The organism is Streptomyces sp. NPDC007983, from assembly GCF_042958345.1.
Taxonomy (GTDB): domain Bacteria; phylum Actinomycetota; class Actinomycetes; order Streptomycetales; family Streptomycetaceae; genus Streptomyces.
Genome location: NZ_JBIBJI010000039.1, coordinates 1 through 49036 on the forward strand (window position 1 = coordinate 1; position 49036 = coordinate 49036).

The following is a 49036-nucleotide window of genomic DNA, read 5'->3' on the forward strand; positions in this document are numbered from 1 at the left end:
GTCCACATCGTCACGGTCGAGCGTCAGGTCCTCGGCGAAGTGCCGGTCGCCGGTGGCGTCGGGCACGTACTTCACACAGACAACGATCCTCAAGCCCACACCGACTCTCCTTACGGTTCTCGGACATCCGCGCTGCCGGATATGCGCTGCCGCCCCGGAGCACCTGAGCGAGACTATGGCACTCAGTACCCTGAGTAAAGGTACTGAGTGTCACTCTTGCCGGTGCTGATGCTACGTTCCCTCCATGACGGACGTACGCGACGAAGGCAGGGCACCCACGACGGTCAGCGGGTCTGGACCAGCCGGCAAAACACCCATGCGCGAGGTGCTCGTCGAGGCCGCGTTCCAGCTCTTCATGGAGCACGGTTTCGAGCGGACCACGGTGGACGACATCGTGGCGCGGGCCGGAGTGGGACGCCGGTCGTTCTTCCGCTACTTCCCGTCCAAGGAAGACGTCGTCTTCCCCGAACATGAGCGCTGCCTTACCGAGATGAGCGCCTTCCTCGCGACGAGCACCGACGGCGAACCGCTCGACGTGGTCTGCGACGCGGCCCGTCTCGTGATGCGGATGTACGCCGCGAACCCCGAATTCTCCGTGCAGCGCTATCGACTCACGCGCGAAGTGCCCAGCCTGCGCGGCTACGAGCTGTCCGTGGTGCACCGCTACGAGCGGACCCTTGCCCACTACCTCCGGCAACGCTACGCGGGAGACCGGAACGGATCACTTCGGGCGGAAGTGCAGGCCGCGGCCGTCGTCGCCGCGCACAACAACGGGCTGCGGACCTGGCTGCGAGACGGGGGCCACGGCGATGCCGCGAAGACGGTGGACCAGGCGCTGACGTACGTCCTGCAGACGTGGGGCGACGCCGACGAATCCACGGAGACCGGCACCGCGCCCACACCTGACGACGACGTGATCGTCATGGTGGCGCCACGAGGCGCTCCCATGTGGCGCGTGGTGCAGAAGATCGAGAAGACATTGGGGGACGACTAGCCACAGGCATGGCACGCAGCGCCTTGACCGAGGGTACTCAGTGCCATAGCGTGCCGACACCGCCTGCGGCAGATCATCGACGCGTTCCAGATTCGGCGGCTTTGGAGGCATTACCGCCGTCGGCACGCCTCCCGTCAGCCCGCCCTTCCTCCCCATGAAGGACTGCCATGGAAACTGTCTCCCGTCTCGGTGTCGTCGGCTGCGGCCTGATGGGTTCCGGCATCGCCGAAGTCGCCGCCCGCCAGGGCCTGGACGTACTGGTGGCCGAGGCCACCCATGACTCAGCCGAAGCCGGCCGCCGCCGCCTCACGGCCTCCTTGGACCGTGGCCTACGGCGCGGCAAACTCACCGAGGACGAGCGCGACCAGGCCCTGGCCCGACTGAGGTACACCTGCCACCTCGGCGACCTGGCCGACCGTCAGTTCGTCATAGAGGCGGTCGCTGAACAGCGGGATCTCAAAACCACGGTCATGCGGACCCTCGACACGGAGGTCGTCGACCCCCGGGCGGTCCTGGCCACCAACACCTCCTCCCTTCCCGTCGCCGACCTCGCAGCCGTCACCAGCCGACCGGAGCAGGTCATCGGCATGCACTTCTTCAACCCGGTCCCGGTACAACCCCTGGTGGAACTGATCCCCGCCCTGACCACCACCCGCGAGACACTGGAGCGTGCCAGGAACTTCGCCGCCCAGCGGCTGGGCAAACGGACGATCCAGGCCCCGGACCGCTCCGGCTTCGTGGTCAACGCCCTGCTGGTGCCCTATCTACTGGCCGCTGTCCGCATGGTGGAGACCAGTACCGCCAGTCCAGAGGACATCGACCACGGGATGGAGTTGGGCTGTGCCCACCCCATGGGGCCGCTGCGACTGCTCGACCTCATCGGACTCGATACCGCCCAGGCCGTTGCCGAGTCCCTGTACGAAGAGTTCAAGGAACCCCTGTACGCGCCGCCCGCCCTGCTGCGCCGCATGGTCGCCGCCGGACGCTTGGGCCGCAAGAGCGGCAGCGGCTTCTACACCTACTGAAGGCGTCATCAACGGGGCGGGCCCTGAGGAGGAGCGGGAAGAAGAGGTGGCGGCAACCACCGCGACGCTCGCATCGGATAGTGCGCGCCAAGCGCGGCCCCTCGCCGAACGACCCGACCGGTAACCCCGGGCTGCTGTGGCCCGCGGCCCGGGGCCACCGGCGAGAGCGCGATCGCTCCGAGCACACCTACGGCCGGCTCACCATGCAGGACACACACATCGCCCGGACGTGCCTCACCCGGTCACGAAGGTCGTCACGCTTCGGGCGGGAAGCTCGCTCGTGAAGGAGCCGTTCGATACGTTGATCGCACCCCTGGGCGCGAGGTTTCTGCTCGCGTCCGTCAGCCAGGACGACGCACTGGACGAGGTGTTGTTCACCAGGGTGAACGGCTGACTCACTGTCGAGGTCCCCTTGTTGATGGCGATGACGACCACTTTGGAATTTCCGCCTTTGTACGCCGAGACGTAGAGGTTCGGCTGCGGATTCGAGGTCGCGTTGATCCGCACATACCCCGGGCGGACGAACTTCGCGAAGTGTGCCAGGTTGGCCCCGCGCTTGCTGATGCGCCCGTCTTCCCGCATCGGGCCGTAGCTGCGCCGGATGTACCACCACACATAAGCCTGGAAATCGGCATCCACCAGGGCACGGTGGACGTGTTCCCCCACGTCGAGCGCTTGGGGCCAGAGGTCCGCCGAATCGCTGCTGTTGGGGTGGTAGACCTCGGTCATCCAGAGTTCCTTGCCCCTGCCTCTTTCCTTGAAGAGGGGGTAGGGAAAATTCTGGTACGGCGTGCCGTACAGGTGAGCCCCGAGAATATCCATATTGGCGAGCGCTCCCGAATCGTTGAGAATCGGGTCCGAGAAGCTCTTCACATACTGGAAGGACTCCGGCGCGATGACCTTGGTGCCGATCGAGCCGGCGTTCTCCCGCAGGAACCGGATCATCTCGTTCGGAGTCCACCATGTCCAGTCATGCGCGTAATCGGGCTCGTTCTGTATGGAGATCGCGTACAGGTTCACGCCGTTGTCCCTCATGAACCTGTAGAAGTCGTCCAGGTGCCGCGCATAGGCGCCATACATGTCGTACCGGAGCCGTTTCGCGTTGGCCTGATTGCCATGCACGAAGGTCTCCACCATTTGAGCAGGGGGATTCCAAGGCGACGCGATGACGGTCGCCCCGTGCTCGATGGCTCGCCGCGCCGTCGCCACCTCACGACTCCAGTCCGCCCGGTTCTCGTGTACGGGGATTCTCAGCACGGAGAGCCCGAGCTGCCCCTCGCCGTTACCGAACGCCACGTCCCTCTGGGCAGGCGTCAGGTCGTTGATCCACAGAGTGTGGTTCATGCCGCCGAAACCCCGGATGGTCTGCCGCTCCGCCGCCGGGTCGACGATCACGCCGGCGGCCACCGTTGCGGACGCCCCCACGGCCGGCGTCGCGGACGCGAGGACCGGCAGGGCGCCCATCGTGGCCAGAACAGACCTCCGGCTCGGGTCTTTTTGCCCTCGCCCCACGGATTGCTCCCGATGCGACGTCATCGATTGTCCCTCCTGGATGATGGCATTGATCTGCGCTGCCCCGACTCTCATTCCGTGGCCTGCGCCGGAGCCCTTTTTTGAGCTTGGGAGCGCTCCCAGGACCCGCCCGGAGGCGTCGTAGGCGCGACACCGTCGTTGGGGCGCGTTCGCGAGCGAACGGTGACAGGCCTGGTGGGCATGGAGCCTCCTGGTCCACGAACACGCGTCTGTCAGTCGGACGTGGCGCGAGGGCGCCGGAGGGCAGTGCGTTCCGACGCGGTCCCACACCGGGCTCCGGGGCCGAGCAGCCGCTGCCCCGGGGCCGCTGATCACGGTGGTGCTCACGGCGCCGGCCCTGGCGACCGTGGAACCGTCCGGGAGCGGGCGTCGGGGTGCGGCGGCCCGGGTCGCGTCAGGACTTCGGGTCCCGCCTCTTCCGGCCCTTGTGTGAACGGTCACACCATCGTGTGATTGTGGTGACGCAAGCCGAAGTGTCAATAGCCATCGCAGCGGGGGCTTCTCCGGGCCGGTCGCGCCATAGCCAGGGGCCCGGCGTCGGCGCAGGACGATCGCGTCCCGTGGCGTCCAGGTGGAGAGCAGGCCAGTGACCGGTCACAAACACCCCCCGCCGACGAGGACCCCGGCCATACTGTGCGACGGCCGCCGCCTCTCCGGCGACTCCCTCGCCACCACTTGCCGCGTCACTTGGGGTCTGATGAGTCGGCATCCGTTCGCACACCAGCCGCTGCTTCCCATCGTGGTCTCACGCCCGGGAGCCGACACGGGCTGATGCGCACCCCTGCTGACGGCGCCCCCACCGTGACCATCCGCGACGTGGCACGGCTGGCCGGCGTCTCTCACCAGACAGTCTCCCGTGTCATCAACGGGCACGCCTCTGTCGCCGGTGCCACCCGTCGCCGGGTCGAGGACGCCATCGACTCGCTCGGTTTCCGGCCCAACCGCCTTGCCCGCGAGCTCGCGGGCAAGGCGGCCCGCTCGCTGACCCTCACCAGCGACACCAGCCTGTACGGGGCCGCCTCGACGCTGCGCGGCATCGAGGAAGCCGCGCGCGCTGCCTCCTTCGCCGTCGCCGTGAGTGTGCTGGACCGCCACGCTGTTCCGGACCGGGCCGAGTTGCGCGCCCGCCTGGCGCGGCCGGGCGAGCCCGTCGTGGTCATCGCTTTCGACGCCCCCGGAGTGCACGCCCTGCGACTGCTGCCCACGGACACACCGGTGGTGGCCGCCGTCGAGCGCCCTTCCGGCGGCGAGCCGGTCTCCACCCGGACGCAGGTCTGGCTGGACGACCGGATCGCCGCCGGCCGTGCCACCCGCCCCTACTGGGCCGGGGTCACCGCACCGTGCAAATGCACTACCTGGCACTGCCGTCCTCGACCGCTCGGGTGGCCCAGCGCACCCTGGGCTGGCTGGACGCGCTGCGTGCGGCCGGTGCCCCGGAGCCACCCGTGGTGGAGGGAGGCTGGACGCCGCGCACCGGCTACCTCGCCGCGTGGGAGCTGGTCGCGAATCCGTCGGTGACCGAAATGCTGTGCGGCAACGACGACGTGGCCGCCGGGGTGATGCGTGCGGCCCGCGAAGCCGGACGTCATATCCCCCGGCGACCTGAGCGTGGCCGGTTTCGACGACGTGCCCGCCGCGGCCTTCCTCTCCCCCGCCCTGACCACGGCCCGCCTCGACTTCGAGGGGCTCGGCCGCACCTGCTTCGGGCTGCTGCACCGGTTGCTCGATCCCGCGGCGCCCGCCCCCGCCCCCTGCGACGAACCCGCTCTCATCGTCCGCGAAAGCACCGGCCCGCACCGCGGGCGGCTGAACCACAGGCGAAGAATCAGCCGTCGTCCACAAGCGCCGAGAGCCAGGTGCCGCATCAGCCTTGCGGACTTCGTTTCGGTCCTCGTCCGACTTCGCCAGTTCGTCGGCGCGAGAGGTGTTGACGTCTCTCACCATCCGCCTATCATCCATGCTTGTCCGGGCAGCCGATTATTGTTCGCCATTCCGAACAGCAATCAGACGGACAGGTTTGTGTCGGCCCCACAGACCAGCGCTGAAAGGCGTTATCCGCTGCGATGTGCCCATGCGTCAACGCGCCGCATACCAAGGGGAATCCCAACGGGGACAGGGGCGCTGCGGCAACTGCGACCAGCCGACACAGGGAGACGCCCATGCCCCACATCCAGCAGGACCGCCGCTCCACGTCCACCGTGCCGGCACGTCATCGCTCCTGTGGCACTCCGGCCACCACAAAGGAGAACGACCCTCCATGTCCTGGCTCCAACGCGAGCACAGTCGCCGCTCCGCACTGGCAACAGCCACCGGGCTGATGGCGGGAGCCGCCCTGCCCGTCTCCACCGCCCCACCCCACGGCCCCGCCGGGGTCGCCCTCACAGCCGCCGGTCCGTACGCGAATCCGGTCATCTGGCAGGACTTCGCGGACATCGACATCATCCGCGTCGACAACACGTACTACTACTCGGCCTCCACCATGCACTACTCGCCAGGGGCACCCATCCTCCGCTCCTACGACCTGGTCAACTGGGAGTTCGCCGGGCACTCGGTGCCCGTCCTGGACTTCGGCCCCAAGTACGACCTGAGCGGCGCCCGCGGGTACGTCAAGGGCATCTGGGCGTCGTCCCTCGCCTACCGTCCGCGCAACCGCACGTTCTACTGGCTGGGCTGCATCGAATTCGGTACGTCGTACGTCTACACCGCTCCGTCCGTCGAAGGGCCGTGGCGCAGGCTCACCGCGATCAACAACGCCTACTACGACGCGGGCCTGCTCGTCGACAGCGACGACACCCTGTACGTGGCCTACGGGAACACCACCATCAGCGTGGCCCAGCTCTCCGCCGACGGGCGCAGCCAGGTCCGTGCGCAGCAGGTGTTCACCGCGCCGTCGAGCGTCGGGACGCTGGAGGGCTCCCGCTTCTACAAGATCAACGGGAACTACTACATCTTCCTCACCCGCCCGGCGAACGGCCAGTACATCCTGAAGTCGACCAGCGGCCCCTTCGGCCCGTACACGATGCGGCAGGTCCTGCTCAACCTGGGCGGGCCGGTCTCCGGCGGCGGGGTGCCGCACCAGGGCGGGCTCGTACAGACCCCCGGCGGGGCCTGGTATTACATGGCCTTCGTGGACGCCTACCCCGGCGGCCGGATCCCCGTGCTGGCCCCGGTCAGCTGGACCTCCGACGGCTGGCCCGTCGTACAGCTGGTGAACGGCGCCTGGGGCGCGTCGTATCCGAGCCCGGTCGTCCCCGCGCCGCCCCGCCAGGTCACCCCGCTGATCGGCGTCGACACCTTCGACGGCACGGCCCTTAAGCCGAAATGGGAGTGGAACCACAACCCGGACAACACCAAGTGGTCGGTCGAAAACGGTCTGACGCTGCGCACCGCCACCGTCACGAACGACCTGTACTGGGCCCGCAACACCCTCACCCATCGCATCCAGGGACCCACCTCCACCGCCACCGTCCAGCTCGACCACTCCGCGATGCGCGACGGCGACCGGGCCGGGCTCGCGCTGCTGCGCGACTCCTCCGCGTGGATCGGGGTGAGACGCGACAGCGGCGCGACGCGGGTGGCGATGGTGAACGGGCTGACGATGGACGGCAATTGGAACACCACCGGCACCGGTACGGAGGTGGCGAGCGCCCCCGTCCCCAGCGGCCGCATTTGGCTGCGCGCCACCGCCGACATCCGCCCGGGCGCGGGACGTCCGGGCACCTTCTCGTACAGCACCGACGGGGTGAACTTCACTCGTCTCGGGCCCTCGTACACCATGGGCAACGACTGGCGGTTCTTCATGGGCTACCGGTACGCCATCTTCAACTACGCCACCCAGGCACTCGGCGGGTCGGTCAAGGTCACCCGGTTCGAACTGTCCACACCCTGAGTCCGGCCCGTCCCCCGCATCGAACCCGTATGGACAGGGAAACGTCCCAGTCCATTTTTGGGAGCGCTCTCATAACCCCAGATTCGTCAGGAACAACGGCTGCGCCGGACAGAACCCGCCCGAGCCGGCACAGGGCAGCCGTACGCACAGAATCACCACCTACGCGGGGTGTTCGGCAGGGCATCCAGTCGAGTGGGCCGCGTTCGACGAAGGCCACATCGCCGCTCCCCAGGACGGGGCCGGTGGTGACAGCGGCTCCAAGACCTGGGTCCCCGGAGAAATCTGGAAGTTCTTCACACAGTTCTAGACCACCGACTCCGGTGCCGGCCCGGAACACCCCGGCGCCGGAACCCCGGAAACTCCCGGGCCCGCACACCCGTGTCTCATCCCTCATCCGGTAGAGGAGTTCATCCGTGACCATTCGACTGACGTTACGCCCCTTGAGGCGCACGTTCCTGGCGACAGCGGCGGCAGCCGCCCTCGGCGTCGGCGTCCTCACCGGCACGGCCCCGGCCTCCCAGGCCGCGGCCTCGCTGCCCTGCGACATCTACGCCTCCGGCGGCACGCCCTGTGTGGCGGCGCACAGCACGACCCGCGCACTGTACGGCTCCTACAACGGACCGCTGTACCAGGTGCGCCGCGCCTCCGACAACGCCACGCGGGACATCGGCGTGCTGAGCCCGGGCGGATACGCCAACGCCGCCGCACAGGATTCGTTCTGCGCCGGCACGACCTGCCTCATCACCGTCGTCTACGACCAGTCCGGCCGGAACAACCGCCTCACCCAGGCGCCTCCCGGCGGCTTCCCCGGCCCGGCTCCGGGCGGATACGACAACCTCGCGAACGCGACAGCGGCGCCGACCACGGTCGGCGGCCACAAGGCCTACGGCATCTTCGTGGCTCCTGGCACCGGGTACCGCAACAACAACACCAACGGCGTCGCGAAAGGGGACCAGCCGGAGGGGATGTACGCCATCCTCGACGGCACCCACTACAACGGCGGCTGCTGCTTCGACTACGGCAACGCCGAGACCAACAGCCGTGACAACGGCAACGGCACCATGGAGGCCATCTACTTCGGGAACAACAAGGTCTGGGGCTACGGTGCCGGCAACGGCCCCTGGATCATGGCCGACCTCGAGAACGGCCTGTTCTCCGGGGTGAACCAGCGCTACAACGCGGGCGACCCGACCATCAGCCACCGGTACCTGACCGCCATCGTCAAGGGCGAGCCGAACCACTGGTCCATCCGTGGCGGGAACGCACAATCGGGCGGTCTGTCGACCTTCTACAACGGACCGCGCCCCAACGTCCCGGGCTACAACCCGATGAAGAAAGAAGGGGCCATCATCCTCGGCATCGGCGGTGACAACAGCCACGGCGCCGCCGGCACGTTCTACGAAGGCGTGATGACGTCCGGCTACCCGTCGGACGCCACCGAGAACGCGGTGCAGGCCAACATCACCTCGGCCGGTTACGGGAAATCGTAGAAGCCTTCCGGGCGACCACGATCACCTCTCGCAGTTCCGACCGGCCTCGCCAAGGTGTCCAGCGGGGCCGGTCGCGCGCTCGGGTGCGAGGCGACAGTCATCCCTCGACGGTACGGGGGCGCGTGGCCAGGCCGGCGAGGACCAAGCTGAGCCAGCGGGCGCGGGCGGCGGCCGGCCGGCTGGTCGGGGCGCTGGAGAGAGAGCGTGTGCCGCGGTCTTGACGGCGTGGTTGATGGCGGACGCCTCCACCACGCGGCCGAGGACGGCGGTGATCTCATCCAGCGCGGGATGCCCCAGAGGCCATTCCTGAGGTGCCCTTCACCGCCCCGGCCGGCACTCCGGCGGGGGTGGAGGTGCTGTCACTGGCCGGTCTGCGCCGGCGCATCACAGCGGGCAGCCTGGCCACGCCTCCCTGCGGCCCGTCGCCACCGCCCGCCGGGGCGGCGCAGGTGTGTCACGCTCAGCGGGCTGCCGCCTCGGGGCTCCGGGGGCCGTCCGCCGCGGTCTCTCCGTCGGCGAGGGCATGGGCGGCGTACGTGATGCGGATGACGCCGTCGGCGTGCCGTTCCGTGTGTGCGCGGACGCCGAAGACGTCGCCGAGTATCTGCGGGATCAGTACGTCCAGGACCGGTCCTGCTGCCACCACGGTTCCCTCGTGCAGGACGACGAGGTGGTCGCAGAGCCGGGCGGCCAGGTCGAGGTCGTGCAGGACCGCCAGCGTGGTGATGCCGGTGGAGCGGATGAGGTCCAGCAGTTCGAAGCGGGCGCGGATGTCGAGGTGGTTGGTGAGTTCGTCCAGCACCAGGAGCCGGGGGTTCTGTGCCAACGCGCGGGCCAGCAGCACGCGTTGGCGTTCCCCGCCGGACAGGGAGGCGTAGTCCCGGTCCGCGAACGGTCGTACGCCGCAGCGGTCGACGGCGTCGGCCACGGCCCCGTGGTCCTCGGCCCCGTCGCGTCCCAGCAGACCGTGGTGGGGGGCGCGGCCGAGAGCGACGATCTCGGTGACGGTCAGTCCGGTGGTATTGCCGCCGCCGTCCTGGAGGACGGCGGCGGTACGACGGGCCGCGGTGCGAGGGGACAGGGCCCATACGTCGTCCTCGCCGACCCTGACCACACCATCCGCCGGTCGCAGTGAGCGGTAGACGGTGCGGAGCAGGGTGGAGTTGCCGCTGCCGTTGGGGCCGACGAGACCGACGATGTCGCCCTTGCGGGCCTGAAGACTGACATCGCGGAGGATCGGATTGCGGTCGAGCGTGACGTGGAGCCGGTCGACGGTGAGTTTCATGCTTCTAGTCCAGACCCTTGTTACGGCGCAGCAGCCACAGGAAGAAGGGAGCTCCGAGCAGAGCGGTGAGGATGCCCAGGGGCAGTTCGTCGGGGCGGTTGAGGGTGCGGGAGAGCAAGTCCACGAGGACCAGGTAGACCGCGCCCAGCAGGGCCGTCAGGGGCAGCAGCCGGCGATGGTCGGCGCCGGTGGTCAGGCGCACCAGGTGCGGGATCATCAGGCCGACGAAGCCGATGCTGCCGGCGACGGCGATGACGCTTCCCGTCAGCAGCGCGCTGAGCACCAGGAGCACGGCGCGCAGCCGGTTGACGTCGACGCCGAGCGCGGTGGCGGACTCGTCGCCGGCCAGCAGGACGTTCAGCCGCCGCCCGAACAGGGACAGGAGCGTGGTGGTGACGAGCACGACCCCGGTGACCGTGGGGAGCTGGTCCCACTGGGCCCCGGCCACGCTGCCCAGCATCCAGAACATGACCGTCCGCAACTCGGTCGGAGATACCTGGAGCTGGACGTAGCTGGTCGCCGAGAGGAAGACGTAGCCGACGGCGACCCCGGCCAGTACCAGCCGGGTCGGGGCCAGCCGTCCCCGCCGCTGCCCGAGCGCGAAGACCAGCGCCCCGGCGGCCAGCGCGCCGATGAAGGCCGCCGCCGGCACCCCGAGCCCGGCGAGCGCGGCGCCGCCGCCGAGGGTGATGACGAGGACGGCGCCGAGCGTGGCGCCGTAGGAGAAGCCCAGCACGATGGGGTCGGCGAGTGGGTTGGACACCACGGTCTGCAGTACCGCGCCGGACACGGCGAGGCCCGCGCCGACCAGGGCGGCCAGGACCACCCGGGGGGTGCGGAAGTTCCAGACGATCTGGTCGAGCGCGGGGTCGGAGTGCGCCGCCCCCGCGCCGGTGACGTGGTGGAGGACGATCCCCCACACGTCGCCGAGCGGAACGTTGACCGCGCCGATACTGATCGCCACGATCATCGTGACGATCAGCGCGATGGGCAGGAGCGTGAACGCCAGCGGAGCCTTGAGCCGGGTCAGAACGCTTCGGGGTGCAGCAGCTTGGCGATCTTCTCGACGGCCAGGTCGTTGCTCGGGCCGAGGCACATCGAGTCCGACAGCGTCACGTACGTGTTGTTCTTGGCGGCCGGCCACTGGGGGAACTCCTTGAGCAGTTTTTTGGCGTATGCCGCCGGATCGGGGTCGTTGTAGCCGATGACGACGAGGGCGTCGACGTCGGTGGCGGCCACCTTCTCCTTGCTGAGGTCGGCGAAAGTGGCCTTGGCGGCGTTCTCGAAGGCGTTGGCGCCGCCGGCTTTGGTGAGGATGTCGTTGACGATGCCCTTGGCGAAGACCGAGCTGAAATCGTTGCTGCCCATGGACATGTTGGAGAAGAGCACCATGACCTTCGGGGGCTTCTCTCCCTTGACCTTCTCGGAGACCGCCGCGATGTTCTTCTCGGAGGCGGCGATCAGCTTTTCGGCCCTGTCCCTGACGTTGAAGATCTTTCCCATGTCGCGCAGCAGCTGGTATCTGTCGGCGACGGTCATCTTGGAGGGGTCGTCGTCGCAGCCCTGCGGGGAGACGTAGCTGTTGGCTCCCACCGGCTTGAGCTGCTCGCGGGTGGCGAAGCCGTTCTTCTGGTCGAAGCCGTACCTGGTGACGGACAGGACGAGGTCGGGGCGCAGTCCGAGCATGGCCTCGCGGGGGATGTCGTAGGCCTCGTTGAGCTTGATGTCGCCGGTGGGCAGGGCCTTGATGGCGGCGGCCCGGCCGGCGACCTCGGACATGCCGTAGGTCTGCTGGTTGGCGACGATCTTGTCCTGGAGGCCGAGGGCGAGGAGGGTGGAGACCTCGGCGACCGATGCGCCGTTCATGACGACGGCCCGGCCGGGCGCCTTCTCGAAGGTCTCGCTCCGGCCGCAGTTGTCCAGGGTCACCGGGTATCCGGTCTTCGAGGCCGCGGTCTCGGTCGTCTTCGTGCTCGCCTTGTCGTCGTCCGAGGAGCCGCCGCATGCCGCTGTCAGCAGACAGAGGGCTGCGGCCAGAGCGGTGGTGGCCGGCCGGTTCATCGGCATACGGGCTCCCTGCGTGCGAAAGGAATTCATCGGGCTGAAAGTTGTCTTTCAGGTAGTCGGGCCGAAGTGGTCCCGAGTTCCAGGAATTCCCGGATATTTCCGCGAGAGTCGCCCAATGGGGCCGCCGTCCACCGGGGCGGGCAGCAACACCCGCTGCCACACGGTGGCCGAGGTGCAACGAGCCCTCGCGCACGTCGGCGGCCCGCACCCACTCAACAGGTGGATGCGGCCCACGGATGAATTCCCCGCGAACTTCTGGTGCGCTACACCGGGTTCGGTGAGGGTGCTCCGAACGCGACGGCGATCAGGAGCTTCGCCAGACGACGCCGCGCTGCTCGTACTCCATGACGGACTCGACGCCGAGGGCGATGGATGCTCCGCACTCGCGGGTGATCATCCAGAGCGCCAGATCGATTCCGCTGGTGACACCGCCCGCGGTCACCAGGTTCCCGTCGTCAACGACTCGCGCGTCGATCACCTTGCCTCCCTGGGCGGCCAGTTCGGCCTTGGCCAGGTGGTGTGTCGTGCACGGACGGCCCGTGGTCAGGCCTGCCGCGGACAGCACCATGACTCCTGTGCAGATACCGGCGACGGTGGCTCCGGCCTGCTGTGCCCGTACGAGGTTCCGCAGGACATCGGGATCATGCATCAGCTGGTCGCCGCCGCCCGGCACGATCAGAAGATCGGTGTCGGTGGGCTCCCATGCGGTCGGCACCGTGATTCTGGTGCCGAAGAAGCATGTCACCTCGCCGGGAGCCGACGGCCGCACCAGTGTCGTTTCCACCTCGCCGCCCGCCTGCGCGGCGTGGCCGAGAACGTCACGCGGCCCGATGGCGTCCTGCTCCTCGACCCCGTCGTACATAAGGATCTGAACACGTAGAGGCATCGGCTTCGTCTCCTTGGCTGGTGAAGCGTCCGTGGACGCTGCGGGCGCTGCGAAGGTCCCGACCGAACCGGGACCGGCAATCGCGACTGACGGGTGGAGCAGGTTCCTGCGCTCCACCGGCCCCTCACGTCCGGCCCTCATCGCTCTTCGGGAGTAGCGCTGCTTGTCCTATGAGTCGGTCGCGCGGGTCGCATAGTTCCCGTCCGTCTCCGACTCGCCCCCGCTGCGAACGCGACGCCGCGCAGTGGTCGATGAGCGCGCCCACCACCGCGCAACCGGTCTACCGCAGGCCGGAATTGAGTCGCTTCCACCGCAAACTTCCCGTCTGGCACGCCTCGTTGTCCCCCAAAGCGGAGTGCTAGGGTCCGGTGCGGGCGAAGATCAACTTTCGCGCCCCGACAGTGGCGACCGGCCGTTGCTGTCGTTCCCTCTCCCGCACTCATGGATGGATGGCGCCTTCATGTCTCTGCCGCTCGACCCGCCCCCCGCCGACCAGAACGGCCGACAGCCGCAGCTGAGCCTGGCCACGGCTGCCGCGCGGAATCTGGCGAGTACGACCAAGACTCCTCCGCAGATGCAGGGTCTCTCCTCACGGTGGCTGCTGCGCCTGCTGCCGTGGGTGCAGGTCTCCGGAGGTGCGTACCGGGTGAACCGCCGGCTCACCCACACCCTCGGCGACGGCCGGGTCGAGTTCGTCGCCACCGGCACGGACGTCCGGGTCATCCCGGCCGAGCTGCGTGAGCTGCCGCCGCTGCGGGACTTCACGGACGAGCAGGCCCTGGGCGCGCTGGCGGAGCGGTTCGAGCAGCGGGACGTGGCCGCCGGCGAGACCATCGTGGAGTCGGGCCGCCCGGCCGACGAGGTCGTTCTCATCGCGCACGGCAAGGGCAACAAGCTGGGCACCGGCAAGTACGGCGACCCGACCGTCCTCGGTGTGCTCGCGGACGGCGACTACGTCGGCGAGGGGCTGCTGACCGGCTCGGCCGGCGAGTGGGAGTTCACGGTGCGCGCGGTGACGGCGTGCACCGTCCTGAGCCTGTCCCGGGCGGCGTTCGAGGAGGTCCAGGGCCGCTCGGAAGGACTGCGCACGCACCTGGAGGCGGTCCGTTCCGCCCCTCGCCCGCCGCAGAACAAGCAGGGAGAGGCCGCCATCGACCTCGCCTCCGGGCACGAGGGCGAGTGGACCCTGCCGGGCACCTTCGTCGACTACGAGCTCAGCCCCCGCGAGTACGAGCTGAGCGTTGCCCAGACCGTGCTCCGCGTGCACAGCCGCGTCGCCGACCTCTACAACGACCCCATGAACCAGGTGGAGCAGCAGCTCCGTCTCACGGTCGAGGCACTGCGCGAGCGCCAGGAACACGAGCTGGTCAACAACCGCGACTTCGGTCTCCTCCACAACGCCGACCTGAAGCAGCGCATCCGTACGCACAGCGGCCCGCCCACTCCCGACGACCTCGACGAGCTGATCTCGCGGCGGCGCAAGACCCAGTTCCTGCTCGCCCACCCGAAGGCGATCGCGGCCTTCGGCCGGGAGTGCAACAAGCGCGGGCTCTACCCGCAGGGCGGCGAGCTGGAGGGCCACCAGGTGCCGGCCTGGCGCGGCATCCCGATCCTGCCCTGCAACAAGCTCCCGGTCAGCCCCGCCGGCACCAGCTCCATCCTGGCCATGCGCACGGGCGAGGAGGACCAGGGCGTCGTCGGCCTCCACCAGACCGGCATCCCCGACGAGATCGAGCCCGGCCTCAACGCCCGCTTCATGGGCATCGACGAGAAGGCGATCATCTCCTACCTGGTCAGCACCTACTACTCCGCGGCGGTACTCGTGCCGGACGCGCTCGGCATCCTCGAAGACGTCGAGATCGGCCACTACGAGAGCTAGAGAGTGCCGGGCGGGTCAGGGTGCGCCCCCGAGGGGCGCCGGTGACCGCGCGACCGGCCATGGGATACGCGCGCCCCGCACCCGCCCCCGGCGTGATCCGCCGGACACGGCTTGACCGCACGCTTCGCATTCAGGAAAGGGCCGGGCACCCGTGACACAGCCTTTTGAACTGCCGGACTTCTACATGCCGCACCCCGCGCGCCTGAACCCTCATCTGGAGGAGGCGCGGCAGCATTCGAAGCGGTGGGCCCGTGAGATGGGCATGCTCGAAGGCTCGGGGGTCTGGGAGGAGCGGGACCTCGACGCGCACGACTACGCCCTGCTGTGCGCCTACACCCACCCCGACGCGTCCGGCCCGGCCCTTTCCCTGGTGACCGACTGGTACGTGTGGGTCTTCTTCTTCGATGACCACTTCCTCGAGGAATTCAAGTACACGAACGACCGGGAGGGCGCCAAGGCGTACCTGGACCGGCTGCCGCTCTTCATGCCGACCGACCCGGCCGCGGCCGTCCCCGAGCCGACGAACCCGGTCGAGGCCGGTCTGGCCGACCTGTGGGCCCGTACGGTGCCGAGCATGTCGGCGGACTGGCGGGCGCGGTTCGCGGAGAGCACGGAGAACCTCCTCAACGAGTCGTTGTGGGAACTGTCGAACATCAACGCCCACCGCATTCCCAACCCGGTCGAGTACATCGAGATGCGCCGCAAGGTCGGCGGCGCCCCCTGGTCGGCGGGGCTCGTCGAGTACGCGATCGGGGCCGAGGTGCCCGCGCCGGTCGCCGCGTCACGCGCGTTGCAGGTGTTGCGGGACAGCTTCTCCGACGCCGTGCACCTGCGGAACGACCTCTTCTCGTACCAGCGCGAGGTCGAGGAGGAGGGAGAGAACAGCAACGGCGTGCTGGTCCTGGAGACGTTCCTCGGCTGCGGCACCCAGGAGGCCGCCGACGCCGTCAACGACCTGCTCACCTCCCGCCTGCAGCAGTTCGAGAACACCGTCTTCACCGAGCTTTCTCCGCTCTTCGCCGAGACCGGCCTGGGCCCGGACCAGTGCGCGGCCGTCCTCGCCTACGTCAAGGGGCTGCAGGACTGGCAGTCGGGCGGCCACGAGTGGCACATGCGGTCCAGCCGCTACATGAACGGGAGCGGGGCGGAGGGGGATCCGGTCCCGTCGGGACGCGGCGGGTTCTCGCTCCTGCCGAGCGGGCTGGGCACCTCGGCGGCGCGGATCGGGCTGACGACCACCCGCCGGGCCGAGGCCGGCCGGCTGCGGAGCTTCACCCACGTCCCGCACCAGCGCGTGGGGCCCTCGCAACTGCCCGATTTCTTCATGCCGTTCACCACCCGGCTCAGCCCGCATCTGAACGGCGCCCGGCGGAACGTGGTCGAGTGGGGGCACCGCATGGGCATGCTGGAAGCCCAGCCCGGCATCCCCGGCTCGCACATCTGGACCGAGCGCAAGCTCGCCGGTTTCGACTTCCCCCTGTGCGCGGCCGGCATCCACCCCGACGCCACCCCCGGGCAGCTCGACATCACCTCCGGCTGGCTGACCTGGGGCACGTACGGGGACGACTACTTCCCCGTCGTCTTCGGCCGCACCCGGGACCTGGCCGGGGCGAAGGCCGCCAACCAGCGGCTGTCGTCCTTCATGCCGGTGGACGGCTCCGTGCCGCCCGCCCCCGCCAACGCGCTGGAGCGCGGCCTGGCCGATCTGTGGACCCGCACCGCCGGCCCGATGACCCCGCAGGCCCGCCGTACCTTCCGTACGGCCATCGAGGACATGACCTCCAGCTGGCTGTGGGAACTGGCGAACCAGGCCCAGAACCGCATCCCCGACCCCGTCGACTACATCGAGATGCGCCGGATGACCTTCGGCTCCGACCTCACCATGAGCCTGTGCCGGCTGGCCCACGGGCAGCAGGTCCCACCCGAGATCTACCGGAGCGGCCCGTTGCGCTCCCTGGAGAACGCCGCCGCCGACTACGCCTGCCTCCTCAACGACGTCTTCTCCTACCAGAAGGAGATCGAGTACGAGGGCGAGGTGCACAACGGTGTCCTGGTCGTCCAGAACTTCTTCAACTGCGACTACCCGACCGCCCTCGGCATCATTCACGACCTGATGACCTCCCGGATGCGCCAGTTCCAGCATGTCGCGGAGCATGAACTCCCCGTCGTCTACGACGACTTCAAGCTGGGCCCGGAGGCCCGCCGCATCCTGGACGGCTACGTGCGCGAGCTGGAGAACTGGCTGTCGGGCATCCTCACCTGGCACCGGGGCTGCCGCCGCTACACGGAGGAGGACCTGCGCCGCGACCTCCCCGGGCGCCCGCACCGCCGCCTCGGCATCCCCACCGGTCTGGGCACCTCGGCCGCCCACCTCCCCCCGCTCACGCGACGGCGGTGACGCCCCGACGTCTCCCCACGCCCCCGGCGAGCACGCCGACGTACGCGGTCACGGTGCGGGCGGGGCCGCCTGCACCAGGCCCGTCTGATAGGCGATGACGACCAGCTGGGCGCGGTCGCGAGCGCCCAGCTTCATCATGGCGCGGTGGATGTGGGTGCGCACGGTCAGCGGGCTGAGCGTGAGGATCTCGGCGATCTCGGTGTTGGACCTGCCCTCGGCGGCCAGGCCCATCACCTCGCGCTCGCGGACGGTGAGCTCCGACAGGCGTTGCGGGGCCGCGAGATGGGCGCCGGGGGCGGGGGACATGAGGAAGTTCGTGATGAGTGTGCGGGTTGCTGCGGGAGACAGAAGTGCCTCGCCGGAGGCGACCGTACGCAGACCGGCCAGCAGGGTGTCGGCGGTGACGTCCTTACCGAGGAAGCCGCTGGCACCGGCACGCAGCGCCTGGGCGACGTAGTCCTCGGTCTCGAACGTCGTCAGGATGAGGACGCGGGTGGCGGCCAGCTCCGGGTCGGCGCAGATCGCGGAGGTGGCGGCGAGACCATCCGTGCCCGGCATCCGGATGTCCATGAGGACGATATCGGGGTGGTGGGCGCGGGTCAGTTCCAGCGCCTCCGCGCCGTCCGAGGCCTCGCCGACCACTGCCATGTCCTCGCAGGAGTCGATCAGGATCCGGAAGGTGGCCCGCAGCAAGGTCTGGTCGTCGGCGAGCAGCACCCTGATGGTCATGACTCTTCTCCTCCTGCTGGAACATCAGCGGCGGCTTCGGATACCGAGGGCTGGAGCGGCAGCGCGGTGGCGACCTCGAACCCGCCTTCCGCGCGGGGTCCCGCACGGAGTTCTCCGCCGATGGTGTGGGCGCGTTCACGCATGCCCATCACTCCGAAGCCCCGGCTCGGCACGGCCTCGGCGGCAACGGTGGTGCCGGTGGTGTCCGGACCGTCGTTGCTGACCGTGATCAGCAGGCGTGACCCGGAGTAGGCGAGGCGTACCTGTGCGGAGTCCGCGGCGGCGTGCTTGGTGACGTTGGTGAGCGCCTCCTGCACGATCCGGAACGCGGTCAGGTCCACCCCGGGGGAGAGCGGACGGGGCTCTCCTGTCGTGGTGACCGTGACGGCGACCCCAGCGGACGCACACGCCGAGACCAGTTCGGGCAGGCGGGCGAGGCCGGGGGACGGCTCCAGCGATGTGGCGGCCGGGTCGTCGGATCGGCGCAGCAGTCCCAGCGTGGCCTTCAGCTCGCGCAGCGCGGAGGACGTGGTGCCGGTCAGGTCGGTGAGGATCTCCTTCGTCTGCTGCGGACTGGTGAGCGCGAGGTGGGCGGCCGTACCGGCCTGCGCGTTGGCCAGGGCCAGGTGGTGGGCCACGACGTCGTGCAGTTCGCGGGCGATGCGCATGCGCTCCTCGGTGACGCGCAGCCGGGCCTCCTCCTCCCGGGTGTGCTCGGCGTGTTCGGCGCGGGCCTGCACCGATGCCAGGTAGGCACGCCGCAGCCGGGTCATGCTGCCGGCGGCGAGCGGCAACAGCAGCCAGAAAAGTGGGCCGATGATCCTGAGCACCAGGGACAGGCCGTCCATGGAGTCGGAGACCACTGACGCGGCCATCAGCGCCGCCATGACGGTGACTCCGAAGACGCGTGTGGTCCTGCGGTCGGTGAGCGTGGCCAGCCAGTAGAGCGCCGTCATGACGGGGGCCAGCAGCAGTGGGGTGAGCAGGTACCCCAGCGCGACCGCGATCGCCGTGCAGACCGCGGTCACGACGACGGCGGTGCGCGGGTGGCTGCGGTACCTCAGCAGGGCGAGGCAGGACACGCCCATGAGGACGGTGGCCATCCTGTCCTGGTCGGGCGGGTCGGCGCCGGGCAGAGTGAGATTGCCGCCGAGGGACGCGCACCCCATCAGTGCCAGGACGACCACCACGTCGGCGACGCGGGGGTAGCGGTCGGCGTACTGCTCGAAACGGTCCGTGTAACGCTCAAAGCTGGTGCTCATCGGGCTCTCCGGTCGCTGCTCTGGGACCATCCTGACCGTTCCCCGCCCGCTGCACATCCGACAGGGCCGCCCGTGTCGTTCGGCACGGGCAGCCGCGTCGGGTGGGCCGGGCGGTCGTATCAGGTTCGGGCCACTTCCCGGGCGGGCGTCCCGGCCGGTTCCGGGTCCGCTTCCGGCCGGCGGCTGAGCGCCTCGCCCTCCACATCGACGTTGGGCAGCAGCCGGTCCAGCCACTTCGGCAACCACCAGGCCTTGTCGCCGAGCAGGGCGAGCACGGCGGGCACGATGGCCATCCGTACGACGAAGGCATCGAACAGGACGGCGGAGGCGAGTCCGAACCCGATCATCTTGATCATGGAGTCGGTCTCGCCGACGAACCCGGCGAACACCGCGATCATGATCAGCGCGGCGGCCACCACCACGCGGGCACTGTGCCGGAAGCCGGATGTGATCGCCTGGCCGGGCCGCTCGCCGTGGACGTACGCCTCCCGCATCCGCGAGACCAGGAACACCTCGTAGTCCATGGCCAGGCCGAAGACGATGCCCACCAGGAAGATCGGCATCAGGCTCATGATCGGGCCGGTCTGTTCCACGCCCAGGAGCCCGGCGGCGTGGCCCTGCTGGAAGACCAGGACGACCACGCCGAGGGAGGCCAGCACCGACAACAGGAAGCCGAAGGCGGCCTTCAGCGGGACGAGCAGGGACCGGAAGACCACCAGCAGGAGCACGATCGCGAGGCCCACCACGACGACCAGGTAGGGGATCAGCGCGCCCTGCACCTTGTCGGAGATGTCGATGTTCAGCGCGGTGGTGCCGGTGACCTCGAAGGTCGCCCCCGTCTCGGACTCGACCCCGGGCCGCTCGCCCCGGATGGTCGTGACCAGGTCCTTGGTCTTCTCGGCGGTGGGCGCCGTCGACGGCACGACCTGGAAGACGGCCGTGTCACCGGCCTCGTTGAAACGGGCCGGGGAGACGGACACGACACCCTCGGTGTGCCCGATCTCCTTGGCGACCGTCTCGGCGGCGCCCTTCGGGTCGGCGTCCCCCTTCGCGTCCACGACGACGGTCAGCGGCCCGTTGAAGCCCGGACCGAAGGCCTTGGCGAGCGCGTCGTAGGCCCGGCGCTCGGTGGTGGAGGTCGACTTGGCCTCGTCCCCGGGCATGCCGAGCTGCAGGTCCGTCATCGGCACCGCGAGGGCCCCGAGGCCCACCACGCCGAGCAGGAGCACGGGCAGCGGATGGCGCAGGACGAACCACGCCCAGCGGGTGCCGTGGTTGTTCTCGGTGTTCTCCTCGACGCGGCCGCTTCGGCGGGCGCGCCGCCGGAGCACGGCGTTCGGCCAGAAGCCGAGGAACGCCGGGACCAGCGTCAGCGCGATCAGTACGGCGACAACGACCGCGCCCGCCGCGGCGAGCCCCATCTTGGTGAGCATCGGGATGCCGACCACCGTGAGTCCGGCCAGCGCGATGACGACGGTGAGCCCGGCGAACACGACCGCGGAACCGGCCGTGCCGACCGCCAGACCGACCGCCTCCTGCGGCACACGGCCCTTGGCGCGCTCCTCGCGGTAGCGGGAGACGACGAACAGGGCGTAGTCGATGCCGACGGCAAGGCCCAGCATCATCGCCAAGGTGCCGGTCGTCGTGGACAGGCCCAGCGCCTCGGACAAGGTCAGGATGGTGGCCATGCTCACGCCGACGCCGATGACGGCGGTCAGCAGCGGCAGTCCGGCGGCGGCCAGGGAACCGAAGGTGACCAGCAGCACGACGGCGGCTATCGCGACACCGATCACCTCGGCCGCGCCGCCGGGCCCACCGCCGTCGTCCATCGCGCTTCCGCCGGCCTCGACGGTCAGCCCGGAGTCCTGGGCCGTGTGGATGGCCCGCTCCAGCTGGGTCCTGCTGGCATCGGTGAGGTCGTCGGCAGCGACCTTGTAGGTGACGGCCGCGTACGCGGTCGTGCCGTCCTTGCTGACGGCCTTCGCCCGGAACGGGTCGACGGCGCTCGCGACCTGCGTGCCGTCGGCCAGGTCGGCCACGGCCTTCCCGATGGCCTGCTTGTTCTGGGTGGCGGTGACCTTCTCACCGCTCGGCGCGACGAAGACGACCCGGGCGGTCGCGCCGTCGGCGGTGGCTCCGGGGAAGCGCTGTTCCATCAGGTCGAACGCCTTCTGGGACTCGATGCCCGGCATGGAGAACCCCTCGTCGGTGGCTCCCGGGGACTTGAGGGCACCCAGCCCGACGGCGGCCAGGACGGCCGCCCAGACCAGGGCGACGTACCAGCGTCGCCGGAAGGCCAGACGGCCCACTTGGTAAAGGAATGTTGCCACGACAGAGCTCTCCACATCTGGTGCCGACTGTCCGCCCAGGCTCTCCGGGAGCGGGCCATCCTGTCGTCGTACGCCTGCCGACAGTTCTCGCTACTGAGAACGCAGTACCACCGGGCTGAGCGGGTCCGCCGCTGGTACGACGGATCCGCCGGGCACGAATGCGTCACCACTTCAGATGGTGATGACGCCGGGAGTGACGCACATGATCGGCAGACGCGGTTTCAGCAAGGCCCTGGGGCTGGGCGCGGCCACCGTCTCACTGACCGGCCCGCAGGGCCCGCAGGCCGCGTCCGCCGCCACTCGGAGCGCATCCGCGGCGCCGGCAGCCCCCACGGCCACCTCCGGAGCACACACCACATTCCCGCGGCTGAAACGGATCAGGGCCGGCCTGCTGAACGTCGGCTACGCCGAACTGGACCCCACCCACGGCCCCGCGGTCATCTGCCTGCACGGCTGGCCGTACGACATCCACAGCTACGTCGACATCGCCCCTCTGCTGGCCAAGGAGGACTATCGAGTGATCGTCCCCTATCTGCGCGGCCACGGCACGACCCGCTTCCTCTCCGAGAGGACGTTCCGGAATGCCCAGCAGTCGGCCATCGCCCTCGATGTCCTCGCCCTGATGGACGCCCTGAAGATCGCGAGGGCGGTTCTGGCCGGCTTCGACTGGGGCTCACGCACCGCCGGCATCGTCGCCTTCTCGACCGAGCGGGGCCGGCTCGCCATGGAGGACAACTACCGCTGGCGACTGAGCCTCGCCGACGGCGAGCGCCGCTACGACCAGCTGGAGAAGCGGCTCGCCGCACGACCGGTCATCGAGGTGCCCACCATCGCCCTCGACCCCGAACGGGACCCCTTCACCCCTCCGGACAACGGAGCCTGTACCGGGACAGATTCACGGGTGAGTACGAGCACCGAACCCTGACGGGGATCGGCCACAACCTGCCCCAGGAGGCACCCGCCGCCTTCGCCCAGGCCGTCATCGACGTGGACCACCTCTGACGAGGCTTCGACCAGCCCGTACGCATTCACCACCCTTTTGACCGGTGACGACCTCGCGGAGCAGTAGCTTGTCCGGCCCGAAGTCACCTGCCAGAATGGTGCCGTGCACCCGGACCACGTTTTCGTATGCGGAAACCCGGCGCTCGACTTCGCCGCAACGCTCCGAGCGCGCCGCTCGGCGTGCTTCGAGATGTTCACGACGCCGGCCCGGCTGAACGCGTGGTACGTGGAGTCCGGCATCGTCGACGCGGTCTCCCCCGGCAAGGAAACCGACGTCGAGCAGGCGACGACCGTACGGGAAGCCATTTACCAGCTGGCCACCGCCCGTCGACTCGGGGAGGAGTACGACGGGGCGGCGCTGACCGTGGTGAACAACGCGGCACGCAAGCCACCCGCCGTGCCGCAGCTCACGCCGTCGGGGCGATGGACACAAGCCACGCCGGAGGAAGCCCTCTCCACGGTGGCGCGCCACGCCGTCGAGCTCCTGAGCGGGGCAGACGTTCCACTGCTCAAGGAATGCGGCAACCCGGAATGCACCCGCATCTACATCGACCGCTCGCGGGGCATGCGGCGGCAGTGGTGCGGCATGGAGTCCTGCGGCAACAAGATCAAGGCGGCCGCGTACCGCGCCCGCAAGAAGACCGGGCCTGCCGCGTCCCACTGATCCGAACCGGATCGCCGTCCACGGCGACGGCCCGGGCTCGCATGCTGGCATCCTCATGCGGGAGGCGTGTACGGTTCGCTACCCCCCGCGGGTATATTGGCCATCCGCTGACAGGAAACGTAGGTGGAAGCGATGACCGTGCGGAAGGTCCGGCTGACCCGCCCCCATAGGGGTGGCGTCCGCTGGGCACGCGCTGCCGTCGTCGCCCTGTTCGCGGCGCTCGCCGTCCTGGTCCACCACCAGGTGGCCGCGGCGATGACCTCGACATCGCCGAGCACCCCGCACGCGATGACCGCCATGTCGATGCCCATGGCCTCCGGTGGGCACGACACCCACCCTCGTGCCGCGTCAGCCACCGCCACGTCGGTGCTCCGGGCCGACCCGGTCATGCACGGGGACGGGAAGATGGCCTGCGGCGGCGTGGGCATGGAGCACTGTTCCGCCTCGGGTGTCGACACGCTGAAGCTCACGGCGCCGACTGCGATGTCGTACGCCGGGCACGACGCCGCTCCGCACGCAGCCGTCTCCGAGCGCGGCGCCTCCGGTACGGCGGAGCGTGCACCACCCGACCTCCTCTCCGTCCTTTCTCGTTTGCGCATTTAGGTCGCGCCCCACGGCATCCCCGCCCGGCGACAGGGCGAGGAGCCGTCTCCGCATGTGACCTGAACGGCATTTCGAGACAAGGACACCACCTCTGTGAACAGCGTCAATCGCCGATCCGTCCTGCTGGCCGGACTGGGAACGGCAGGCGCCGGTGCGCTCGCCGCCTGCAGCAACACCTCCGGTTCCGGCAGCACTCCGGGTCTGGTCAATCCCTCCGGTCCCGCGGTGACTCGCGTGGAGAAGAAGCGCTCATCCACCGGCACGGTGCATCAGCGGAGCCTGACCGCCGCACCCGTCAAGCTCGACCTGGGTGGCGGCGTCATGGCGAAGACCTGGGCGTTCGACGGGCGGGCCCCGGGTAAGGAGATCCGCCTCTCGGCCGGGGACACCCTGGCCGCCGAGTTGACCAATCAGCTACCGGGCAGGACCACCACGTCCATTCACTGGCACGGCCTGGCCCTGCGCAACGACATGGACGGCGTACCCCCGGCCACCCAGCGGGCGGTCCGCCCCGGATCGGCCTTCACCTACCGCTTCATCGCCGACACCCCCGGCACGTACTTCTTCCATCCCCACGTCGGCGTCCAGCTCGACCGTGGGCTGTACGCCCCGCTGATCGTCGAGGATCCGAGGGAGCCTCTGACCTACGACGACGAGTGGGTCGTCGTCCTCGACGACTGGCTCGACGGCGTCACCGGCACCCCTGATGAGGCATTCGCGGAGCTCAAGCAAGGCATGGGCGGGATGCACCACAGCGGTATGAGTGGCATGGGCGGCATGGACGGGATGAGCGCGTCGCCGTCCCCCTCCGGCTCCGCCGACGGTGGCATGTCGATGAAGTTCATGCTCATGGGTGCCGACAGCCGGCTCCTCGGTGGCGACGCAGGGGATGTGAAATACCCGCACCACCTGGTCAACGGCAGGGTCCCGAACGACCCGGACGTCTACACCGGCAAACCGGGCAAGCGAGTGCGGCTACGGATCATCAATGCGGGCGCGGACACCGCGTACCGGGTGGCACTGGGCGGACACAAGCTGACCATCACCCACACCGACGGCTACCCCGTCGAGCACCGGCAGGCAGACGCACTGCTCATCGGCATGGGAGAGCGGTACGACGTCCTGGTCACCCTCGAGGACGGCGTCTTCCCGCTGGTCGCGATGGCCGAGGGCAAAAAGGCGAGCGCCATGGCGCTGGTCCGCACCGGCTCGGGCAGGAAGCCGTCCTCGACCGTCCGCCCCAAGGAACTGGACGGCCTGATCATGAGCGCGTCCCAGCTGCGCGCCGCCGATGATGTGCGGCTGTCCTCGAAGAAGCCGGACCGGGTCCACCGCATCGAGCTGACCGGCGGCATGGACAGGTACGACTGGGCCATCAACGGCAGGAAGTTCGACATGAACAACCCGGACGCGCACCCTCTGCGCATCGAAGAGGGCCAGCGGGTACGGCTGGACTTCGTCAACGCCACCGATATGTGGCACCCCATGCATCTCCACGGCCACACCTACCAGCTCGGCAGCACGGGCCCGCGCAAGGACACCACCATCGTGCTGCCCAAGAGGAAGGTGTCCGTCGTCTTCGATGCCGACAACCCCGGCCAATGGATGCTGCACTGCCACAACGCCTACCACGGCGAGTCCGGGATGATGGCACTGGTGGCCTACCAGTCCTGAGCGTCCACGGCCCGGTTCGCGGCGGTGGGTGAGCCGCTGACGGACCTGCGTATGGCCGCCATGGCCCCGCCCGCCACCGTCGTGCTCGGACTCGGCGGCGCGGCCATGGCGGTCGAGCGAATACTCAGGCCTCGCCCACCACGGTCAAATCGTCGCCCAGAGCGACGGCGATCCGGGCGGCCCGGGAGTGATCGTCCAATCGGCGCGTCAGGTAGGCGCAGGAGTGCTGGTGCCGGAGCGACCACCAGGCGGCGGAGCCACCGATCCCTCCCTTGGCGATTTTGCCCTTGTCACGCACGAAGCCCAGTGTCCAGGTGATGTCGGTACCGAAGACCTCGTCATAATCGGTCACTTGGGATGCGAGCAGCTCGGTGTGGAGTTGCGGCCCCAGCAGTTCTCGTACCGGTCCGTCAGGGCTGGTGAGTTGGGAGAAGAACGCGCCCATGGCGGTTGCGGTCGTGTGCAGGTTGACCGCTCCGAAGACCGACTGCCGCCAGGCCCGGGAGTTGACCCGTTCCGTGTCCAAGGCCCCAGCGGGAATCCGGAGCCATGGTGCCGCGTGGAGTTGCCGCGGCCAGTTCGGGTCCGCGTACTCCAGGTCGGCGACGCGGCCCAGCTCCTGATCCGGTACGCCGAACCAGGCGTCAAGGCCGAGCGCGGGCCGTACCACATTGTTGAACATCCCCCCCAGCGTCACCCCGGCTCCCGCACGCAGAATGCCGTCGACCAAGTGCCCGTATGTCAGTGCGTGCTCCCCGAGCGATGTCCCGGGAACGTACTCCGGCGCGGCCCGCACCAGGCTTTCCCGCAGTCCACCGTCATCCAGCAGGTCGAGACCTGCGGCTTCCGGTCCGAAACGCGGCTGACCCGCCCGGTGTGTGAGCACGTGGCGGAGGGTGGTCCGCTCCTTGCCACGGCCCCCATACGCTCTCCAGTACCTGGCGATCGGCTCGTCCAGCGTCAGCGCGCCCTCGCGAACCGCCACCAGAGCGGCGAGCGTGACGAACGACTTCGACAGCGAGTAGGGCTGGACCAGGGTGTCGCCGCGCCAGGGACGGCTCCGCCCCGCGTCAGCCCACCCCGCATTGAGCCGGACGACCTCGCGGCCCTCCCGCCAGACCGACACACCCGCCCCTGATTCCAGCCCCTCGTCCACCAGCCGCTGGAACGTATGACGCACCGAGTCATAGCCGTCTGCGGTGAAACCCTCGACGTTCATTCCGCCCACCCCCACGTACGACCTTCCGCACCGATTCCGGCGATGATACCCCACCGGGGTATATGGCGGGCCCGCTGCGGCCGCGTCACCCTCAATCAGCCAATGACGTCATGGCCCCGGACTGACTGACTCCTTCAAGCCATGATGGTTATGCCCACAACCTTTCAAGCCATGACTACATGGAGATCGAACTCATGACGGACACGACACCGCACCTGGACGAGCGGCTCCGGCGCCCCTCGGGCATCCGGACCCTCACCCTCGGCGACACCAAGCTGACCCACGTCCCCGACGGCCAGGCCACGCTCAACGCCCGGATGCTGCTGCCGGAGCCCACCGAGGAGTTCTGGGCGCAGCACGCCGAGTACCTCGACGAGGGCACGCACCTGATGGCCAGCGTCGGGGGGCTGCTCGTGGAACGCGACGGCCGCGCCCTGCTCATCGACGCCGGGGTCGGCCCGCTGGAGGTGGGACCGCCGCTGAACCCGTACGGCGTCGTCACCGGCGGCACGCTGCTGGACAACCTCGCCACCCTCGGCCACAGCCCCGCGGACATCGAGGCCGTCGCCCTCTCCCACCTGCACAACGACCACTTCGGGTGGGCCTGGCACCCCGCCCCCGACAGCGACCGGCCCGCCTTCACCGGCGCCGACTACCTGGTCGCCGAACCCGAGTGGAACCAGCGCCACCTCCCCGCAGCCCAGGGCCTCGGCGACATGATCAAGGCCCTGGAGCCACAGGTACGCACCGTGGCCGACGGCGAGGAGATCTTCCCCGGCGTCCGCGTCAGGCTCACCCCGGGCCACAGCGCGGGGCACGCCGCCTACGTCATCAACGCCGGCGGGAAGCGGGTGATCGCCTTCGGCGACGCCTTCCACTCCCCCCTCCAGATCACCCACCCACTGTGGGAAAACACCTTCGACCACGACCACGGACAGTCCACCGGCCTCCGCCACCGCCTCGTCCTCGAACTCGCCGAACCCGACACCATCGGATACGGCACCCACTTCCCCGTGCCCTTCGGCCGCGTCCACATCGAGGACAACCAAGCGACCTGGCGCCCCATCGAACCGGCCTGACTTTTTACCTTCAGTCCCGGAATTGGAGTGCCGTGAACCTCGATCTCGCCGCCAGGACAGCCGTCGTCACCGTGCCGGCCGGGGCATCGGGCTCGCCACCGTCCGCACCCTGATCAGTGAGGGTGCCTGATCGAGCGCCGGGGAGCGATCGTCAACGTCTCGTCCATCCTGGCTCTGATGCCCGGGGGTTTCCCCGCCGCCATCAGCTCGGCCAAGGCGGCCTCACCGCGCTCGGCAAGTCCCTGGCCGAGGAATTCGGGCCGCGGGGCGTACGCGTGAACACCATCTCCCCCGGGCTGGTCAACACATCCGTCTACCAGGACCCCAACGGCCAGGTCGGCCGGTGGGCCGCCGCGTCCGGCATGAGCCTCGCCGCATTCGTCCAGCAGATGGTGAAGACCCAGAACGTCACGACCGGCCGCATGAGCGAGCCCGAGGAAGTGGCGGCCCTGATCGCCTTCCTCCTGTCCGACGTCGCCGGAAACATCACCGGCGCCGACTACGTCATCGACGGCGGCACGATCAAGACGTCCACGTGGTCGACGAGGACGAGGACTTCAGCCATGGGAATGCACCCCTGTGGGGAAGGATGGGGCGGTTGAGGGACGACCGGGCCGCGCAGACGGGGCTCCAGGGACTCCACCGGCTTCTTCTTGGCTGCCCCTTGAAGGAGGGGTAACGCGCCTCGCCGGACTGGTCGGTGACCGACACGACGGCCGGCAGCGACGCCTCCAGCTGCTCGGTGGCGGTGTCGCCGTCCCGGCGGCCCCTGACGGTGCCGCCCTCGACGGAGACGCTCGGAGAGCTGGGTGACCTGCGGGACGCCCAGGCGCTCCGCCAGCATCGCCGGCAGCACTCCATGGCGCCGTCGGTGGAGGCGATGCCACAGACGACCAGGTCGTAACCGGCCTTCTCGATCGCCTTGGCCAGCACCAGCGACGTGCCCACGGCGTCGGTGCCGTGCAGGTCCTCGTCCTCGACGTGCACCCCCTTGTCGGCACCCATCGACAGCGCCTTGCGCAGCGCGTCCCCCGCGTCCTCGGGGCCGACGGTGAGGACGGTGATCTCCCCGTCGTCGGCCGCTTCCTTGATCTGGAGAGCCTGCTCGACGGCGTACTCGTCCAGCTCCGAGAGCAGACCGTCCACGTCGTCGCGGTCGACGGTCAGACGCCATCGCCTGAGGACAACGCCAAGATCACTGCCTGCGGTCATGCGGACATGATGCCGCAGGCCGGGCAGAACAGCGTGGCCCGAAAACCACCAGGATCAGCGCCGCTCGGAGCGAGCTCGGTCCGCGACAACCAGGCAGGCTGGGCGGCCTCCGCGGCGCTCCGGGCGGACGGATAATCTGGGCCCGTCAGCGAAGATCGCAGAAGGGCGGAGAACATGGCAGACATCATGGAAACGGCGGCGCGCAAGGTGTTCGAGCGTTACGACGTCGACGGGGACGGCCTGGTCACCGCGGACGAATACCGCAAGGTCGTAGCGGAGCTGGAAGGCTCGGAGATCACCCAGGCGCAGGCCCAGGGGCTGATCGACTCGCTCGACACCAACGGCGATCGCCAGATGTCCTTCGAGGAGTTCTGGGCGGCCATGAACGGCTGACACCGCCGGTCCGGCACGCGCGGGCGCGGCACGTGCACCTGACGGCGGTGGGCATCGCCGTCAGCCCGGGCTATGTCCTGACGTCATGCGCCGCGGCGACGGTGGGGGCGTCTGCGCCCACCGCCCCGTCGCCAGGTCCAACGCGTCGTCCGGAAGGGGGAGTTCGGGGTGGGTGGTCAGCCGGGCCCACTCCAGCAGCCCGCCGGACGGGCCGCCGTGGACGCGGATGACCGCGGTGAGCACCGGGGTGTCCGGGGCGATTCCGAGGTGGCGGCGGACCAGTGGCGACGGGTTGTCGGCGCGCAGCGACCGGCGGACGGCGGTGGTCTCGTACCGGCCGGAGAGGATCTGGAGCATCTGCTGGGTGCGCAGTTCCTCCAGCGTGTGCCGGGCGCCGACCTCCGGACGCTGTACGTGGTGGGAGACGAGCAGGGGTACACCCGCCCGCTCGTGCGACTGCACGCACTGCCACAGCGCGCTGCCGGGCGCCGGCCCGAACGCCCGGCAGGCCTCGGCCGGCGCGGTCTCGACTCCCACCCGCAGCGGCCGGAAGGCAGATGGTGGCCGTCGATCTGCCAGCCCCAGGGAGCGGTGGCGGATGGCTCGCCCATGACGGTGAAGTAGAACGCCTCGTCGTTTCCACCGGTGGGAGCGGCGGTCGGCGTGGCACCCGACCCCGTACCGTCGTCGGCCACCGCCTGAACCGCGGCCGCCCCGCCCATGCCGGCCATGGCCGTCGCCCCGCTGGCGATCATCAGCCGCTTCATGAACGCGCGCCGGTTCGTCCCCGCCCGCTGTTCCGTCATCCCAACCCCTTCGCGATATGTCTCACGGCCCGGCCGGATGGCCCGCCGACGGAAGGGGGCTAGGGACGCCGTATAACGGGAAGCTGGGGCGAGCCTGAACACACCGGTGGCTTCAGGCTCAGGCCCAGCGCTTCAGGAATTCGATGGCCGCGGAGTCGACCTTCTCGGGATGCGAGGCGCTGAGGAAGTGCTGGCCGCCCTCGATGATCTCCAGGCGCGCCTCGGGGGATCCGGTGAACATCCGTATTTCCTCCTGGGCGTTCGGTACGGAGTACACCTGGTCCTCGGTGCCGTGCAGCCACAGGACGGGGCAGAGGACGTCGTCGAGCCTGCCGTGGAGCCCGTCGCGGTCCCGCAGGTTCACCGTGCTGAGGCGCAGACGGCGGCGTCCGGCGTCACCGGTGTAGTTCGCACGGTAGGTGGTGAGCCAGAACTCGCGTTCCTCGGCCGAGACGCCGCCCAGGGCCGTGTCGAGGACGGCGTCCACGACCTCGTCCGGCACGACCCAGTCCTCGCCGACCGGGTCGGCGAGGGCGTCGACGAGCGGCGTGTTGAACCCGATCCCGTCCCAGCACCCCAGGTCGCGGCTGCGCGGGCTCTCGAAGTCCATCGACGTGCCGAGCGTGATGAGGCCCCTTACGACGCCCGGGGCGAGCAGCGCCATGCGGGCCGCCACCCAGCCGCCCTGCGAGGTTCCCAGCACGAAGGCCTCGTCGATCCCGAGGGCCTCGAGGGCCTGCAGGTTCGCGATCGCGCTGTCCCAGTAGGTGAAGTGCTGGTACGCGGACCTCGTGCGGCCGTGCCCGTACGGCTCGAGGGCCAGCAGGTTGGCCGCGGACCCGAGGTCCGGGTCGGCGAACTGCGGCCGGTACAACTCGGCCGAGGTGGTGTACGAGTTGATCAGGACCAGCGTCGGGAGCGCGGGGTCGTACGGCTTGTCGAAGGTGTACCCGATGGTCGATCCCCCGAGGTGGGGGATCTCGACGGTCTGTTCAATCTTGCTCATGGTGTACTCCTCGATTCGTACGCCGCACACGGGGATCTCTGAGAACCGGACTTCGAAGCGGAGGACAACTCCGCTCAAGTCCGTTGCCATGATGGGCAGATGATCCACATGATGTCGAATGATGGCTCCGCATCGCGGTATGGCCCGGCGTGGTGGCCCTATTCGGTGCGCAGGGCCGTGGAGGTTCGGGCCCTGGCGGCCCAGCCGGCGGGCAGGAGCGCGCCCAGGGCGGCGATGAGCAGGCCGCCGAGTGCCAGCGGGAGCAGTTCGGCCGGGTGGTAGACGGCGATGACGGAGTCGGGGAAGCGGAGCCCCACGCTGTCGCCCATCGCGGGGAGGACCCAGCCGTGCAGGGTCACGCCGAGCGGCACGCCCAGAGCGCCGGCGACCAGTCCGGTGACGGCGACCGAGGTGAGGACCATGGCGATGGTCTGCCGGGGGGTCATGCCGAGCGCCTTGTGGACACCGATCTCCCGGACGCGCTCTCGGGTGTCGAGCAGCACGCCGTTGAGCACGCCGAGCGCGGCGACGGCGACGAGCATCAGCGTGAGGGTCACGGACAGCGCGTTGAGCGTGACGACCATGTCGCCGCCGGCGTCGAGCCCACCAACCTGAGCGGTGGCCCCCAGCGGTGCCAGGTCCCTGTTCAGCGCGTCGACGTAACCGGTCACGTCGGTGCCCGACCGGACCGCGATGTGATGGCTCGTCTCCGTCAGGGCGGGATGTGCGGCCCTGAGGGTCGAGGCGTCGGTGAAGACCTGCATGCCGTCGTTGCGGGGGTCGAGGACCTCGCCGACGATCCGGACCGTGACCGGCTCGGACAGGCCGTTCAGGGTGACGGTGTCGCCGACGCGGCTGCCGGTGGCGGCCAGGAAGGGGGTCGGGACCACGGCCTCGCCGGGCCGGTCGATCCAGCGGCCCGAGACCATCGTGTAGCCGCCCCAGGAGGCGTCTCCGGTGAAGGCGGTCACGTCGATGGTGCCGGTCAGGCCGGACACGGTCGCCCGTACGGTCGCGGCGCCGTAGTACTTCCCGGTTCCGGCGGCGGCCTTGATGGCCGCGGCGACCGCGGCGGGATCGGCCTCGGGCCGCTTCTCGGCGGCAGGGCCCTGGGGCCCGACGTCCGGCAAGGGCGCGGGCACGACGACATCGGCGGCGTCGTGCGCCCTGGCCTTCATCACCTGGCCGAGCGAGGCGCCCATCCCCACGGTGAACGTGACGGCGATGGCGCCGAACAGGATCGCCGTGCCCATGGCCAGCGCGCGGGCGGGCCGCGCGAAGGGCCGGGCCAGGCCCAGGGCGACCGGCTGCGGCATCGGCAGCCGTCCGGCCATGCGGACCGCCCACCGGCCGCGTCCCGCCGAAGCGGTACGCCCGACGGCGAGCGCGTCGACCGTTCGCAGCCGCCCGGCCCGCCAGGCACTCGCCCACGCGGTCACCGCCACCAGACCGAGCACCCCGGCGATCACCGCCAGGTCGACCCAGGGGGCGATGGCCGGGGACGAGGTGCCGTAGACCTCCCCGGTCTCGGCCAGTACGGGGACGGCGAGCAGGTGGCCGACGAGGACACCGAGGGCCGTGCCGACGGCGGCCGGGATCAACGCCTGGCCCACGTAGGCCCGCACGACCTGGGCCGGGGTGAAGCCGACGGCCTTGAGGATGCCGATGCGGCGCGTTCCCGTGCCGACGGCCGACGCCACGACGTTGCCGACGATGAGCACCGACATGACCAGGCCCAAGGCGCCGAACGCGATGAGGAACGGGACGTAGACGGCGGTGTCACGCTCGGAGGTCTTCTTGACGGTGAGCCAAGACTGTTCGCCGACGGCCGTTCCCGGTGGCAGGGATTCCGTCGCGGCCTTGCCGCCCGCGGTGATCTGCGCGGCGGTGCCCGCGTCGGTGAAGCGGTAGAGCATCTGGTAGCCGCCGCTGCCGGGCGCGGTGAGCGCCGGCATCTGGGACGGAACCACCCAGGCGCCGGCGGTCTGCGTGACCGAGCGGGCCACACCGACCACCGTCAGCGTCGGACCGCCGGGCAGGTCGGGGAAGGCGATCTTCATGCCCATGGCCGGGAAGAGCGAGGAGTTGGCGGACAGCACGATCTCGCCGGGGTGCGTGGGCCACCGCCCCTCGAGCAGTGCCACCTCGTCCACGTCCCGGCCGGAATCGCCCCGGCCGACCACGGTCATCGGCCATCCGGAGCCCGGCCCGTCCGACCGCGGAGTGACCGTCGCCGTACGGAACGGCCCGGCCGCACCGCTCACCCCTTCGGCGCCCTTGGACTTCGACAGCTGCCCGGCACTCACCTTGCCCGCGTCGAACTGCACGGACAGATGCGCGCCGTGCTGCTCGGCGAAGGCATCGTCGAAGGGCGCGCCGGACACCACGAGCAGCGATCCCCCGAGGACGGAAGCGGCCACCGCCATCATCGTGGCGAGCCCGATCACCAGCGTCTGCACCCGGCGCCGTCCCACCCCCGAGCGCACCACCTTGCCGAGCGCGCTCATCGGACGACCTGCGAGGCGACGGCCTGCGACGGGACATCTTCGGTGATCCGGCCGTCGGCGATCCGGACCGTACGGCTCGTGCAGGACCGGGCCAACGCCAGGTCGTGGGTGACCACGACGATGGTCTGGCCTTCGGCGTTGAGGCCGGTGAGCAGCCTGCTGACGTCCTGTCCGGCGGCCGTGTCCAGGGCCCCGGTCGGCTCGTCCGCCAGGAGCAGCGCCGGCCGGTTCATCAACGCCCGGGCCACCGCGACGCGCTGCCGCTCACCGCCGGACAGCCGCCCCGGGCAGGCGCGGGCGTGCCGGTCGATGCCCAGCAGTTCCAGGAGCTCGGCCGCCCGGCGGTCCGCCTCGCCACGTGCCATCCCCGCGAGGCGCGCGGGCAGGACGACATTGTCGGTGACGGTCAGATCGTCGAGCAGGTTGAAGAACTGGAAGATCATGCCGATCTTCGACCGCCGGAAGAGCGCCGAACCGGCCTCGCCCAACTGGTCCACCCGCATCCCGTCCACCGTGACGGTCCCCGTATCGGGCCGGTCCAGGCCCGCGATCAGATTGAGCAGCGTGGACTTGCCGCTGCCGGAAGGCCCGAGGATCGCGACGGCCTCACCGGGCCGCACGGTCAGCGACGCCTCGTGCAGAGCGGGCGGACCGTCGTCGTATCGGCGGCTCACCTCGCGCAGTTCGATCACCGGCGTGGTCATGAAAGGCTCCTTGGGTAGGGGCGGTTGGCTGCGTGAACGCTAGGAGCGGGCCCGGCCCGCACGCGTCGCCCGTCCGGACCCTTTGCGGTACCGCGTCGGGTTGAGCCCCGGAGACGTCATCCCTGCGATGTAGGCGGGTGATGTATCCGGTGCGCCGGGAATGACCGCCGGGACGGACTCCGCGGGTCCGCGCGGCGGCGACAATGAACCGGTGATGGACGCAACGACGACGCCGGCGCGGCTGCGGGAAGCCGCCCGCCGGACGGTCCGCGACGCCGGGCTTCCGAGCGGGCCACCGCTGCGGCCCACCCGGCGCGCCCGGCAGTTCGACGCGCTGGTGGCACTGGCACTCGGAATCGCCACCGTCTACTACGGCATCGACAACGTCGACAACGTCGTGGTGCGGGAGATCGCACCCGGCGTGGAGGTCGTCGTGCCACGCCCGACCGGGCCCGGCGGCCTGGTTCTCATGGTGACCCTTGCGGCCATCGCCTCGGGTGCCCTGGCGCTGCGCCGCCGCTACCCGCTCGCCGTGCTGTGCACAGTGACGGCCGCGACGCTGGCGACACCGCAGAGCGTCCTGCGGCTGACCTTCTACGCGTTCGTCATCGCCGTCTACAGCGCCGCCGTGTACAGCCCGTACCGGGTGGCGACCCTGGCGGCGCTGCCGGTGTCGGTCGTCCTGGTCGGCACCTCGGGGAACTCGGTGACACCGATCGTCCCCAACGAATACATCGCCCTGCTGATCCTGGTCCCGATGGCCGTGGCCGCCCTGGGCTTACGTACCTGGAAACTCCGGACCGACGAGGGCCGCGCCCGGCTCTCGGCCCTGGAACGCGAACAGGCCGAGGCGCTGCGCCGGGCCGTCGAGCACGAGCGGGCCAGGATCGCCCGCGAACTGCACGACGTCGTCACGCACAACGTCAGCGTGATGATCATCCAGGCGGGTGCCGCCCGCAAGATCATGACAGCCTCCCCCGAGCAGGCAGGCGAGGCGCTGCTCGCCGTCGAGGCGGGCGGCCGGGCGGCCATGACCGAGCTGCGCCACGTCATGGGACTGCTCACCATGGCCGACGAGGGCGAGGGTACGGACGGAGAAGCGGAGTTGGCCGATACGGCGGCGGTGCCGGCCCCGCAACCCGGCCTGGACCAGCTGGAAACGCTGGTCGGACGGGTCCGGGACACCGGACTGCCCGTCGACCTGACGGTGACCGGCCCGCCCCGCCCTCTCCCGCCCGGCCTCGAACTCGCCGCCTACCGCGTGGTCCAGGAAGCCCTGACCAACACGGTGAAGCACGCGTCCGGCGCCACCGCCGCCGTGACCGTCGAATACGGCCCCGAACGGCTCCGGGTGGAGGTCACCGACACCGGCGGACACCCGACCCGGGCCACCGGAAGCGGCCGGGGCCTGATCGGCCTGCGCGAGCGCCTCGCCGTCCACGACGGAACCCTGAACACCGGCCGGCGCCTGACCGGCGGCTACCGTGTGGAGGCCCTGATTCCCTTGGAGACACCGTGACCGAGCCGCTGCGTGTGCTCCTCGCCGACGACCAGACCCTGGTCCGCACCGGGTTCCGGTTGATCCTCGGCGCCGACGGCATCGACGTCGTCGCCGAGGCGACCAACGGAGCCGAAGCGGTCGAGGCGGTCCGCCGCACACGTCCCGACGTGGTCCTGATGGATGTCCGGATGCCCGAGATGGACGGCCTGGAGGCCACCCGCCGCATCCTCACCAGCGCCCCCGACGACCCCCGCGTCATCATCCTGACCACCTTCGACCTCGACCGATACGTCTACGCGGCTCTGTCCGCCGGGGCCAGCGGTTTTCTCCTCAAGGACGTCACCCCCGAGCATCTGACCGCGGCCGTCCGCACGGTCCGTACCGGCGACGCCCTCCTCGCGCCCGCCATCACCCGCCGCCTCGTGCAGCGTTTTGCCGGAGGCGGACATCGAGACAGTGCCGGAGGCGGACATCGAGACAGTGCCGGAGGCGGACATCGACACAGCGCCGGAGGCGGACACCCACACAGCACCCAGCGCGGTAGCGACACCGCCGCCCTCCACCGCGACCTCGTCTCGCTCACCCCGCGCGAACTGGAGGTCCTCGGCCTGCTGGCCCGCGGGCTGAGCAACGCCGAATTGGCCACCCGCCTCCACTTGGCCGAGGCGACCGTCAAGACGCACGTCGCCCGTATCCTCGCCAAGCTCGGGCTCCGTGACCGGGTCCAGGCCGTCATCGTCGCCTACGAGACAGGGCTGGTCAGCGCGGGCGAAGGCGAGGCCACCGAGCAGGCGTAGGCCGCCCTCGGCACGCAGTACCATCTAGCGGTACTGTAAGTTCGCCAGATGGACGAGGAAGGTGGCAGTCCCATGCAGAAGGCGGTCGGCGAGGGCACGGACGGGGTGCGCAGTGTGCTGCGCGCCCTGGACCTGCTCGCACTGTTCGACGAGTCCCACCGCTCGCGTACGGTACGCGAGCTGATCGACGCGTCAGGGCTGGCGAAGTCGACGGTGGTGCGCCTGGTGGCGACGCTGGAGCAGCGGGGTCTGCTGTGGAACCGCGGTGACGGGCGCCTGGTCCCGGGGGCGGGGCTGTTGCGCTGGGCGACGCTGGCGCAGGATGCCTGGCGCCTGCCGCCGGAGGCGGTGGACTGTCTGCGGGAGGTGTCGGTGCGGTCCGGCGGTGAGTCCTCCCGGATCTATGTGCGGCAGGGTCTGGGGCGGGTGTGCGTGGCGCAGCACGAGGGGACTCAGCCACTCCGGCATGTGGTGCGTATCGGAGAGGAGATGCCGTTGGGCGCGGGCGCCTCCGGGCACGTACTGCTGATCGGCTGTCCGCAGGAGTTCGTACACGCGGCGGCGGAAGCCTCGGGGCGAGGCGCTGAGTTCGAGCAGGTGCTCGCCGCCCGGGTGCGGGCGGCGCGGGAGCAGGGGTGGGCGTCCAGTGACGGGGAGCGTGAGGACGGAGTGGCCGGTGTGGCCGCTCCCATCGTCGGTGAGGACGGCCAAGTCGTGGCCGCTCTTGCCCTGGGTGGTCCCAGCAACCGGTTCACATCCGAGCGGGTGGCGGCGTTCGTTCCGGTGCTGACCGAGGCTGCCGGGCACTTGTCGACGCTGCGTTTCCTCAACGGCAGCGCCATCTGACGTCAGCGCCGTGTGTGCGCGGCGGCCGGCCTCACGGGCACCGCTGTGAGGAGGGGTCCTCACGCCGCAGGTCGCGCGGTGCGGACCCGTCGTAGGAGGGCAGCAGCCGGCGCGGGATGGGCCCCTTGATGCGGGTGCCTGCCGTCTTCTCCTCCCAGCCGTGGGCGAGGATCCCGACGCTGCGGGAGAGGACGAACAGGCCGCGGCCCATCTCCGGTGCGAAGCCGAGTTCGCTGTAGACGATGGCGGTGACCCCGTCGATGTTCATGGGGACGGGACGGCGGCGGCCCTTGGCCAGGGCCCGTTCCAGCGCGGTGCCGGCCTGGAGAGCCCGGCCCGGTACGTCACCGTTCTTGACGGCCTGGGCCACCTGGCCGAGCAAGGGGTCGCGGCGGGGGTCGTGCGGGTGGAAGCGGTGTCCGAAGCCGGGGACGTGGCGGCGCTCGGAGCGGTGGGCGGCGACAAGGTCCTCGGCGGCCCGGTCGAGGTCGCCGTCCTCGCCGGCCTGCTGGGTGAGGTCGGCCAGGAGCTGCATGCACTGCTGGCCGGCGCCTCCGTGGACGTCGCCGAGGAGATTCACGCCGGTGGCCATCACGCTGTTCAGGCCCAGTCCGCAGGTGGCGGCCATGCGGGCGGCGGCGATGGAGGGCGCCTGGGGGCCGTGGTCGACGCTGGCGACCAGCGCGGCTTCGAGGAGCTGGGACTGGGCGCGGGTGGGCAGGTCGCCGCGGACCATGAGCCAGATCATGTCCGGGAAGGACACCTGGCCGATCAGCTGTTCCACCGGGTACCCGCGCAGCAGGATCTCGCCGGGCCGGATGCGGCTGACGGCGGTGGTCCACCAGTCGCTGACCTCGGGCAGCGGTTCGGTGTTCGGCGCGCCGCCGGCGGGGGTGCTCATACGGTGCCTCGTTCCTTCATCGCAGTGATCTCGTCCGTGCCGTAGCCGAGTTCGGCCAGGACCTGGTCGGTGTGCTCGCCGAGCACCGGTGGCGGGGTGGCGTCGTCGACGGCGACGCCGTCGACCTGGAAAGGGCTGCCCAGCACGCGCAGCGGGCGGGAGCGCCCGCCGGGGAAGGGCAGGGTGCGCACGAAGTCCCGTTCGGCCAGCTGCTCCAGCCCCAGCGCGTCGGGCACGGACAGCACCCGGGCGGCGGGCACCCCCGCGTCGGAGAGGATGTCCTCCCACTCCTTCGCCGTACGCAGGCTCAGCCCCTTCTCCACCTCGTGGCGCAGCTCGTCCCGGTGCGTCTTGCGGTCCGCGGGGTGGGCGAACCGTTCGTCGTCGATGAGGTCCGCGCGACCGATGAGCCGGCACAGCGTGGTGAACTGCTGCTGCCGGTTGGCGGCGATGTTCAGATGGCCGTCGGCGGTGGCGAAGGTGCCCGACGGGGCGGCGGTGAAGTTCTCGTTGCCCATGGGCTGCGGCGGGTGCCCGGTGATGAGGTAGTTCGACGTCACCCAGCCCATCGCGGTGAGCGCCGACTCCAGCATCGACACATCCAGGCAGGCCCCCGCGCCGGTGCGCTCGCGGCGCACCAGGGCGGCGGCGACGGCGTACGCGGCGGCCATACCGCCGAGGGTGTCGGCGACGGGGAACCCGGCACGCAGCGGACTGTTCTCGGGAGTGCCGGTGACGCTCATCATGCCGGACAGGCCCTGCACGATCTGGTCGTACGCCGGGCGGCCCCGCAGCGGTCCGCTCTGCCCGAACCCGGAGATCGCGCAGTAGACGAGCCGCGGGTTCTCCTCGCGCAGGGCCTGCCAGCCCACGCCCAGCCGGTCCATGACGCCCGGGCGGAAGTTCTCGATCAGCACGTCGTACTCGCGTACGGCGCGCAGCAGCGCCTCACGCCCCTGCGGGTCCTTGAGGTTCAGGGTGAGGGAGCGCTTGCCGGCGTTCTGCGCCAGGAAGGACGCCCCGAGCAGGTCCTCGCTCAGTTCACGGTCGGCGCCCAGCCGGCGTGCCAGGTCCCCCGACTGCGGCATCTCCACCTTGAGGACCTCGGCGCCGTGCAGGGCGAGCTGGTATCCGGCGAAGGGGCCGGCCAGGACGTTGGTGAGGTCCAGCACGCGCACGCCGTCCAGCAGCGCGAGCGGGGCTTGGTCGCCGAGCGGGGCTTGGGTGTCGTACGAGGTCAACTGGCTTCCCTCCAGGGCAGTTGAGCGTGGTCAGGGTGCGGGCCGCGTCCGGCAGGGCGGGAACGACGAGGCGGCGGCGCCCTCCATCACACCATCGAACCGCACCACGGCACAAGAGTTCCATCTAGTGGTACGCACGGAGGGTCACCAAGGCAGCCGCACCGACGAAATCGCGCGGCGCCGGCTGTTGCCAGGAGGCGAACGCCTTCGTAGCATCGCCGCACCATACAGCGGAACGTCGGTACCACTAGACGGTACGCATTCATGGCAAAGGAGCCGCAGTGACGACACCCACGCAACCGCCCAGCCGCCGACCTCTGGTCCAACCCCGCGTCGCCCTGGCCGCGATCTTCGGCACGACCGTCGAGTGGTACGACTTCGCCCTCTACGGCATCGCCGCCGGCCTCGTGTTCAACAAGCTGTACTTCCCCGGCAGCAGCCCTCTGGTCGGCACGATCCTCGCCTTCGGAACCTTCGCCATCGGCTTCCTCGCCCGCCCCCTCGGCGGCGCCTACTTCGGCGAACGCGGAGACACCAAGGGACGCAAGGGCGTACTCGTCGCCACACTCCTGCTCATGGGCGCGGCCACCACGGGCATCGGCCTGCTGCCCACCTACAGCCACATCGGCATCGCGGCACCGATCCTGCTGACGGCGCTCCGCTTCGTCCAGGGCTTCGCCGCCGGTGGCGAGAAGACCGGAGCGCTGATCATTCTCTTCGAGAACGCTCCCCCCAAGTGGCGGGGCCTGCTGACCTCATTGCCCGCCATCGGCACCGGCACCGGCACCCTGCTGTCCACCGGAGCCTTCGCCGTCATCACCGGCCTGCTCTCCGAAGACGCCTTCCTCTCCTGGGGCTGGCGCATCCCCTTCCTGCTCAGCGCCGTCCTCACCTTCTTCGGCCTGTGGGTGCGGCGCTCCCTGCCCGAAACCGCCGACTTCCAGCGCGAAGCCACGCCTCAGACGCCCGCCCCCGCACTCCCCCTGCGCCGGCGCATCGCCGAAAGCCGCTGCATGAGCGCCTGGCGCCGCTACCCGAAGGAAATGCTCATCGTCATCGGCGCCGGCGCGGCCGAGAACGCCGGCTACTACGTCTTCGGCACCTTCTCCCTCACCTACGCCGACGACCGCGGACTGGCCACCGCCGGCCTCCTCAGCGGCATCACCGCCATCGCCGCCGTCAAACTCCTCACCGTCCCCCTCTTCGGCGCCCTGTCCGACCGCATCGGCCGGCGCCCCGTCTCCATCCTCGGCGCCGCCCTCCTGCTCGCCTCCGCCTGGCCCTTCTTCCAGATCGTCGACACCGGTGAGACGTGGGCCATCTGGGCCGCGCTCTTCGTCACCCTCGGCATCGGCCAGTCCGCCGTCCTCGGCTCCCAGCCCGCCTTCTTCGCCGAACTCTTCGACACCAGCGTCCGGTTCAGCGCCGTCGGCATCGCCAACAACATCGGCACCGTCCTCACCGGCGGACTCGCCCCCATGCTCTGCTCCGCCCTCCTGCTCTGGTTCAACCACAGCATCACCGGCGTCGTCATCTTCATCGCCCTCATGAGCGCGCTGACCATCCTCACCGTCGGCCTCGCCCGCGAGACCCGGCACACTCCCGGTGACGAAACCGCCCCGACCGGTCCGATCGGCCTCCAGAAGACGCACTGAGCGGCTTCGCCGCCGACCGGACACCGGCCTCGGTGCCGGTGCGCCTGCGCTGACCACCGGTCACGGCGAGGCCCGCGGCGGTTCCCGGCCCCCGCCCGGCGGGAAGAACGGCGCGAAGGCGATGCCGCCGGGGGCCGGATAGCGTTCCTCCATGGCTATGCAACTGCTGCCCTTCGACGAGGCCCTGGTGGACCGCATGATCGAACTCGCGGACCTGCCCTGGAGCCGGCAGGCCTTCGAGGACGTCTTCGCGCGCAACGGCTGGTGTGCCGGCGAGGACCCCGAGGCGCCGGGCGTGGGCTGGGAAGAACCCTGGTGGATCAGCGGGGAGGAAATGGTGGACGACTGGTGGCTGTTGCTCGGGGAGGCCCCCGGGTGCCGCCACCAACCGGACCCCACCGTGGTCTGCGATCACCCCGCCTGCCGGACGGGGTGCTTCGTGGAACACCCCTTCGCGTACTTCACCGATCCGTCCGACCCGGAGGAGTGGGACAACGAGTTCGGCCCCTTCCACAGCCGGGCGGATGTGAACCCCGAGGCCACGGCCGAGGACTTCGCGGCCCAGTACGGGCGGGTGTCCGGGATGCTTTGCGCCCGGCTCGGCGACCCGCTGCCCGAGGGCGCGTGCGATCCCCTCGGGGACGAGGAGACAGTGAACAGGTGCCTGGTGTGGGAGCGGGGCGAGTCCTGGGTGGTGCTGCTCGTCGCCGAGGACCTGATCACGTACGGCGCGTACGACCGGGCCGGTATCCAGGTGCGCCCCAGGACCTGACGTGGCGACCGGTTGACCTGCGGCATGTGGATGCCGAGGCCGGCTTCGTCCGGACGCGGACCGTGCGCGGGGGGTGGGAGCACGGTGACCGGGTGCCTGGGATAGCGTCATCTCATTCCAGACGAGCGAGGGGGACGTCGTGCGGGTTCAGGTGCATCGGCGTGGGCAGGGTGCCCGCCGATGGATCATCTTCGGGGTGATCGCGTTCGGAGCGGTGTTCTTGGTCATCGGGTTGATCTTTGCGGGGGTGTCGGTCTCGTTCCTGACGGACGCGAAGCGCGCGCAGGGCACGGTGGTGGCGCTGGAGTGGCGGAACGACAGCAGCGGCGCGTCTCGCAAGGCGACGCAGAGCAACAAGCCCGCGGCGTACCCGGTGGTCGAGTTCACGTCGGCGGACGGCACCTCGAGGACGTTCCGCAGCTCGACGGGTTCCAACCCACCGTCCTACGACGAAGGTGAGCGGGTCGAGGTGCTGTACCGCGCCGATTCCCCCGGTGACGCGCGCATCAACGGATTCGTCTCGCTGTGGCTGCTGCCACTGGTCTTCGGTGGGCTCGGGCTGTTGATCACGGGGATCGGAACGGGCATTGCCGTGGCGCGGCGGCGGCGTTCCTAGACCAGGCGCGCGTTCGGTGGTGAGTGGGTCAGGCGAGCGGATCGAGGACGAGGTATCCGTCCACGCGGGACACCTGGCCGGTGTCCGGGTCGGGGGGAAGGGCGTGGCCGAGGTCGCCCGCGCGGACTTCACCGATCCACTGGTCGTGCTGGTACTCGTGGTTGATCAGGGCGACCAGAAGATGTGTGGCGACGACGGTGAGCTGGGCCGGGGCGGCGACGCGGCCGACGGCGATGTCGTTCATCCGGGCGTGCACACGTTCGGCGACGGTGTCGCGGAACTCGGCGAGCCGTGTGACGGTGGGCAGCGCACCGCGGAACTTCTCGGGCTGTGCGGAGTCCATGAGCGCGTCCAGTTCGGGGTCGGGACTGGGCTCGGCCGCGGTGAGGTTGCGGACCACGAAGTGGGCGACATGGGCCTGGTGGCCGAGGTGCCAGCCGATGGCGCTGGAGTTGTCGTGCGGGCGCCAGGTCACCTCGTCCGGGCTGAGGTCCTTCCACAACGCGTCGGTGTAGGCGCGGGCGCGGTCGTACTCGCGTAGCAGGGCGGCTACCTCGTGCATGGGATCACCTGTGGGTGCGGGGAGAGAGCGGTCAGAATGGCGCGGGCGGCGCGCTCGGCGCCGGCCAGCGCGCCTTCGATGTGTCCGGCGTGGCCGGTGGTGGTCTCCGTCGACGCCCAGTGGAGCCTCCCGTCGAGGGCTGGTCGCTGGTACAGGGGGTGGCCGAAGAGGCCGTAATCGCCCAGTTGGTGCACGCCGGGGGGCGAGGTCCAGTGCTCGGTGCTCCAGTCCTGGACGTGCAGGGCCTCGGGGTGGGCCGCTGCCGGACCGAACAGCTCGGTGAGTTGGCCGGTGACGGCCTGCCGGAAGCCGGGCCCCGCCGCGGTGGCGGGGGCGAACCCGAAGAGCGCCGCCGGGTGGCCCCGGGGGCCGGACATGTCGTGGAGTTCCTGCATGGGGCCACTGCGGCTGAAGACGGCCCCGGCCAGTCCGTCCGCGCGCCAGAACGCCTCGCGGTAGACGGCGACGACCTTGGCAACGGCGCTCATTCACACCGGAGTTGAGGCGGACAGGCGGACGAGGTCGGTGGGCAGTTGCACGCCGAAGTCGATGCGTGCCAGCGCCAGGGCTGGCGGCACGGCGAGAACGACATGGGCGGTGTGGTGGACCGCGTCCGGAGTGTGGACGGCGAGACCCGCGCCCGTGACATGGATCGCCGTCACGGGCGTGTTCAGGCGGAGGGTCGTGTTCAGGCGGAGGGTGCCGGTGGGCAGGGCGGCGGCCATCCGGTCGGTCAGGGCATCGGCGCCGCCCGTGTAGCGGTGGGCGGGTACGTCGATGGGGTTGCCCGGCAGCCGGTGGACACCGTTGACGTCCTGGAAGAGGGCACCGCCGACGGTGTGCTGTGCGAAGGTGTCCAGGCCCAGCCGGGCGACGAGGGCTCGCATCCGCTGCTCCCCGTCCCAGAACCAGGTGGCCCCCAGATCGAGACGGCCCTCCCGCTCCTCCCGGTCGGCCGGAGTGCTGAGGAGGCGTCCCCCGGGTCGGCTACGGGCCTCCAGGCACAGGGTGTCCAGCCCGGCGTCGGTGAGGGCGGTGGCCGCGGCCAGTCCCGCGGCTCCCGCGCCGATCACGGCCACGGGCCGACCGTCTGAAGGCGGCATACGCGGCTTCCTCTCTTCTCGCGTGCCCCTCGGGCGGTGCGCCCGAGGGGCATAGGGGGGTGGGTACGTCAGGCGGTGGGGGTCAGGATCGTGCGGAACCGGGCTTGCCCGGCCTGCTGGGCCTTCGGGGCTTCGGCCGCCTGCTCCAGTGGCGCCGTCTGCACCTGTGGCCGCACGCCGCTGGCCAGGGCGAACCGCATCGCCTGCTCGGTGTCGGCCGGGGTGCCGGTCACGTGGCCGGTGACGCTGCGGGCGTGCATGACCAGCTTGTCCAGCGGCAGTCGCAGCGGGGTGCCGTCGAATCCGACGACGGTGAGGCGGCCGTGCGGCACCAGGCCGTCGATGAGTCCCGCAAGCGGCTCACCGCTGGCGGCCGTGGACAGGATCAGCCGGCAGCCGTCCAGCTCACGCAGTAATGTCCCGGCCTCCTCACGAGAGGCGTCGAGGTAGTGATGTGCGCCCAGTTCGGTGGCCGTTCGCCGCTTGTCCTCGCCGCGGGCGATGGCCACCGTCTCGAAGCCCATCGCCCTGGCGAACTGCACCGCGAGGTGTCCCAGGCCGCCGATGCCCACGACGGCGACCCGGTCACCCGGCTCGGCTCCGCTGCGCCGCAGGGCGTTGAAAGTGGTCACCCCCGCGCATCCGAAGGGTGCGGCCTCCGCCATGGAGAGCCCGTGCGGGATGCGAACGAGGGCACCGGCCGGGACGGTGATGGTGGACGCCCAGCCACCGGCGTACGACAGCCCGGGGATCCGGCGACGTGGGCAGTGGACCACGTCGCCGGACCGGCACGCCGTGCACGAGCCGCAGCTGCCACCGAACCAGCCCACCCCCGCCCGCTCGCCGGTCTCCCAGCCGTGCACGTCCGGGCCCAGCTCGGCGACCACACCGGCCACCTCGTGGCCCGGGGTGATGGGAAAACCACCGGCCGGGGAGGAGTCCGCGGCCATACCGGCGTCGGCGCCGCAGATCCCCGACGCGACGACGTCCAGGCGCACCTCCCCCGGCCCGGGCCGGCGCGCCGTCACCGGCGCCACCAACACGAGCCCGCCGGGCTCCCTCACCTGCGCAGCCTGGTGGACTCGGCGGGCGTCGCGGGACACGGAAATCACTCCTGACGAAAACAGTTCCATTCAATAGCGGGCATTCCCGGCCGTTGGATGATGGCCATGGGGAATGCCCGGCTGCCGCCGCGAATTGGCGGAGCAGATGCCCTACCGTAGATCGGCCCCCGGCGGGCGGTAGAGGACGCTTACGAATAGGGCTATATCCTATGCTTATGACTGCGAGGAGTTCAGGATGAATATCGAGGGATTGCGCTATGCACAGGCCGTGTCCCAGACGAGATCCTTCAGCGCCGCGGCGCGGGACTACGGCGTCACCCAGCCCGCGCTGTCGAACGGGGTGGCCCGCCTGGAGGAGGAGCTCGGCGTCAAGCTCTTCGACCGCTCGCCACGCGGGGTGAAACCCACGGCCCACGGCGCCCGCATCCTGCCCATGATCAACCACGCTCTCGGGGCGCTGGATTCGATCGTGGTCGAGGCCGGGCGCCTGGCCCGTCCGGCGACCGGAAGCATCCGGGTGGATGTCTCGCCCCTGATCGGGGCCGACCTCGTGGCCCGCGCCTTCGACGCCGCCCGTGGCCTGTCCCGGTCGCGCGACCTGGTGCTGCGGGAAGCCGATCTCGATCTGCTGCGCGGGGCGCTGAAGGCGGGCGAGCTGGATGTCCTGCTGGTGCCCGCGGTGGAGGCCATGCCGGCCTACCGCCATCGGACCATCCTCACCGAGCCCATGGTGGTCGTCGACCCGGCCGCGCCCGCCGGTGACGAGGGCCCGCTCGAACTGGACGCCGCCGCCGCGGCCTACATCCTCGTCCCCGACACCTGCGGGCTGACCACGTTCACCACCCAGCTCTTTCGGAACAACGACCTCGCGCTGCGCACCTATCCGGGCGAAGCCGCCAGCTATCGCGTGCTGGACGAGTGGGCGGGCATGGGGGTGGGCGCCGCCCTCCTGCCCCGCTCCAAAATCACCCACCGGCACACCAACTGCCGCCCGCTGGTGCGGGCCGGTACGCCTGTCGAGATCTCCTACGAGGCGGTCTGGTCCCGCGAAAACCCTTTGGCCGCCGATCTGGAGAAATTCGGGGAATCCCTCGCCGAGGCCGCCGCCCATCATTAGCTTCGCCTATGGCCGTATCACCGATGCTCCTCTACCGGGCCGCCGCCGGAAAATCTACGGTTACCCCTCAAAGCCGCGACATCGCAGCGCGCCGCGGCGACCGGAATTTCGACCGTCTTGCGGATGCGCCCTATTACTCCAGCCGTAGATTGTTATGTGCCCTGGTCTTGGGGCTGTCTGTCGCTGGCGGAAACTCAGGTGGCCTCAGCGCACGATCTGGGTAGAGTCGGGCAATGCCCGAGCTGAAGCGGCTGCATGCCGGCCACGCCCCGGCGGTCCTTGCCTTCGAGCTGGCGAACCGCACCTACTTCGCTACCTCGATCTCCGACCGCGGCGACGACTTCTTCGACCAGTTCACCGACCGGCACAACGCCTCGCTGGCCGAGCAGGAGGCCGGCATCTGCGCCTTCTACGTGCTCGTCGCTGAGGACGGTTCGGTGCTTGGCAGGTTCAATCTGTACGACTTGGAGGACGGCACTGCCAGACTCGGCTACCGGGTCGCGGAGCGGGTCGCCGGCCGCGGCGTGGCGACCGCGACCGTCCGGGAGCTGTGCCGGATGGCGACAGCGATGCACGGCCTGCGCACACTGCGGGCGGCCACCTCCCACGACAACGCCGCGTCCCAGAAAGTCTTGGCCAAGGCCGGGTTCGTCCCGGTTGGCCCTGCCACCCCGGCCGATCTCGGCGGCAAGTCAGGTACCTGGTATCAGCGCGACCTCCAGCGATAGACCTTGATCTTGCTCGTGGGTCGGCTGCGGGAAGGCTGCGGCCACCGCTGATCATCGGTGTGTGAAGACTAACGATCTTGCGGTGGCCGCAGGTCACAGCGTAGACCCTGCCCGCTGGCAGGAAGCGTTCGAGGGCCTGATGAGCCGGATAGCCGGCCGGTTCGCCCGGGTCGAACCCCGGCGTCGGGTACGGGATCTGGTGCTGGGGCTGCTGTCGGACCTGCCACGCAAAAACTGCTGGAGCATCGCCGAGTGGGCCGGAGAGGCCACGCCGGACGGTATGCAGCACCTGCTCGGCCGGGCCCGATGGGACGCCGACGCCGTGCGCGATGACGTGCGCGAGTACGTCCTGGAGCATCTGCACGACGAGGGTGCAGTGCTGGTGGTCGACGAGACCGGGGACGTGAAGAAGGGCACGCACACCGTGGGTGTTCAGCGCCAGTACACCGGCACCGCTGGGAGGATCGAGAACTCCCAGGTCGCCGTCTACCTCGTCTACGCAAGCCGCCGTGGGCATGCGGCGGTGGATCGTGAGCTATACGTCCCTCGCTCGTGGACGTGCGATCCGGACCGCTGCCAGGCGGCGGGACTGGGTGAGGACATCGCCTTCGCGACCAAGCCTGAGCTGGCCTCCTGCATGATCGGCCGGTTCGTTGACGCCGGCCACCACGTGGGCTGGGTCGCGGGCGACGAGGTCTACGGCGGCAACCCCAAGCTGCGGACCGCGCTGGAAGACCGCGGGGTCGGCTACGTGCTCGCCGTCGCCTGCTCCCATGAAGTCACTACCGGTGCGGGGAAGTTACGCGCGGATGCCCTGGCCGCGAAAATGCCCAAGCGTGCCTGGCAGAAGCTGTCGGCCGGGGCCGGTGCGAAGGGGCATCGCTTCTACGACTGGGCCGTCATCGACCTGGCTGAACCCCGATCCGGCCACCACCAGCTGCTGATCCGCCGCAACCGCACCACCGGTGAACTCGCCTACTACCGCAGCTTCTCACCCGCCCCGGCGCCCCTGACCGCCCTGGTCCGCGTCGCTGGATCAAGGTGGCGGGTGGAGGAGACCTTCCAGTCCGGAAAGGGCCTGGCCGGACTCGACGAGCACCAGGTCCGCCGCTACACCTCCTGGTCCCGCTGGGTCACCCTGGCCATGCTCGCTCACGCCTTCCTCGCCGTTGTCCGCGCCGACGAACACGCCCGACACCCCGCACCTGACGGGCTCATCCCACTCACCTGCAACGAGATCCAGCGACTGTTCATCACCTTGGCAGTCCGGCCCGTGCACGAGGTAGCCCACCGGCTCGCCTGGTCCGCCTGGCGACGCCACCACCAGGCCCGAGCCCGAACAAGCCATTACCGACGACAAGCCGCGAATCAGACATGAAGATCACGATCTACGGCTGGAGTACTAGTACTGCAACGGTGCTTGCCGTGACTGGTGGCCAGCTCAGTCGTTGGTGTGGTTATGGGTGGAGACCTTGCTGATGTCAGGTTGTGGGCGGG

General features: G+C 70.0%; 37 protein-coding genes and 11 pseudogenes. 27 read left to right on the forward strand and 21 right to left on the reverse strand.

Annotation, left to right across the window (positions count from 1 at the left end):
* Nucleotides 1-99, reverse strand: a pseudogene (locus ACFZCY_RS44095) (electron transfer flavoprotein subunit beta); the annotation flags it as partial.
* Between the two features lie 217 nt (nucleotides 100-316).
* Between ACFZCY_RS44095 and ACFZCY_RS44100 the strand changes: the two are divergent.
* Nucleotides 317-994 carry a TetR family transcriptional regulator gene (locus tag ACFZCY_RS44100; RefSeq protein ID WP_391187332.1) on the forward strand — a complete coding sequence of 226 codons (678 nt, stop codon included), beginning with the start codon at nucleotides 317-319 and terminating at the stop codon, nucleotides 992-994.
* A gap of 167 nt (nucleotides 995-1161) precedes the next feature.
* Entirely contained in the window at nucleotides 1162-2019 is an 858-nt protein-coding gene (locus ACFZCY_RS44105; protein WP_391187255.1) for a 3-hydroxybutyryl-CoA dehydrogenase, read from the forward strand.
* 234 nt (nucleotides 2020-2253) lie between these two features.
* On the opposite strand, the gene ACFZCY_RS44110 is transcribed toward ACFZCY_RS44105, so the two are convergent.
* Nucleotides 2254-3555, reverse strand: coding sequence for a glycoside hydrolase family 30 beta sandwich domain-containing protein (locus ACFZCY_RS44110; protein WP_391187257.1), 1302 nt, complete (start codon nucleotides 3553-3555; stop codon nucleotides 2254-2256).
* Between the two features lie 768 nt (nucleotides 3556-4323).
* Here ACFZCY_RS44110 and ACFZCY_RS44115 point away from each other — a divergent pair.
* From ACFZCY_RS44115 to ACFZCY_RS44145, 7 genes and pseudogenes are all read left to right on the forward strand, one after another.
* Nucleotides 4324-4482, forward strand: a pseudogene (locus ACFZCY_RS44115) (LacI family DNA-binding transcriptional regulator); the annotation flags it as partial.
* 416 nt (nucleotides 4483-4898) lie between these two features.
* A pseudogene (locus ACFZCY_RS44120) lies at nucleotides 4899-5084 on the forward strand (transcriptional regulator); the annotation flags it as partial.
* 31 nt (nucleotides 5085-5115) lie between these two features.
* Nucleotides 5116-5328 (forward strand): annotated as a pseudogene (locus ACFZCY_RS44125) (substrate-binding domain-containing protein); the annotation flags it as partial.
* A 481-nt stretch (nucleotides 5329-5809) separates the two neighbouring features.
* Nucleotides 5810-7441 (forward strand): family 43 glycosylhydrolase, encoded by a 1632-nt coding sequence (locus ACFZCY_RS44130; protein ID WP_391187259.1) that lies wholly within the window; start codon nucleotides 5810-5812, stop codon nucleotides 7439-7441.
* 64 nt (nucleotides 7442-7505) lie between these two features.
* Nucleotides 7506-7748: pseudogene (locus ACFZCY_RS44135) on the forward strand (cellulose-binding protein); the annotation flags it as partial.
* Between the two features lie 106 nt (nucleotides 7749-7854).
* Nucleotides 7855-8919: pseudogene (locus tag ACFZCY_RS44140) on the forward strand (arabinofuranosidase catalytic domain-containing protein); the annotation flags it as partial.
* A 314-nt stretch (nucleotides 8920-9233) separates the two neighbouring features.
* A pseudogene (locus tag ACFZCY_RS44145) lies at nucleotides 9234-9341 on the forward strand (AraC family transcriptional regulator); the annotation flags it as partial.
* A 50-nt stretch (nucleotides 9342-9391) separates the two neighbouring features.
* Here the strand turns inward: ACFZCY_RS44145 and ACFZCY_RS44150 are convergent.
* From ACFZCY_RS44150 to ACFZCY_RS44165, 4 genes are all read right to left on the reverse strand, one after another.
* Nucleotides 9392-10216: an ATP-binding cassette domain-containing protein gene (locus ACFZCY_RS44150; RefSeq protein ID WP_391187261.1), complete on the reverse strand. Its 825-nt coding sequence runs from the start codon at nucleotides 10214-10216 to the stop codon at nucleotides 9392-9394.
* 4 nt (nucleotides 10217-10220) lie between these two features.
* Nucleotides 10221-11186: an iron chelate uptake ABC transporter family permease subunit gene (locus ACFZCY_RS44155; RefSeq protein ID WP_391187264.1), complete on the reverse strand. Its 966-nt coding sequence runs from the start codon at nucleotides 11184-11186 to the stop codon at nucleotides 10221-10223.
* A 56-nt stretch (nucleotides 11187-11242) separates the two neighbouring features.
* Entirely contained in the window at nucleotides 11243-12283 is a 1041-nt protein-coding gene (locus ACFZCY_RS44160) for an ABC transporter substrate-binding protein (RefSeq protein WP_391187266.1), read from the reverse strand.
* 304 nt (nucleotides 12284-12587) lie between these two features.
* Nucleotides 12588-13169, reverse strand: a complete 582-nt coding sequence (locus tag ACFZCY_RS44165; protein ID WP_391187268.1) for a DJ-1/PfpI family protein — start codon at nucleotides 13167-13169, stop codon at nucleotides 12588-12590.
* 460 nt (nucleotides 13170-13629) lie between these two features.
* Here ACFZCY_RS44165 and ACFZCY_RS44170 point away from each other — a divergent pair, with 460 nt between their 5' ends.
* Both ACFZCY_RS44170 and ACFZCY_RS44175 read left to right on the forward strand, forming a co-directional pair.
* Nucleotides 13630-15048 (forward strand): family 2B encapsulin nanocompartment shell protein, encoded by a 1419-nt coding sequence (locus ACFZCY_RS44170; protein ID WP_391187270.1) that lies wholly within the window; start codon nucleotides 13630-13632, stop codon nucleotides 15046-15048.
* 151 nt (nucleotides 15049-15199) lie between these two features.
* Nucleotides 15200-17446, forward strand: a complete 2247-nt coding sequence (locus ACFZCY_RS44175) for a family 2 encapsulin nanocompartment cargo protein terpene cyclase (RefSeq protein WP_391187273.1) — start codon at nucleotides 15200-15202, stop codon at nucleotides 17444-17446.
* Between the two features lie 48 nt (nucleotides 17447-17494).
* On the opposite strand, the gene ACFZCY_RS44180 is transcribed toward ACFZCY_RS44175, so the two are convergent.
* From ACFZCY_RS44180 to ACFZCY_RS44190, 3 genes are all read right to left on the reverse strand, one after another.
* Entirely contained in the window at nucleotides 17495-18175 is a 681-nt protein-coding gene (locus tag ACFZCY_RS44180) for a response regulator (protein WP_391187275.1), read from the reverse strand.
* Nucleotides 18172-19437: a histidine kinase gene (locus ACFZCY_RS44185; RefSeq protein ID WP_391187277.1), complete on the reverse strand. Its 1266-nt coding sequence runs from the start codon at nucleotides 19435-19437 to the stop codon at nucleotides 18172-18174. The genes ACFZCY_RS44180 and ACFZCY_RS44185 overlap by 4 nt, the downstream gene beginning before the upstream one ends.
* Before the next feature lie 119 nt (nucleotides 19438-19556).
* Entirely contained in the window at nucleotides 19557-21767 is a 2211-nt protein-coding gene (locus ACFZCY_RS44190; protein WP_391187279.1) for an MMPL family transporter, read from the reverse strand.
* A 202-nt stretch (nucleotides 21768-21969) separates the two neighbouring features.
* On the opposite strand from ACFZCY_RS44190, the pseudogene ACFZCY_RS44195 reads away from it, so the two are divergent.
* The 4 genes and pseudogenes from ACFZCY_RS44195 (at nucleotide 21970) to ACFZCY_RS44210 (ending at nucleotide 25710) form a co-directional block, all read left to right on the forward strand.
* A pseudogene (locus tag ACFZCY_RS44195) lies at nucleotides 21970-22769 on the forward strand (alpha/beta fold hydrolase).
* 103 nt (nucleotides 22770-22872) lie between these two features.
* Nucleotides 22873-23433: an ABATE domain-containing protein gene (locus ACFZCY_RS44200; RefSeq protein ID WP_391187281.1), complete on the forward strand. Its 561-nt coding sequence runs from the start codon at nucleotides 22873-22875 to the stop codon at nucleotides 23431-23433.
* A gap of 132 nt (nucleotides 23434-23565) precedes the next feature.
* On the forward strand, nucleotides 23566-24036 hold the full coding sequence (locus tag ACFZCY_RS44205) for a hypothetical protein (protein ID WP_391187283.1): 471 nt from the start codon (nucleotides 23566-23568) through the stop codon (nucleotides 24034-24036).
* A gap of 93 nt (nucleotides 24037-24129) precedes the next feature.
* Entirely contained in the window at nucleotides 24130-25710 is a 1581-nt protein-coding gene (locus tag ACFZCY_RS44210) for a multicopper oxidase domain-containing protein (RefSeq protein WP_391187285.1), read from the forward strand.
* 124 nt (nucleotides 25711-25834) lie between these two features.
* Here the strand turns inward: ACFZCY_RS44210 and ACFZCY_RS44215 are convergent, their stop codons facing one another.
* Nucleotides 25835-26929 (reverse strand): serine hydrolase, encoded by a 1095-nt coding sequence (locus tag ACFZCY_RS44215; protein WP_391187287.1) that lies wholly within the window; start codon nucleotides 26927-26929, stop codon nucleotides 25835-25837.
* 194 nt (nucleotides 26930-27123) lie between these two features.
* On the opposite strand from ACFZCY_RS44215, the gene ACFZCY_RS44220 reads away from it, so the two are divergent.
* Both ACFZCY_RS44220 and ACFZCY_RS44225 read left to right on the forward strand, forming a co-directional pair.
* Nucleotides 27124-28008 carry an MBL fold metallo-hydrolase gene (locus tag ACFZCY_RS44220; RefSeq protein WP_391187289.1) on the forward strand — a complete coding sequence of 295 codons (885 nt, stop codon included), beginning with the start codon at nucleotides 27124-27126 and terminating at the stop codon, nucleotides 28006-28008.
* Nucleotides 28009-28134: 126 nt separating this feature from the next.
* Nucleotides 28135-28538: pseudogene (locus ACFZCY_RS44225) on the forward strand (SDR family oxidoreductase); the annotation flags it as partial.
* Here ACFZCY_RS44225 and ACFZCY_RS44230 read toward each other — a convergent pair.
* Complete coding sequence (locus ACFZCY_RS44230) at nucleotides 28531-29220, reverse strand: electron transfer flavoprotein subunit beta/FixA family protein (protein WP_391187291.1); 690 nt, start codon at nucleotides 29218-29220, stop codon at nucleotides 28531-28533. The pseudogene ACFZCY_RS44225 and the gene ACFZCY_RS44230 overlap by 8 nt on opposite strands.
* A 174-nt stretch (nucleotides 29221-29394) precedes the next feature.
* On the opposite strand from ACFZCY_RS44230, the gene ACFZCY_RS44235 reads away from it, so the two are divergent.
* Nucleotides 29395-29613, forward strand: coding sequence for an EF-hand domain-containing protein (locus tag ACFZCY_RS44235; RefSeq protein ID WP_391187293.1), 219 nt, complete (start codon nucleotides 29395-29397; stop codon nucleotides 29611-29613).
* 60 nt (nucleotides 29614-29673) lie between these two features.
* Here ACFZCY_RS44235 and ACFZCY_RS44240 read toward each other — a convergent pair whose 3' ends face one another.
* The 5 genes and pseudogenes from ACFZCY_RS44240 to ACFZCY_RS44260 all read right to left on the reverse strand — a co-directional run bounded on the left by ACFZCY_RS44240 (nucleotide 29674) and on the right by ACFZCY_RS44260 (nucleotide 34636).
* Nucleotides 29674-30150 (reverse strand): UTRA domain-containing protein, encoded by a 477-nt coding sequence (locus tag ACFZCY_RS44240; RefSeq protein ID WP_391187295.1) that lies wholly within the window; start codon nucleotides 30148-30150, stop codon nucleotides 29674-29676.
* A gap of 29 nt (nucleotides 30151-30179) precedes the next feature.
* Nucleotides 30180-30521: pseudogene (locus ACFZCY_RS44245) on the reverse strand (hypothetical protein); the annotation flags it as partial.
* Between the two features lie 16 nt (nucleotides 30522-30537).
* Nucleotides 30538-31425 carry an alpha/beta fold hydrolase gene (locus tag ACFZCY_RS44250; RefSeq protein ID WP_391187297.1) on the reverse strand — a complete coding sequence of 296 codons (888 nt, stop codon included), beginning with the start codon at nucleotides 31423-31425 and terminating at the stop codon, nucleotides 30538-30540.
* 158 nt (nucleotides 31426-31583) lie between these two features.
* Nucleotides 31584-33932 (reverse strand): FtsX-like permease family protein, encoded by a 2349-nt coding sequence (locus ACFZCY_RS44255; protein ID WP_391187299.1) that lies wholly within the window; start codon nucleotides 33930-33932, stop codon nucleotides 31584-31586.
* A complete protein-coding gene (locus ACFZCY_RS44260) occupies nucleotides 33929-34636 on the reverse strand; it encodes an ATP-binding cassette domain-containing protein (RefSeq protein ID WP_391187301.1) in 708 nt (235 codons plus the stop codon). The genes ACFZCY_RS44255 and ACFZCY_RS44260 overlap by 4 nt, the downstream gene beginning before the upstream one ends.
* A 214-nt stretch (nucleotides 34637-34850) precedes the next feature.
* Here ACFZCY_RS44260 and ACFZCY_RS44265 point away from each other — a divergent pair, with 214 nt between their 5' ends.
* From ACFZCY_RS44265 to ACFZCY_RS44275, 3 genes are read left to right on the forward strand one after another with little or no spacing between them, the layout of a single operon-like run.
* Entirely contained in the window at nucleotides 34851-36155 is a 1305-nt protein-coding gene (locus tag ACFZCY_RS44265; RefSeq protein WP_391187304.1) for a histidine kinase, read from the forward strand.
* Nucleotides 36152-36934, forward strand: coding sequence for a response regulator (locus ACFZCY_RS44270; RefSeq protein ID WP_391187306.1), 783 nt, complete (start codon nucleotides 36152-36154; stop codon nucleotides 36932-36934). Before ACFZCY_RS44265 ends, ACFZCY_RS44270 begins: the two co-directional genes overlap by 4 nt.
* Nucleotides 36935-36982: 48 nt before the next feature.
* The gene (locus ACFZCY_RS44275) at nucleotides 36983-37780 is read left to right on the forward strand and encodes an IclR family transcriptional regulator C-terminal domain-containing protein (protein WP_391187308.1); all 798 of its coding nucleotides are present in this window, start codon (nucleotides 36983-36985) and stop codon (nucleotides 37778-37780) included.
* A gap of 31 nt (nucleotides 37781-37811) precedes the next feature.
* On the opposite strand, the gene ACFZCY_RS44280 is transcribed toward ACFZCY_RS44275, so the two are convergent.
* The gene (locus ACFZCY_RS44280; protein ID WP_391187310.1) at nucleotides 37812-38681 is read right to left on the reverse strand and encodes a citryl-CoA lyase; all 870 of its coding nucleotides are present in this window, start codon (nucleotides 38679-38681) and stop codon (nucleotides 37812-37814) included.
* Nucleotides 38678-39922 carry a CoA transferase gene (locus tag ACFZCY_RS44285; RefSeq protein WP_391187313.1) on the reverse strand — a complete coding sequence of 415 codons (1245 nt, stop codon included), beginning with the start codon at nucleotides 39920-39922 and terminating at the stop codon, nucleotides 38678-38680. Before ACFZCY_RS44285 ends, ACFZCY_RS44280 begins: the two co-directional genes overlap by 4 nt.
* A gap of 281 nt (nucleotides 39923-40203) precedes the next feature.
* Between ACFZCY_RS44285 and ACFZCY_RS44290 the strand changes: the two genes are divergently transcribed.
* From ACFZCY_RS44290 to ACFZCY_RS44300, 3 genes are all read left to right on the forward strand, one after another.
* The gene (locus tag ACFZCY_RS44290) at nucleotides 40204-41577 is read left to right on the forward strand and encodes an MFS transporter (RefSeq protein WP_391187315.1); all 1374 of its coding nucleotides are present in this window, start codon (nucleotides 40204-40206) and stop codon (nucleotides 41575-41577) included.
* A gap of 151 nt (nucleotides 41578-41728) precedes the next feature.
* The gene (locus tag ACFZCY_RS44295) at nucleotides 41729-42349 is read left to right on the forward strand and encodes a hypothetical protein (protein ID WP_391187317.1); all 621 of its coding nucleotides are present in this window, start codon (nucleotides 41729-41731) and stop codon (nucleotides 42347-42349) included.
* 196 nt (nucleotides 42350-42545) lie between these two features.
* Nucleotides 42546-42965 carry a DUF3592 domain-containing protein gene (locus ACFZCY_RS44300; RefSeq protein ID WP_391187319.1) on the forward strand — a complete coding sequence of 140 codons (420 nt, stop codon included), beginning with the start codon at nucleotides 42546-42548 and terminating at the stop codon, nucleotides 42963-42965.
* 28 nt (nucleotides 42966-42993) lie between these two features.
* Here the strand turns inward: ACFZCY_RS44300 and ACFZCY_RS44305 are convergent, their stop codons facing one another.
* The 3 genes and pseudogenes from ACFZCY_RS44305 to ACFZCY_RS44315 form a co-directional block, all read right to left on the reverse strand.
* Complete coding sequence (locus ACFZCY_RS44305) at nucleotides 42994-43527, reverse strand: DinB family protein (protein ID WP_391187321.1); 534 nt, start codon at nucleotides 43525-43527, stop codon at nucleotides 42994-42996.
* A pseudogene (locus ACFZCY_RS44310) lies at nucleotides 43515-44630 on the reverse strand (flavin monoamine oxidase family protein). Before ACFZCY_RS44310 ends, ACFZCY_RS44305 begins: the two are co-directional and overlap by 13 nt.
* A gap of 68 nt (nucleotides 44631-44698) precedes the next feature.
* Nucleotides 44699-45694 carry an alcohol dehydrogenase catalytic domain-containing protein gene (locus tag ACFZCY_RS44315; RefSeq protein ID WP_391187323.1) on the reverse strand — a complete coding sequence of 332 codons (996 nt, stop codon included), beginning with the start codon at nucleotides 45692-45694 and terminating at the stop codon, nucleotides 44699-44701.
* Nucleotides 45695-45929: 235 nt separating this feature from the next.
* Here ACFZCY_RS44315 and ACFZCY_RS44320 point away from each other — a divergent pair, with 235 nt between their 5' ends.
* The 3 genes from ACFZCY_RS44320 to ACFZCY_RS44330 all read left to right on the forward strand — a co-directional run bounded on the left by ACFZCY_RS44320 (nucleotide 45930) and on the right by ACFZCY_RS44330 (nucleotide 48917).
* Nucleotides 45930-46811: a LysR family transcriptional regulator gene (locus tag ACFZCY_RS44320; RefSeq protein ID WP_391187325.1), complete on the forward strand. Its 882-nt coding sequence runs from the start codon at nucleotides 45930-45932 to the stop codon at nucleotides 46809-46811.
* A 233-nt stretch (nucleotides 46812-47044) separates the two neighbouring features.
* Entirely contained in the window at nucleotides 47045-47539 is a 495-nt protein-coding gene (locus ACFZCY_RS44325) for a GNAT family N-acetyltransferase (protein WP_391187327.1), read from the forward strand.
* Between the two features lie 139 nt (nucleotides 47540-47678).
* Nucleotides 47679-48917, forward strand: coding sequence for an IS701 family transposase (locus tag ACFZCY_RS44330; RefSeq protein WP_391187329.1), 1239 nt, complete (start codon nucleotides 47679-47681; stop codon nucleotides 48915-48917).
* Nucleotides 48918-49036: the final 119 nt, after the last annotated feature.

Excerpts from the sequence above, each read along its gene's own strand:
- ACFZCY_RS44185 (WP_391187277.1), bottom strand. The coding sequence starts at position 19,437 with ATGAGCACCAGCTTTGAGCGTTACACGGACCGTTTCGAGCAGTACGCC.
- ACFZCY_RS44280 (WP_391187310.1), bottom strand. The coding sequence starts at position 38,681 with ATGAGCACCCCCGCCGGCGGCGCGCCGAACACCGAACCGCTGCCCGAG.
- ACFZCY_RS44165 (WP_391187268.1), bottom strand. The coding sequence starts at position 13,169 with ATGCCTCTACGTGTTCAGATCCTTATGTACGACGGGGTCGAGGAGCAG.
- ACFZCY_RS44320 (WP_391187325.1), top strand. The coding sequence starts at position 45,930 with ATGAATATCGAGGGATTGCGCTATGCACAGGCCGTGTCCCAGACGAGA.
- ACFZCY_RS44265 (WP_391187304.1), top strand. The coding sequence starts at position 34,851 with ATGGACGCAACGACGACGCCGGCGCGGCTGCGGGAAGCCGCCCGCCGG.
- ACFZCY_RS44250 (WP_391187297.1), bottom strand. The coding sequence starts at position 31,425 with ATGAGCAAGATTGAACAGACCGTCGAGATCCCCCACCTCGGGGGATCG.
- ACFZCY_RS44130 (WP_391187259.1), top strand. The coding sequence starts at position 5,810 with ATGTCCTGGCTCCAACGCGAGCACAGTCGCCGCTCCGCACTGGCAACA.
- ACFZCY_RS44330 (WP_391187329.1), top strand. The coding sequence starts at position 47,679 with ATGAGCCGGATAGCCGGCCGGTTCGCCCGGGTCGAACCCCGGCGTCGG.
- ACFZCY_RS44220 (WP_391187289.1), top strand. The coding sequence starts at position 27,124 with ATGACGGACACGACACCGCACCTGGACGAGCGGCTCCGGCGCCCCTCG.
- ACFZCY_RS44235 (WP_391187293.1), top strand. The coding sequence starts at position 29,395 with ATGGCAGACATCATGGAAACGGCGGCGCGCAAGGTGTTCGAGCGTTAC.
- ACFZCY_RS44275 (WP_391187308.1), top strand. The coding sequence starts at position 36,983 with ATGGACGAGGAAGGTGGCAGTCCCATGCAGAAGGCGGTCGGCGAGGGC.
- ACFZCY_RS44170 (WP_391187270.1), top strand. The coding sequence starts at position 13,630 with ATGTCTCTGCCGCTCGACCCGCCCCCCGCCGACCAGAACGGCCGACAG.
- ACFZCY_RS44105 (WP_391187255.1), top strand. The coding sequence starts at position 1,162 with ATGGAAACTGTCTCCCGTCTCGGTGTCGTCGGCTGCGGCCTGATGGGT.
- ACFZCY_RS44155 (WP_391187264.1), bottom strand. The coding sequence starts at position 11,186 with ATGATCGTGGCGATCAGTATCGGCGCGGTCAACGTTCCGCTCGGCGAC.
- ACFZCY_RS44205 (WP_391187283.1), top strand. The coding sequence starts at position 23,566 with ATGACCGTGCGGAAGGTCCGGCTGACCCGCCCCCATAGGGGTGGCGTC.
- ACFZCY_RS44150 (WP_391187261.1), bottom strand. The coding sequence starts at position 10,216 with ATGAAACTCACCGTCGACCGGCTCCACGTCACGCTCGACCGCAATCCG.
- ACFZCY_RS44260 (WP_391187301.1), bottom strand. The coding sequence starts at position 34,636 with ATGACCACGCCGGTGATCGAACTGCGCGAGGTGAGCCGCCGATACGAC.
- ACFZCY_RS44230 (WP_391187291.1), bottom strand. The coding sequence starts at position 29,220 with ATGACCGCAGGCAGTGATCTTGGCGTTGTCCTCAGGCGATGGCGTCTG.
- ACFZCY_RS44110 (WP_391187257.1), bottom strand. The coding sequence starts at position 3,555 with ATGACGTCGCATCGGGAGCAATCCGTGGGGCGAGGGCAAAAAGACCCG.
- ACFZCY_RS44160 (WP_391187266.1), bottom strand. The coding sequence starts at position 12,283 with ATGCCGATGAACCGGCCGGCCACCACCGCTCTGGCCGCAGCCCTCTGT.
- ACFZCY_RS44215 (WP_391187287.1), bottom strand. The coding sequence starts at position 26,929 with ATGAACGTCGAGGGTTTCACCGCAGACGGCTATGACTCGGTGCGTCAT.
- ACFZCY_RS44325 (WP_391187327.1), top strand. The coding sequence starts at position 47,045 with ATGCCCGAGCTGAAGCGGCTGCATGCCGGCCACGCCCCGGCGGTCCTT.
- ACFZCY_RS44180 (WP_391187275.1), bottom strand. The coding sequence starts at position 18,175 with ATGACCATCAGGGTGCTGCTCGCCGACGACCAGACCTTGCTGCGGGCC.
- ACFZCY_RS44305 (WP_391187321.1), bottom strand. The coding sequence starts at position 43,527 with ATGCACGAGGTAGCCGCCCTGCTACGCGAGTACGACCGCGCCCGCGCC.
- ACFZCY_RS44295 (WP_391187317.1), top strand. The coding sequence starts at position 41,729 with ATGGCTATGCAACTGCTGCCCTTCGACGAGGCCCTGGTGGACCGCATG.
- ACFZCY_RS44100 (WP_391187332.1), top strand. The coding sequence starts at position 317 with ATGCGCGAGGTGCTCGTCGAGGCCGCGTTCCAGCTCTTCATGGAGCAC.
- ACFZCY_RS44255 (WP_391187299.1), bottom strand. The coding sequence starts at position 33,932 with ATGAGCGCGCTCGGCAAGGTGGTGCGCTCGGGGGTGGGACGGCGCCGG.